Source organism: Novosphingobium sp., from assembly GCF_036820275.1.
In the GTDB taxonomy this organism is placed as follows: domain Bacteria; phylum Pseudomonadota; class Alphaproteobacteria; order Sphingomonadales; family Sphingomonadaceae; genus Novosphingobium.
The window spans coordinates 1-57671 of record NZ_DAISLT010000025.1; the positions used below are offsets into that span (position 1 = coordinate 1).

General features: G+C 63.6%; 38 protein-coding genes and 4 pseudogenes (1 of these 42 running past the window's edge). 18 read left to right on the forward strand and 24 right to left on the reverse strand.

The window, feature by feature from the left end; all coding sequences use genetic code 11:
- The 9 genes from V7066_RS18295 to V7066_RS18335 all read right to left on the reverse strand — a co-directional run.
- Positions 1–109, reverse strand: a 109-nt coding sequence (locus V7066_RS18295; protein ID WP_334184484.1) for a DUF1427 family protein, incomplete at its 3' end; no start/stop codon positions are given.
- Between the two features lie 298 nt (positions 110–407).
- Positions 408–1079 (reverse strand): hydrolase, encoded by a 672-nt coding sequence (locus tag V7066_RS18300; protein WP_334184419.1) that lies wholly within the window; start codon positions 1077–1079, stop codon positions 408–410.
- A 349-nt stretch (positions 1080–1428) separates the two neighbouring features.
- A complete protein-coding gene (locus V7066_RS18305) occupies positions 1429–3630 on the reverse strand; it encodes a TonB-dependent receptor (RefSeq protein ID WP_334184420.1) in 2202 nt (733 codons plus the stop codon).
- A 164-nt stretch (positions 3631–3794) separates the two neighbouring features.
- Positions 3795–4274, reverse strand: a complete 480-nt coding sequence (locus V7066_RS18310) for a nuclear transport factor 2 family protein (protein WP_334184421.1) — start codon at positions 4272–4274, stop codon at positions 3795–3797.
- 679 nt (positions 4275–4953) lie between these two features.
- Complete coding sequence (locus V7066_RS18315; RefSeq protein ID WP_334184422.1) at positions 4954–5727, reverse strand: TetR/AcrR family transcriptional regulator; 774 nt, start codon at positions 5725–5727, stop codon at positions 4954–4956.
- A gap of 552 nt (positions 5728–6279) precedes the next feature.
- A complete protein-coding gene (locus tag V7066_RS18320; RefSeq protein ID WP_334184423.1) occupies positions 6280–7404 on the reverse strand; it encodes an alkaline phosphatase in 1125 nt (374 codons plus the stop codon).
- Positions 7401–8819, reverse strand: coding sequence for a sensor histidine kinase (locus V7066_RS18325; RefSeq protein WP_334184424.1), 1419 nt, complete (start codon positions 8817–8819; stop codon positions 7401–7403). The genes V7066_RS18320 and V7066_RS18325 overlap by 4 nt, the downstream gene beginning before the upstream one ends.
- A complete protein-coding gene (locus V7066_RS18330) occupies positions 8816–9502 on the reverse strand; it encodes a response regulator transcription factor (protein ID WP_334184425.1) in 687 nt (228 codons plus the stop codon). Before V7066_RS18330 ends, V7066_RS18325 begins: the two co-directional genes overlap by 4 nt.
- Before the next feature lie 55 nt (positions 9503–9557).
- A complete protein-coding gene (locus tag V7066_RS18335; RefSeq protein WP_334184426.1) occupies positions 9558–12524 on the reverse strand; it encodes a TonB-dependent receptor in 2967 nt (988 codons plus the stop codon).
- 371 nt (positions 12525–12895) lie between these two features.
- Here V7066_RS18335 and V7066_RS18340 point away from each other — a divergent pair, with 371 nt between their 5' ends.
- Positions 12896–14122 carry a histidine-type phosphatase gene (locus tag V7066_RS18340; RefSeq protein ID WP_334184427.1) on the forward strand — a complete coding sequence of 409 codons (1227 nt, stop codon included), beginning with the start codon at positions 12896–12898 and terminating at the stop codon, positions 14120–14122.
- Between the two features lie 310 nt (positions 14123–14432).
- On the opposite strand, the gene V7066_RS18345 is transcribed toward V7066_RS18340, so the two are convergent.
- Both V7066_RS18345 and V7066_RS18350 read right to left on the reverse strand, forming a co-directional pair.
- Entirely contained in the window at positions 14433–15692 is a 1260-nt protein-coding gene (locus V7066_RS18345) for an NAD(P)/FAD-dependent oxidoreductase (RefSeq protein WP_334184428.1), read from the reverse strand.
- A 172-nt stretch (positions 15693–15864) separates the two neighbouring features.
- Positions 15865–16416 (reverse strand): RrF2 family transcriptional regulator, encoded by a 552-nt coding sequence (locus V7066_RS18350; protein ID WP_334184429.1) that lies wholly within the window; start codon positions 16414–16416, stop codon positions 15865–15867.
- 284 nt (positions 16417–16700) lie between these two features.
- Between V7066_RS18350 and V7066_RS18355 the strand changes: the two are divergent.
- A pseudogene (locus V7066_RS18355) lies at positions 16701–16826 on the forward strand (dGTPase); the annotation flags it as partial.
- 530 nt (positions 16827–17356) lie between these two features.
- Here V7066_RS18355 and V7066_RS18360 read toward each other — a convergent pair.
- Positions 17357–18064, reverse strand: a complete 708-nt coding sequence (locus V7066_RS18360) for an SDR family oxidoreductase (RefSeq protein ID WP_334184430.1) — start codon at positions 18062–18064, stop codon at positions 17357–17359.
- Between the two features lie 76 nt (positions 18065–18140).
- Between V7066_RS18360 and V7066_RS18365 the strand changes: the two genes are divergently transcribed.
- The gene (locus V7066_RS18365; protein WP_334184431.1) at positions 18141–19070 is read left to right on the forward strand and encodes a LysR family transcriptional regulator; all 930 of its coding nucleotides are present in this window, start codon (positions 18141–18143) and stop codon (positions 19068–19070) included.
- 2 nt (positions 19071–19072) lie between these two features.
- On the opposite strand, the gene V7066_RS18370 is transcribed toward V7066_RS18365, so the two are convergent.
- Both V7066_RS18370 and V7066_RS18375 read right to left on the reverse strand, forming a co-directional pair.
- Positions 19073–19348 carry an ArsR/SmtB family transcription factor gene (locus tag V7066_RS18370; RefSeq protein WP_334184488.1) on the reverse strand — a complete coding sequence of 92 codons (276 nt, stop codon included), beginning with the start codon at positions 19346–19348 and terminating at the stop codon, positions 19073–19075.
- A 17-nt stretch (positions 19349–19365) separates the two neighbouring features.
- A pseudogene (locus V7066_RS18375) lies at positions 19366–19449 on the reverse strand (IS5/IS1182 family transposase); the annotation flags it as partial.
- A 315-nt stretch (positions 19450–19764) separates the two neighbouring features.
- On the opposite strand from V7066_RS18375, the gene V7066_RS18380 reads away from it, so the two are divergent.
- The 9 genes and pseudogenes from V7066_RS18380 (at position 19765) to V7066_RS18420 (ending at position 31185) form a co-directional block, all read left to right on the forward strand.
- Entirely contained in the window at positions 19765–22086 is a 2322-nt protein-coding gene (locus V7066_RS18380; RefSeq protein WP_334184485.1) for a TonB-dependent receptor, read from the forward strand.
- 34 nt (positions 22087–22120) lie between these two features.
- Entirely contained in the window at positions 22121–23479 is a 1359-nt protein-coding gene (locus tag V7066_RS18385; protein ID WP_334184432.1) for an LLM class flavin-dependent oxidoreductase, read from the forward strand.
- Positions 23476–25014, forward strand: coding sequence for an ABC transporter substrate-binding protein (locus V7066_RS18390; RefSeq protein ID WP_334184433.1), 1539 nt, complete (start codon positions 23476–23478; stop codon positions 25012–25014). Before V7066_RS18385 ends, V7066_RS18390 begins: the two co-directional genes overlap by 4 nt.
- On the forward strand, positions 25011–26027 hold the full coding sequence (locus tag V7066_RS18395; RefSeq protein ID WP_334184434.1) for an ABC transporter permease: 1017 nt from the start codon (positions 25011–25013) through the stop codon (positions 26025–26027). The genes V7066_RS18390 and V7066_RS18395 overlap by 4 nt, the downstream gene beginning before the upstream one ends.
- 4 nt (positions 26028–26031) lie before the next feature.
- Positions 26032–26847 (forward strand): ABC transporter permease, encoded by an 816-nt coding sequence (locus V7066_RS18400; RefSeq protein ID WP_334184435.1) that lies wholly within the window; start codon positions 26032–26034, stop codon positions 26845–26847.
- Positions 26844–28529 carry an ABC transporter ATP-binding protein gene (nikE, locus tag V7066_RS18405; RefSeq protein ID WP_334184436.1) on the forward strand — a complete coding sequence of 562 codons (1686 nt, stop codon included), beginning with the start codon at positions 26844–26846 and terminating at the stop codon, positions 28527–28529. The genes V7066_RS18400 and nikE overlap by 4 nt, the downstream gene beginning before the upstream one ends.
- Positions 28530–28540: 11 nt before the next feature.
- Positions 28541–29890: an NtaA/DmoA family FMN-dependent monooxygenase gene (locus V7066_RS18410; RefSeq protein ID WP_334184437.1), complete on the forward strand. Its 1350-nt coding sequence runs from the start codon at positions 28541–28543 to the stop codon at positions 29888–29890.
- 149 nt (positions 29891–30039) lie between these two features.
- Positions 30040–30713: pseudogene (locus tag V7066_RS18415) on the forward strand (IS5 family transposase); the annotation flags it as partial.
- A 298-nt stretch (positions 30714–31011) separates the two neighbouring features.
- Positions 31012–31185, forward strand: a complete 174-nt coding sequence (locus V7066_RS18420; RefSeq protein WP_334184438.1) for a DUF4238 domain-containing protein — start codon at positions 31012–31014, stop codon at positions 31183–31185.
- 307 nt (positions 31186–31492) lie between these two features.
- Here the strand turns inward: V7066_RS18420 and V7066_RS18425 are convergent, their stop codons facing one another.
- The 6 genes from V7066_RS18425 to V7066_RS18450 form a co-directional block, all read right to left on the reverse strand.
- Entirely contained in the window at positions 31493–31666 is a 174-nt protein-coding gene (locus V7066_RS18425; RefSeq protein ID WP_334184439.1) for a hypothetical protein, read from the reverse strand.
- Between the two features lie 67 nt (positions 31667–31733).
- Positions 31734–33314, reverse strand: coding sequence for a tryptophan halogenase family protein (locus V7066_RS18430; RefSeq protein ID WP_334184440.1), 1581 nt, complete (start codon positions 33312–33314; stop codon positions 31734–31736).
- 62 nt (positions 33315–33376) lie between these two features.
- Positions 33377–36277, reverse strand: coding sequence for a TonB-dependent receptor (locus V7066_RS18435; protein ID WP_334184441.1), 2901 nt, complete (start codon positions 36275–36277; stop codon positions 33377–33379).
- Positions 36278–36475: 198 nt separating this feature from the next.
- Entirely contained in the window at positions 36476–37237 is a 762-nt protein-coding gene (locus V7066_RS18440; RefSeq protein WP_334184486.1) for a GDSL-type esterase/lipase family protein, read from the reverse strand.
- Positions 37238–37239: 2 nt separating this feature from the next.
- Positions 37240–38178 (reverse strand): alpha/beta hydrolase, encoded by a 939-nt coding sequence (locus V7066_RS18445; RefSeq protein ID WP_442947345.1) that lies wholly within the window; start codon positions 38176–38178, stop codon positions 37240–37242.
- A gap of 78 nt (positions 38179–38256) precedes the next feature.
- A complete protein-coding gene (locus V7066_RS18450; RefSeq protein WP_334184443.1) occupies positions 38257–40689 on the reverse strand; it encodes a glycoside hydrolase family 3 protein in 2433 nt (810 codons plus the stop codon).
- Positions 40690–40819: 130 nt separating this feature from the next.
- Here V7066_RS18450 and V7066_RS18455 point away from each other — a divergent pair, with 130 nt between their 5' ends.
- The 5 genes from V7066_RS18455 to V7066_RS18475 all read left to right on the forward strand — a co-directional run bounded on the left by V7066_RS18455 (position 40820) and on the right by V7066_RS18475 (position 49456).
- The gene (locus tag V7066_RS18455; protein ID WP_334184444.1) at positions 40820–41908 is read left to right on the forward strand and encodes a LacI family DNA-binding transcriptional regulator; all 1089 of its coding nucleotides are present in this window, start codon (positions 40820–40822) and stop codon (positions 41906–41908) included.
- Between the two features lie 247 nt (positions 41909–42155).
- Positions 42156–44438: a hypothetical protein gene (locus tag V7066_RS18460; RefSeq protein ID WP_334184445.1), complete on the forward strand. Its 2283-nt coding sequence runs from the start codon at positions 42156–42158 to the stop codon at positions 44436–44438.
- Positions 44435–46072: a DUF5597 domain-containing protein gene (locus tag V7066_RS18465; RefSeq protein WP_442947343.1), complete on the forward strand. Its 1638-nt coding sequence runs from the start codon at positions 44435–44437 to the stop codon at positions 46070–46072. Before V7066_RS18460 ends, V7066_RS18465 begins: the two co-directional genes overlap by 4 nt.
- Positions 46073–46135: 63 nt before the next feature.
- Positions 46136–47785, forward strand: a complete 1650-nt coding sequence (locus tag V7066_RS18470) for an alpha-L-fucosidase (protein WP_334184446.1) — start codon at positions 46136–46138, stop codon at positions 47783–47785.
- 42 nt (positions 47786–47827) lie between these two features.
- Entirely contained in the window at positions 47828–49456 is a 1629-nt protein-coding gene (locus tag V7066_RS18475; protein ID WP_334184447.1) for a DUF5597 domain-containing protein, read from the forward strand.
- Positions 49457–49609: 153 nt separating this feature from the next.
- Here V7066_RS18475 and V7066_RS18480 read toward each other — a convergent pair whose 3' ends face one another.
- The 4 genes from V7066_RS18480 to V7066_RS18495 form a co-directional block, all read right to left on the reverse strand.
- On the reverse strand, positions 49610–51220 hold the full coding sequence (locus tag V7066_RS18480) for a family 43 glycosylhydrolase (RefSeq protein WP_334184448.1): 1611 nt from the start codon (positions 51218–51220) through the stop codon (positions 49610–49612).
- A gap of 10 nt (positions 51221–51230) precedes the next feature.
- Positions 51231–52787 (reverse strand): GH39 family glycosyl hydrolase, encoded by a 1557-nt coding sequence (locus V7066_RS18485; RefSeq protein ID WP_334184449.1) that lies wholly within the window; start codon positions 52785–52787, stop codon positions 51231–51233.
- A gap of 99 nt (positions 52788–52886) precedes the next feature.
- Positions 52887–54371, reverse strand: a complete 1485-nt coding sequence (locus V7066_RS18490; RefSeq protein WP_334184450.1) for a GH1 family beta-glucosidase — start codon at positions 54369–54371, stop codon at positions 52887–52889.
- A gap of 34 nt (positions 54372–54405) precedes the next feature.
- On the reverse strand, positions 54406–56760 hold the full coding sequence (locus V7066_RS18495; protein ID WP_334184451.1) for a glycoside hydrolase family 31 protein: 2355 nt from the start codon (positions 56758–56760) through the stop codon (positions 54406–54408).
- A gap of 546 nt (positions 56761–57306) precedes the next feature.
- Between V7066_RS18495 and V7066_RS18500 the strand changes: the two are divergent.
- Positions 57307–57671 (forward strand): annotated as a pseudogene (locus tag V7066_RS18500) (IS5 family transposase); its annotated part runs 218 nt beyond the window's last position; the annotation flags it as partial.

The window sequence follows — 57671 nt, forward strand, 5'->3', positions numbered from 1 at the left end:
GCAGCCCGATCAGGGCAATCATCGGCGGCGCCGGCGAACGAACGCCGAGGAGACTGTACACCACCCCCACCAGCAACCCGGCGGCTATCGAGAAAAGGTAGGCTTTCATGGCTGCGGGTTTCCTCGGACGTTCGTTTCCGCCTCTGTGAGACGAGAGAAATCTTTCCACTCTCAGCCTCGTCATTCTGAACTTGTTTCAGGATCCATCAAGCCGCTTGTGCTGTGCTGCACGTCCGCAAACCGAGAGTGCCGGTGGCGCAACGAGGTTCCGGTCGCAACTGCGTGATGGATCCTGAAACAAGTTCAGGATGACGGGACAAGGTTGGAATGGGGGGAAGGATGGGACCGGGAAGCCTGCGGTGAGGGCCGGTTGGGGGGAGTGTGGCTCCCCGGTCCCGAACTTCGGATCAGTGACCGCCTTCGGAGGCGCCGAACATGGTCTTGGCGTAGTTGATGCCGATGCCGTAGGCGCCACCCCACTTCCTGGCGATGCCGGTGGTGCTGTCGTAGGTCTCGGTGCGGGCCCAGTCGCGCTGCAGTTCGAGCAGGTACTGGAGCGAGGTCATCGGCACGGCGCCGAGCTGGATCATGCGCTCCACGGCGCGCTCATGCGCTTCGGTCGAGATGTCGCCGCAGGCGTCGGTGATCACGTAGGCTTCGAAGCCCTGGTCGATGGCCGAAGCGACCGGGCCGACGATGCAGACCGAGGTCCAGAGACCGGCGAAGACGATGCGCGGCTTGGCGATGCGGTTGATCTCGCAGATCACGGCTTCGTCTTCCCAGGTGTTCATCGAGGTACGGTCGAGCATTTCCTGGCCTTCGAAGGCTTCGGTGATCTCTTCGAACATCGGGCCGGAGAAGCTCTTCTCGGCAACCGTGGTGAGGATGGTGGGGACGTTGAACGACTTGGCGCCGCGCGAAATCAGGGCGGCGTTGTTACGCAGCAGCTCGGCCGAGATCGACTTGGTGGCGAACGCCATCTGCGACTGGAAGTCGATCAGCACAAGCGCGTGATTGTCAGGCGAGATCAGCGACTTGCCGGGGGTGGCAGTGGCGGTCGGGCTAGCGGTGGTCGTCATCGGTAAATCCTCCTGTTGTTGGGTGCATCAACCCGGTGGAAGTGATCTGGAGCAAATTTTCTGTTCCAAAAAGATGCATAAAATCGACAGAATACTTCGACTAAATCGAACATTCAAAAAGGGGGTGCAGTGCGACCAAACAGCTGTTTGGCTTGCCGGACGCTTATGACCCCACACAATGGGCGAGCGGAATCAACCAATCGTATATCCACTCGAATGGGGGTATTCGCCGGCTTCTGAAGGTGAACCTGTCGCTGCAGAGGGGGCAGTGATCGACGCTTGCCCCGGACATACAAAAACTCGCCATCAGCCGTTTCGGAGGCTGATGGCGAGATCGAGTATCGGATGCTCAGAACGCCAGACGCGCGTCGATTCCAATAGTCCTGGGCGTATTTACTGCGATCCTCGGGCGTCCCGCATACTGACCGATCAAGGGCGGAACATCCGCCAGATCGGCGGCCTCGTTCGTCAGGTTTTTCGCGAAGAGCGCAAGGTCGACGGTTTCGACGTGGATGCCAATTCGGGCATTCACGATGCTGTAGGACGGACGTGTCCGGGGAGTGTTGCGCGCATTGTAGCTGTCGCCAACATAGCCGTAATCCACGTGCAGAAAGCTTGGTCGGCCGGCGATGTCATGATCGATATCGAGGCCGGCATTCACCGTCCACTTCGGGACGTTCTGCACCCGAGAACCCACTTGCGCCGCGCGGGTGCCGTTGAGCCCGCCATTGTCGGTCACGACGGCGTTGATGTAGCCGCCGCCAAGCGAGATGTTGATGCCCTTGGCAGCCTGCCAACTGGCCTCAAGCTCGGCGCCGCGGTTGCGGGCAGCCCCGACGTTGATCGTTGCGGAGAAGCCGCAGGCACCGAGCCCGAGACGCTGCTGCAGATCCTTCCAATCGATTTGGAAGGCTGCAGCGTTGACGGTAAGTCGGCGATTGAGCCAGCTTGTTTTTGCGCCGAGCTCATAGCTCCACAGGTGATCCGACTTATAGCCCCGAGCCTTGTCTTCGGTCGTCCCAATTGCGGCAAAGCCCGCGTCGCAACGTCCCGCAGCGAAGGAGTTGACGCCGCCAACACGGTAGCCCTTCGCGGCGTTGGCATAGAGCATATGATCCGCGTCAAACGCATACTGAATGCCGAACTTTGGCGTGAAGCCGGATTCTTTCTGCACGCCCGTGTAAAGGCGATTGTCGCCGAGCAGGCCTTTCGACAGCGATGAGTAATCCACCTTGTTGTCGAAGTGTCGGACGCCCGCTGTAACGGCGAGGCGGTGTGTGATCTTCAGGTTGGCTTCGCCGAACACGGCAGCCTCGGTAACGGTGGAAGGGCGGTCCAGTTCGAACAGCAGCGGCGTGACCGGAAGCATGGCCTGTGCAGGAAACGCCGTCAGTGTCTTGCTGTTCTGGTAGAACAGCCCGGTGGTGATGTTCAGCGGTCCGCTGAATTTCGATGTGAAACGCAATTCCTGCGAGAAAATCTTGCTGCGACCGTAGGCGTAGAGATAGCCTGGAACCGGATCGGCGTTCTTGTTGTAGTTGGCATTGAGGAACTCGGAGCCGTCTTCAAGGTCCTCGTCGTGCTGGTCGAAGTAGGATGTCGCTGCGGTGATGTCGCCGAAGGGAAGCTCGTATCCGATCGTCAGTGTTCCCAGCTTCCAGTCGCTGCCTCCGGTTTCATTGATATCGAACAGGCGCCTGTTCACGGTGTTGCCGGCCTCGTAGTCGGCTTCGCTGCGTCCACCCCGTGTCGTTTTCTGATAGAGGAAGCGCGGGGTAATCGTCAGCCGTCCGTCATCCAGTGAAAGTAGTGCGGCGATCTGCCCGCCAGCGTAACTGGCATCGTTGAAATCGCGCCGGATCGGGAATTTCGCAGGAGCATTTGCAGATGGGGCGCGGTCGAGCCAGCCCGCGTCATGTTCTACGTAGGCGAGCGCCCGGATTGCGAATACTCCGGGCACGAGGGGGATGTTGATGACGCCATCGACCATCTCGTTCGGTGAGCCGGAGCCTGAAGTCCAGGAACCTTGGAGGTGGGCTTGTCCTTCGAAGCGGTCGAGGTCCGGCTGCTTCGTGATGTACCGGATCGTTCCTCCCATGGACCGTGCACCATAAAGGGTGCCTTGCGGGCCGCGCAGGACCTCGATGCGATCCAATTCGATGACGCGGGGATTGAGATTGGCGACCAACGGGGAGTCGTCAATGTAGAAGCCGGTTGTGCCGCTACCGCTCACACCCCGGATTTCCACGCTGGTTTGGAGGTCGGTACGGGTGCTGTCACCCGCCTGGAACGCCAGGTTGGGTATCCGATTGCCGTAATCCTGGATATCCTCGATGCCTTGGCGCTGGATCGTCGCACCGCCGATCGCCGAGATGCTGAGTGGTACGGATTGTACCCGCTGTTCGCGCCGTGTGGCCGTCACGACAATGTCCGTGGAGGCACCGACCTCAGTGGGCTTGTCAATCTCTTCTGCGTGTCCCGAACCTGCGGCTCCAAGCATGGCGAAAGTCATGGCCATCGCCGAAGCGCGATGGCCGAACGTCATTGTCATTTGGAAAATACCCCTGGATGGCTTGAACCTGACGCGCACGAGGTTTCGCTCCCCGGTGTGGAGAAGCGGTAATCCCTCGGTTGCGAATCAAACTGAATATGAGTTCATTTACGGTCGACTAATGGCACTTCTGTGTCACGCGCGTCCATCCGGGCGGGTTTCGCTCAGGGGTGATACGTTGGCTTGGGCGAGCTGTCGGGAATGGTTGCGGTGGCTGTACCTGGCGCGAGGGGGGTGCGTGTCGAGTCCACGAACTCGATACGCCAGTGGCCGTCCTGCAAGCGCAGAATTGCGGCTTCCAGCCACATCATGGGGACGGTTCCTGAAGCATCGGAGATCGAGCCTCGGTTCTTGTAGGTGATCGTGGCCAGATCGCCGGCAATATGCACCCGGGGCTCAGTGATCGACCAGGAGTAGCGGGTGCCGGTGTCATGCCGCCATTTGACGTATTTGAAAAGGTCGTCGGCGACCATCTCGTGTCCACCGTCAAAGGCGTAGAAGTTTGTCGCCAGCACGCGGTCGAGCGCCGGGCGGTCGTCCACGGCGAGGGCGTCAAACATCGCGCGCATGGTCTCGGCTACCGCGGTTGCCGACTTCGTCTCAGGCGCATGTTCGGCATGGACCGGCGTGGCCAGCAGACTCACCAGTAACCCGACACCTGCTATTATGTTTCGCAATCTATCCTCCATTGGTTTCCGGCGCGGAAAGGGAGTTGGCTGTACTCGATTCTCGCTTTTCGGGGTCAATATATGAACATAGATTCATTTCAAGCTGATGGCGGCCCCGCTGGCGGCCCAAGGTCCCACTCGACGGCTTGGTCGGTTGATGTATCGACGAGCGCCTGAAAGTGCCTTCGTGTGCAGGAGCGTGATTGCGCAGTTCTCCCGCAGCCGGGGATGTTCAGGGTACTGCCGGAAGGGTGGTTTTGCGCCGAGATTGCATAGACCCTTCATCGTCGGCGATCGGAAGGATGCTGGCACGAACTGGCTGCCACTGCCGTCGTGCCAGAGTTCTAGACACAGCGCGCCAACGGCAGGGACATTACTCGTCGGGTAACTCGGGATTTTTCCAGTGGCACGGGCCATTTTGGCCAGGGATGATCCCTGTTGGATGGCGGGTTTTCGGTTGGGGAGTGCATACCGTGCCGCATCAACTCGCCACGCGCATCATCTTCAGTTCGTGCGTCGGCGCGGCTAGGACGGGGTGGCCGCGATGCTGTAAAGGGCAAGCGCTGTGAGCATGTGCTTGGTTGGCGCACTAAGGAGAAGGCGTGTCATTGCGCAAATTCCCGTTTGGTTCGGGCGGTCGGTAAGGCGAGCCGGGTCAGTTTTCGCCGAGCCCCGGACTCAGTCCGGCAATGCCCTGAATAGTGATGAGTGACGGGTCGGGATCTACGCCGCAGAGCAACCTTTGGCGGCTGAACGCGAGCAATTCGGCCACCTTTTCATCGTTTGTCTCGTCGTCGGCGAATGCCGCGCCGAAAATGTTGTCGATGTAAATTCGGGCCATGATCTCGTCTGCAAAAGCCGTTGCGGCATGTCCGACGAATTCGGGAAATCCATCCGGTGTGCGTTTCGCGCTCATGGCCGCGGCGGAAAGCTCGGCCGCCCAGCGTGCTGAATATCGCAGCCACATGTCGTTGGCCCGTTCTTCCTGGCGCCGAAATGCAAACATGGCGCGGAAGAAAATTCGCCGTCGCCTGAATGCAGACACGATCTCGACGAACTCGGCCTTCATCTCCGTGAAAAGGCCGCTGCCAGTGCGACTGGTTGGGAGGGCGGGTTTGATGTCATGCTCCGCGAATCCTGCGAACACCTCAAGCATCAGGTCGGCGGTTGTCGGATAGTGCAGGTAGAAGGTGCCGACGGCGATCCCGGCGCCCTTCGTGGCGGCGACGATCGTGAGGGCGGAAATGTCTTCCGTGGAAAGGATCTCGAATGCGGCGCGAAGCAATTTTGCCCTCGTTCGGGCGCTTCGACCCGCGCCGTTGACGATCTGATCTTCCAGCAGAGCTAGATAGCGGTCGCCCATCGCGGAGCGCTCGGATGGCTGGGCGCTGTGGGTGGCAGTGTGAGGGGAGGCCTTCTTTTTCGACAAGTCTCATTCCCGGGACAAAGAACATCGATTCCTGCGCTATATTTATGAAATTATCGTCATATTTTCAAGCAATCAATCGCCGGGCATGGTGTAAAACCTTCCATTTTTGGAAAAGAAAATGGCGCAAACGGTGGACCTATGACATATGAAAATGCATTCATATTAATTGGTGTCCACCTATCAAATGAACGAGTAAGCAGCCGACCTCGACCGGAGGAGATCTCTTTCACGACAAGCGTAAGGATGGGGCTCGCGGGTGCCAACTCTGCCGCTTCCGAGGGTAAGCTGCAATGGCCGACGCGGCGGGAGCAAACCTGCTGGCGTTTAAGCGAAATGACGACAATTGGTCGCGACCTGACGGGGAAGCAGGGCATGAATACGGCGATAGCCATAGCCATAGCCATAGCGCACGCGGGTCGCCGCGATCTCCTTGATGCGGAAAAACCTGGCCTAGCACTATAGGCCGCCCGAGCGTTGACTGGGTCGCTGTATACTTCGCAGCGGTACGATGAGGAGGTCGCCGCAAATTGCAGCGACCTCGTTGCATCATAATCAGTTGTCCCGCTTCCATCCGAAGGCCGAAAGCATGATGTCGAACAGTCGGGTGTTCGGCATGAAGCCATGCACTTTGTCCGCACCAGGGCCGGTCGCGGCTACGATGACTTCCTCGCCCGTGTGACCGTCCTGCACGCTGATGACTTCGTTGGCGGCATTGGTCATGGCCGGCTTGGCGGTCTCGGCGTCGTACTGTTCCAGCAGCGGTGTCCCGCGCTTGCCGCCGTCCATCCGTAGGCCGAAGCTGTGGTCGGCGGTGAACAGGATCAGCGTGTCGTTGCCGGCGACTTGGCTGACGCGGCGGATCATGTCGTCCATTTCCTTGACATGGGCGAGGCCCTTCTTCGGGTCGTCGGTGTGCATGTCCCACTCGACCATCAGGAAGTAGCCCTTGGGGTTGCGCGCAAGCTGGGCGATCGTCGCTTCCACCGCCGGAATCGGCGCGAAGTCGGTATCGCGCAGCACGGCCACACGGGCGCTGTCGCGCACAATCGTCGGGTCTTCGCCATAGCGGTAGCCCGCCGCCTTGAAGGCTTTCTCCGGCGTGGTTTGCTGCGCGACAAAGGAGGTTGCGGCATCGGCGCGGCCCTTGCCGATCAGGATGTCCACGCCGTCACCGAAACGGGGCTTGAGCATCTGGCGGAAGATCTCGTCCTTGTTCTTGCGGGCACCGACGTGAGCGAAGGTCGCCGCGGGCGTCGCGTCCCAGATCTTCATATTCGTCATGACCCCGGTGGAGAGGCCGCGCTCCTCGGCATATTCGAGCAGGCTCTTGACCGGGACGACCGCGCCGCCGGTTCCCGAGGGAATGGCCGAGACCATAGCGTTGTTGGTCTTGTGGCCGGTCATGATCGCGGTCATCCCCGCACCCGAATCCGTCACCCACTGGTTGAGCGAGGACGTGTCCGACAGGCCGACGTAAGGCATCGTGTGGATGTACAGCGACTGCGGCGCGTCATTGGCAAGGATGCCGCCCGCGTTGAGCGTGGGCAGGCCGCCCGCATCGCCTAGAAACAGGATCACGTTGCGCGCTTCCTGTGCCATGGCGCTGCCCGAGGCGCTGGACAGGAGGAGAGCGGCGAGCCCCGCGAGGGCGCGGCGTGTCTTGGGAGATAGGGTCATTCGGATGCTCCTTGATGATCGGATGAAGACGCAGGAAGGCGCGAAAGGATCAGCCGGGCGCGCAGGCCGGGGTGGTTGTCCTCCAGTTCCAGCCGTCCGCCGTGCAGCGAGGCCACCGCACTCGCCAGGCTGAGGCCGAGGCCCGTGCCCGGGGTGCTGCGCGAAGCGTCGAGGCGGCCGAACTTGCGCATCGCCTCGTCGCGGCGCGATGCGGGGATGCCGCTTGCGCGATCGGAGACGCAGATCTGCGCCTCGGCATCGACGGCTTCGGCCTCCAGCGCGATCAATCCGCCCGCCGCGCCGTACTTCAGCGCATTGTCGATGAGGTTCGCCAGCGCGCGCGCCACCAAGGCGCGGTTGCCGTGCAGTTCCAGGCAGGGCGGGCAGGCGACGGTGATCGTCACGCCCCCGGCGGCGGCCAGCGGCTGGTAGATCTCGCCAAGGTCGGCCAGCATTGCGCCAAGGTCGAACGGTTCGAACGTGCCGCGCCCCACCCCGGCTTCGGCACGGCTGATCTCCAGTGCGCTTTCCAGCATGTGCAGGACGATGCCGACTTCGTGCGCGATCGCCTCGAACCGGGCGAGACCGGCCGGATCGGGTGCCGCCGCCAGTGCCTCGGTGACCTGGATGTGGATGCGAGTGAGCGGAGAGCGCAAGTCGTGGGCCAAGGCGTCGGTGAGGGTGCGATGTTCCTCCACCAGCACTTCGATCCGGTCGAGCATGGCGTTCAGCGAAGTCTTGAGCCGGTCCACCGGATCGCCGCTGCCGTCCGTCTCGGCACGGCGGCGCAAGTCCCCGGCGCCGACATGCTCGCCCACGGTGGCGATCGTCTCGACCATACGGTTCATCTCGCGCACCAGCACGATGCTGCCGAGCAGGCCGATCGGGATCGCCAGCGCCAGCGCGCCGGCAAGACCCCGCAGCAGCGCCAGCTGCATATGGATGCGGTTATCGAGCAGGCCGCCCAGCAGCAGTCGCTCGCCGGTGGGATAGCGGGTCGTCAGGACGAGAAACTCTTCCGGCCTGGCGCGGTCCTGCCGGTGCAGCAGGCCGGTTCGCCACGTCTCGGGTGCGCCGATGCCCTGGGGCCAGGCCAGGACATTGCCCGCGAGCTTTCGGCCCCATGCATCGACGAGCAGAATGGCGGTGTCGTCCTTGTAATCCGGCCCCGACCGGTCCGCGACCGCCTTGCCGAGGTTGGGAATACCGCCTCGTTTATAGTGGCTGAGCAGATGGCTCTGCTCGTGCTCCAGCGGGCGCTGGAAGTTCGACAGGAGGATGCGGTCGGTTTCGAAATAGACGTAGAGCAGCGCGGGCACGGTGCATGCGAAGCACAGCGCCAGGTACAGCAGCAGGAACTTGCCTGCCGTGGACCGCCAGGGCGCGCGTCGGCGGAGGAGGGCGGCGAAGTTCACCGCGGCGTCCCCAGCCTGTATCCGGCACCGCGAACGGTGCGGAGCAAAGGCACCAGACCCGGTCGGTCGACTTCCTTGCGCAAGTTGCTGACGTAGACGTCGATGACATTGGTGCCGGGATCGAAATCGTAGTTCCACACTTTCTGGAAGATCATCGAGCGGGTGACGACCTTTCCCTGGTTGCGCATCAGGAATTCGAGAAGCTGGATCGCCCGCGGTTGCAACATCAGCACATGTCCGGCGCGCTCGGCACGGGAAGCGAGCAGGTCCAGCGTGAGGTCTTCGCAGGCAAGCCGGGTCACGACGGCCGGTGCTGTGGCACGGCGCCGATGGAACACTTCCAGACGGGCCAGCAGTTCGGGCATGGCGAAGGGCTTGACCAGATAGTCGTCCGATCCGGCGCGCAAGCCCCGGACGCGCTCGTCGGTGGAGCCGATGGCGGAAAGGATGATGACCGGCGTGTCGCAGCCCTGCGCGCGCAGCGTCTCCAGCAGGGTCAGGCCATCGAGGCCGGGCAGCATCCGGTCGAGCACGATCCCGTCCAGTTCGTCCGACTGCGCCAGTTCCAGCCCGTGCAGGCCGTCCGCCGCGCGTTGGACGCGGTAGCCCTCCTGTTCGAGGCCGGAGGCCAGGAAGTCTGCGGTGGCGGGGTCGTCCTCGACGACCAGGATGGTCCTGTTCATGCTGCTCCGGTCTGCGGGAAGGAGGCACCCAGCGGGCGCCTCCCTCGTTTTACGCTCAGAAGTTGACGCGCACACCGGCAAGGTAGCGGCGACCGAACGTCTCGTGTTCGATCGGGCGCGAATAGACGCCCTGATAACGGATACCCGCCTCGTTGGTGAGGTTGTTGGCATCGAGATAAAGCTGGACGTTCTCGTTGATCGAGTAGCGCAGCGAAGCGTCGAGACGCGCCACGTTGGCCCAGTAGGCATCGCCGATGATGTCGCCGTCGCCCAGCGAGTCGAGGTAGGCCTTCTGCCACTGGTAGCTGACGCGGGCCGAGAAGCCGTAACGCTCGTAGTAACCCGAGACGTTGTAGATCAGCGGCGAGGCGCCCGGCAGATCGGTGGTGCGGCCGTCCGGCGTGGTCGCCTTGGAGTCGTTGAGCGTCAGGTTGGCCTGAACGCCGAAGCCCTGCGCCCAGTCGGGCAGGCCGGCTGCACGGGCAAGGCCTTCGAACGGCTGCGAGAACGCGAACTCGACGCCGGTGATATGGCCGCCGCCGCCGTTGGCGACAGTGGAGTAGCGATAGTCCGAACGGTCCACGCCCGCCGAGTTGAGAACGTCGGAACCGAACGAGGTCAGCTCGACGTCGTAGAGAATGTTCTTCAGGTCCTTGTAGTAGCCGCCGACCGAGAAGAACCCGCGCGAGGGCATGTACCACTCGAAGTAGAGATCCACGCCCTTGGCGCGTTCCGGCTTGGCCTTGGGATTGCCGCCCGAGACCACCTGCTCGACGTCGTTGTACGAGAAGTTCGGGCGCATCTGGTCATAGTCGGGACGGGCGGCGCCGGTGTTCCCCGACAGGCGCAGCTTCATGTCGCGATTGATGTCCCAGTTGATGTGGATGCTGGGATAGACCGAGGTGAAGCTGTTGGAGACGTGGGTGGGCGTCCAGGCATTGTCCACCAGGGACAGGGCCGAGCCGGTGTTGGTGATCCGCTCTATGCGGGCGCCGTAGACGATATTGCCCCAGTCGAAATAGCTGGTGCCCATCGCGTAACCGGCGATGACTTCCTCGGTCACGCGGTAGTTGTTCTTCTCGCTGGTGTCCTTCTGGATCTGCGCGGCACCGGCGGCGACGTACTTGTCGAACAGTGCCTCACCCAGTTCGCTGGAGAAGTATTTCCAGCCGTAGCCCATCGGCAGCTTGCCCTTGTAGGGAGTGTCGATGCTGATGTCCGCCTGGGTGGGGTTCGTCAGACCCGCGGCGGCGAGCGTCGCCGGGGTCACTTCCAGCACGGAGCGGGTCGAGGTCTTGACGCGCTTGTCGTACTCGCCGCCGAACTGGAACACGGTCTCGGCACCGAACAGATCGAGGTTGTGCTCGATGTCCAGCTTCGCGGTATAGGCATTGGTGCGATCGAGCTGGCGGTTGCGCGTCATCGACAGGAAATTCAGCTCGGTTGGCGAGATGAACGGGCGCGATGCACCGGCGCTATAGGTGCCGTTCGAATTGAGCACGGTGTCGTAGAGCTGGATCTTCGACAGGTTCGGGTCGGTGAAATCGTAGACCAGCGTGGGACGCTTGGTGAAATCGCTCGGGCTGGCCCACGACGACTGGAACGGCGGCTTGCTGCGGTCATCGGCGCGGGTGTAGTTCAGGCGCCACTTGACCTTCCACGAGTCCATCTCGTGCTCGCCCGCCAGGGTATTGGTGAAGATGCTCTGGCGCGAGGAGCTGGAGTTCAGCGTGCTCTCGATCTCGGCACCGTAGAGGGTGCCCTGCATCGGCGTGTTGCCGGTGCGGATATCGGCATAGCCGGTGGTCTTGCCCACCGTGCTGCTGCCGGTCTTCTTGGCGTCCTGATCGAGGTCGAAGACCCAGGCGTTGCGCAGTTCATCATCGCGGAACTGGCTGTAGATCGAGGACAGGAACACCTTGTTGTCGCTGTCCGGGCGCCATTCGAGGCGGCCGGAGAATGAGGTGTTGCTGCGCTTCAGGCGATAGAGCTTGTTCTGTGTCTTGGCGTTCCAGATGCGGTCCTCGCCGCCCGGCTGCTGGTCTTCCGGTGAGATTTCCCAGGAGTTCTCGAAGTTGTCGGTCACCATGTCGCGCTCATAGCGCGAGGCGCCGACGAGGATGCCGAGCGTGTCGTTCGCGAAGCGGTCTGACAGGAAACCGCTGAGGTTGTACTGCTTGCCCTGGCCCAGGTCGTTGTAGCCGTAGCCCGCGTCCAGCGCACCCTTCAGGCCGGGATAGTCGAACGGGCTGCGCGTGACGATGTTGATGTTGCCCGCCACGGTTTCGCCCGGCATGTCGGCCGTCACGGCCTTGCGGATGATCGTCTGGCTGGCGATCGATGAGGGGATCGTGTCGAAGCGGGTCTCGCGTCCGGCCGGGCTGATGACGTTGACGCCGTCGAAAGCCATCGTCGTCCAGCTTGCCGGTGAGCCACGCAAGCTGATGTAGCGTTCCTGCCCCTGATCTCGCCCGACGCTGACGCCCGGCAGGCGGCTGACGGCGGCGGCGATGTTCTGGTCGGGGAAGCGTCCTGCACTGTCAGCGGCGATGACATCGACCAGCGAGGTGGACGAGCGCTTGATCTGGAGCGCGGCTTCTTCCGATTCCGCGATCGGGCGGCTGCCGCTGACCACGATGTCGTTCGCAGCGTCCACCGCACGAGGCTTGAGGGCGACGCGCAGGTCGGCGGCACCGGCTTCGACCGCCTGATGGCCGGTCTCATAGCCGATATAGGCAATGCTCAGCTGCTGGGTGCCCGCGGGCACGCGCTGGAGCGTGAAGCGGCCGTCGCTGTCGGTTACGCCGACGATGTCCGAGCCGTCCACACGCACTTCGGCGCCGCGCAGGAAATCTCCCGCACCGTTCACAACTACGCCCGAAATGCGGCCCTCTGCACGCACGGCGGTTTCCGACTGGGCCTGCGCGGGTGCGAAGGTCAGCGACAGGCTTGAAACGGCGACGGCCGCAATGGCGACGTGCAGACGCAGACGGTTCTTCGAATTGCTCAGGAAAATCGACATGACAAATAGCCCCCTTGTTCGCAATTCAAATAATTGCGAATTTCCAATATGCTGAGTTATTCGTGAAGGCATTTCCCGCAGTGGCGGAATTTGCTGTACTTATACCTTGTGTATTGATTTTCCATCCGCACGGTAATTGCGGTACGACATCGTTATGGTTCGTTGGGAAGGCGCACTAGGCAGGGCTATTTACGCTTCTGTGACATTCGCGAAGATTAGGGAAATTTAAGATTTAGCCTGAGGGGCGCTCCCTTTCGACGATCCTCGCGATATCGGACCGATCTTTCCTTCAAGGAGCGACGCGCCTGTCTCGGAACTGTCACAAAGCCTGCATACCGGCTAGGGCGCACCTAACAGGGGAACTTCCCGTCATGAATCACACGCCGCACTTGCGCCCGATCGGCGCCCTGCTTGCCGTCGCTTCGGCGCTTGCGCTTTCCGCTACCGCCAGTGCCGCGCCCAAGGCTGCCGATCTGACCGTGGAGCGCGTCGTCATCTTGATGCGCCATGGCGTGCGCCCCTCCACCAAGTTCCCGGCAACTCCCGAAGGCACCACGCGCGAGGCGTGGCCCGCCTGGTCAACGCCCGCGGGAGATCTGACGCCACACGGCGCCGAGGGTATCCGCCGCCTGGCCGCCTACGACCGCGAAGTGCTGGCAATTCAGGGTCTGCTGCGGGCCACCGGCTGCGCCGCTCCGGGAACGATCAGTGCCTGGTCCAGCGGCAGCTCGCGCGCGATCAAGACCGGGCTGGCCTTCATCGAGACGCTGCAACCGGGCTGCAAGGTCGCTCTCGATCATCCAGCCGGCGAGGATGATGAGGACCAGTTCCACCCCTCCGCCTCCGAAGCTGCGATGGACGGGGACCGGGCGCTGGCGGCATCGCAGGCGCAGTTCCCGGCGAGCGGGCTGCAAGGCGTGATCGCCGCGCGCAAGGTGGACTTCGCCACGCTGGAGCGCATCGTCGGCGTGCCGGTGGACACTGCCTCGACGCTGAAGGCGACGCCGGGCGACAAGCCCGACCTCAAGGGCGGCCTTTCGTTCGGATCGACGGCGGGGCAAACGATCCTGCTCCAGTACCTGGAAGGCATGCCGATGGAGCAGGTCGGCTGGGGCCGCACGAGCAAGGCGGACATTCGCGCCATCCTGCGCTTCCACCCGATCAAGTTCCAGTACGAGACGCGCCCCGCCTACGTCGCGCAGCGCCTGGCTGCGCCGATTGTCACGCGCATCGTCGATGCCCTGTCCGGGCAGGGTGGCCGCCTGACGCTGCTGTTCGGGCACGACACCAACATCGCCGCACTGGGCGGCTTCTACGATCTGCACTGGACAATGGCCGACTACCCGCGCGACGACATCGCGCCGGGCGGCGCCATCGGCTTCGAACTGGTGCGCGACTCCGCCGGTCGGCGCTATGTCCGCGTTTTCCAGCAAGCGCAGTCGATGGACCAGTTGCGCGGCCTCGCTCCGCTAAACCAGGCCACTCCGCCAAGCCGCAGCTATCTGACACTTCCGGGATGCGGAGCTCGGGGCAAGCCATGCGACCTGGAGACGTTTGAAAAGCTGACGCGCCAACGATTGCTCGACCCGACCGACTGATGGCGAGGCTTATGCATCCGTACCGATAACCGTCGGTTGGGTAGTCAAGAGGCTCGAAGACGGTGAGATCATTCGACCTATTCGCCTTCAAAAGACCAAGTTGTTCCTGCTCGCGCGCATCGAGATCGCGCACAATGCTGTGAGGGTTGGCGATATGCAGGGGAATGAGCGAGCCGATCAGGCGCAAGCGTTCGAAAGTCAGCGCGACCAAATGCCGCGCACCTGACCTGACCCCTCGAAAGAAGGTGCTCATCGCCTTCTGCACCATACAGGACCTCACCAACGACTGCTATGTCGGCGGGCAATGGCCCTACGCATCGCCTTGGATGTGTAGGGCCAATCCCAGATATGATCGCCACGCCGTCAGGGCACGATTACGAAGTCCGGGTTGGCGACTGCGAAGACCGCGTCGCGATCGGCGGCGGGCGGGTAGATCCACACGCCATTGATCTCCTGCTTCAACTTCTTGCCTTCGGCCCGCACCAGCTTGACCTGACGGTCCCATCCCTCGGTGTACATGGCACCCCATGCGCCGAGGTCGAGGCAGGTGACGTATTTGGGCTGGCTGTAGGGGTGCAGCGGCAGTCCCACCAGTTCGGCAGCGGTCGTTGTAGCCCGCGACGCGGCCAAGACTGAGGGCGTGTTGGCATGTCATCAGGTTGAAGTTCCCCGCATCGTCGGTGGCCGCCTTGACGGTATCGCCGGTGACGAAAATTCCCGGAGCAGCCGGAGCGCGCAAGAACAGGTCGCCTACCACGCGGCCGGCAGCGTCATGCTCGCCGGGAACTTCGGCGGCAAGCGGATGGGCGCGCACCCCGGCGGCCCAGACCACGGTGGCCGCCTCGATCCGGCTGCCGTCGGACAGCTGGGCTCCGCCTGCATCGACCGCGCCCAGCAGCACGCCGGGCCGCTGTTCGATGCCGATCTCAGCCAGCGCCTCGCGTACCGTGCGACCTGCCTCGGATCCGAACTCGGCGCCGATCTCCTGCGCCGGATCGACGATCACGACGCGCGGCTGCGTATCGAACATCGTGCGCAGGCGTTCGTGCAGCTCGGTCGCCGCCTCCAGCCCGGTAAAGCCGCCGCCGGCCACTACCACGGTATTGCGCGCGGGCGTCTCGGGTCGATCGGCGAGCGCCTTGATATGCGCATCAAGGCTGTGCGCCTGATCGAGCTGATCGACGGTGAAGGCATGTTCGGCCAGCCCCGGAATCGGCGGCATGGCCACGCGGCTGCCGGTGGCGAGCACGAAGCGATCCCAGCAGATGGTCTCCCGCGTGCCGTCATTGCGCAGGATTGCCGCTTCACGCGCTTCGACGCCGATGGTTTCGACGATGCCGTCGACGAAGCGCGCGCCGACGACCTTGAGCAGTTCGGAAACGTCGGGATTCATGTTCTCCAGAACCGCTTCGTAGAAGCGCGGGCGGATCGCCAGCTTGGGCTGCGGCGCCACCATGATGACGTCGATGTGGTCTTCGCGGCCCGTCAGAGCGATCGCCCGCGCTGCTGCGAGCACCGCCCAGACACCGGCGAAACCGGAACCGGCGACTAAGATGGTCTGCTTGGTCATGGGTTATTTCCTTGGTGTTTGCCGGGCACAGGTCATCGCGCCGCCAAGCGCGGCTGCTACGCGCGTTATGCGCGAAGCGGTTTTCCCGGCCGCGCCCGGTGGACGGCGGGAATGTAAACGGAAATGTCGGAGAATGCGGTGCTACGCTGGCGCGGCACCGGGGCTCAGGCGGTCAGCTGGGGCCGTCGCGCCGGGGCCGACCGGTGCGCGCGGTCCGTCGGTCATGCCGATCGCCGAACCAGTCGCGCAGATCGGCCATGTAGGTTTCCGGAGCCTTGCGGCCGAAACGTTCGGAAACCGCCCCCAGTGTCTGCGTTGCCAGCACGTCGCGCATGGCCTTTTCGGCCTGGATCATCACGGCATGGATCGCGCACGTGCCGCTGGTTGCCCAAGGCGGAGGATTGCCGCCGAACAGGGCGCACCGGCCGCGCACCTCCTGGCAATCGAACAGCGGCTTTTCGCCTTCGACCGCATCGACGACGTCAAGGAATGTGATCCGGTCCGCAGACCGCGCGAGCCGATAGCCGCCACGCACGCCTTCGCTGGCCGAGACGATGCCTGCCTTTTCCAGCCTGGGAAATATCTTGGCGAGGAAGCTGGGCGAGATGCCCTGAATTTCGGCAATCTCCCGCGTGCTCAGCGATTCATTGCCATCCACCAGCCAGAGCAGACCGTGGAGCGCGTATTCAACGGATGTGGTCAGGTGCGCCATGAACTCGGACATACCGAGTCTGCGTTAATAGGTCAAGATAATAACGCGGACTTATTTGGTATGCGTTTACATGCCAATGGTTCGTGCGGCGGCCCTCTCCCCCACAAAGGTTCTAATCGTGGCGACCAGCGAACGCACTAAGGCGATCGCAAACTCAATTCCTCCCGTCAGGCAGTCCGAATAATGAATAAGCTCGCAGTCGAGCGGGCTCAGCACTACTGATCGGCCCCTCATCCCGTTCATGGCTGCAGCTCTGAAGACCGAGTTTGGGAACGTCGTCTGTGGACGTCCCAAAAGACGCATCCGGGGGCGATCTCAGGGTAATTTGCGACGCCGTCGCGGCCATGACGGATCCCCATTTGCTCAAGACCTATGAGCGACTTTTCAATCCGCGAATGGGATCGGTGTTCGATCGTCTGTAAGGTGCGGCGGGAAGCTGAATGATCGGATCGAAGTATTGGGCAGCACTCAGCCGGCTATATTCCGAAGTTCAGGTCATTTGAGGAGGGCCGAATCGAACGATTGGTCACGTTCGATCGGTTGTGGGCTAATTTCGCTGGTAGGCTCGGCGGTCCAGCCAGCGAAGATGCTTGGCCGAGTGACCGCGAGCGATCTCTCGGCCGTCATTGTTTAGGATAGCAAGAAGTTGAGGAGATCAGGGTTGATCGTCTTTGCCTCGGTCGGCAGCATCCTTGCGGAAAGCCCTTGTAGAGCTTGAGTTTGTTGTTTTGACGAGCTTCCCCTGCAAAATCGCTGCATTCTTGTAAGGCACGATCTGGTCGTCATCACCCTGGAAGATAAGGGTAGACATCCGAACAGTTTTGACGTCTTCCGTTGTGTGCATTGCGATACCCGCCCCGGGTGCTTGGCCCCGGCGAGCTGAGCCAGAGACAGGTTTCGGATTTCATCGCGACCCGGGTCGGGCTGACCACCGATGATCTGTCATGCGAGTTCACGAGAAGGTATAGCCACCATCGCAGAACAGCGTGCTGCCGGTCATGTTGCCATTGTCTAGGAGAAAGAGTGCGGCGTGGGCCTGTTCCTCGACATGCGCCGGTCGCTGCACGACGCAAAGCCGGCGCCAGTGATCGTAGGCGGTCTCGCGCTGTTCCTTGGGCCGGCCGCGCCAGAGTTCGCTGTCGGTCGTACCCGGAGAGAGGCAATTGACCCGGATCGGCGCGAGCTCGATCGCCAGTCCGCGTGCCAGACCTTCCACGGCAGCGTTGCAGGCCGCATAAGCCGGCGCACCGATGGGACGGGCCGAAGCCGCGCCGGACATCAGCACGATTCCGGCGTCTTCTCGCAAGTGCGGCAGGGCAGCGAAGACGGTCCAGTACTGGCTCCAGAACTTGGCGACGAACAGCGCCTCGCTCGTTTCCGGATCGCCGTCCCGGAAAGCCCCAGTGCGGTAACTGGCGGCAGAGATGAACAGACCCGACAGCCCCTCGGCTCCAGCGAAGAAGCCCGCCGCCGAGCCGCGATCGGTAGTATCGATCGGACGCCCTCTTGCCCCATCTCCCAGTTGTCGAACCGCCCCGGCGAGCCTTTCGGCCGAACGCCCCCCGATCACGACACGATCGCCGCGTTCGACAAGCGCTGTAGCAAGGGCCAATCCGATCCCCGACGAGCCGCCGATGATGGCGTAAGTTCTGTCACTCATGGACAGACGGATATTCGTGCCGGTAGGTTGGGTAAAATGAAGACTGTTCCTCCTATTCACGAACTGAATTCCTGAAATGACAGGTGCTCGCCATTCTCCCAGAGACGAAGTGCGCGTGTTCCTCGAAGTCTGCGAAGCCGGAAGTTTCGCGGCCGCCGGCCCCCGGCTTGGATTGACGGCATCCGCGATCGCCAAGGCCGTCGCTCGCCTTGAAAGCCGACTGGGAGTAAGGCTCTTCCACCGCACGACCCGACGCCTTGCGCTTACGGCGGAAGCGGATGTCTACCGCGAGGCTTGTAGTGCCGCACGGCAACGGATCGAGCGGGTCGAGGCGGAACTTGCCCTGCTGGCATCAGAGCCGGCCGGTACCTTGCGGATCAGTCTGCCGCCGTTGCTCGGCACCCGGATCATTGCGCCCGCCCTTTACCGGCTTTGCGATGCCTGGCCTCGTCTGCGCCTCGATATCTCGACTTCGACGGCCATGTCGGAACTTGCGGAGGAAGCCATTGATCTCGCCGTACGGATCGGCGAATTGCCGGAGCTTCCCGGCCTGATGGCCCGGCGTATCGGGATGCAGCGGGTCGTGCTTTGCGGATCGGCGGAATACTTCGCCGCGCGTGAGGTCCCGCTGGCCGTGGAGGACCTGTACAGCCATAGTCTGATCGCCGCTGCGCGGGGCGGACGGCCGGCATCGTGGCGTTTCCACATTCCGGGCGGCGATCTCATCGCTTTCACCCCCGACCCCAGGCTGGTGCTGGACGGCAGCCTGCTGACCCTTTCCGCGATCCGGGCAGGACAAGGGATGGGCTTGGTGCCCTACTGGCTGGTCCGCGACGAGATTGCAGACGGAAGTCTCGTCCCCGCTCTCGGGGAGTTCGTAGCCGATCACCTGCCGATCCATGCCCTCTGGATCGCCGCTCCGATAATGGTGCCGCGCCTAAGGGTAGCGATAGACGCGATCGTTGCCGCTACCCGCGAAGCGGTCGCGGCGGGTCTGCTCGACTGAGCCTATTCGAAGTTTTCCGCCGCGACGATCGAGAGGAGCCCGGGAAACCGCCCCTCGATATCGGCGCGCCTGAGAACGGCGCCGCGGCTGTTGCCGCGATTGATCTGCCTGATCAGCCCGGAATGGTGCAGCGTTCGGAAATGGTGCGTCAACGAGGCCTTGCTTACGCCCAGATCAAAGGAAGCGCAGGTTCTTTCGGTACCCTCGGGCAAGCGTGCAAGTACAGCCACGACCCGGCGGCGAAGCGGATCGGATAGTGCCGAGAGCACGTCGCCCAATTCGATCGCCCAGCTTTAACCCGTGGCTTGCCGTGGCTCTTGGGGAAATACGGCGCGACCCGCGTCATCTGATCGTCCGTCAGCCAGTACAGGTCACTCATGGCCAGTCTTCCTCGCAGAGCCTGAATCACATCCATTTTAGCCAATCAATTGGTCCTGAGCCTAGCTGAGATTCCACAAGCAAGGCCGGTACGGCAGGCGAGACACTGGTCTCGTCGACGAGCAGACGTGCAGGTTTAGAAGAACTCATACAACCGAGCGGATAACTCCATTGAATTGGTTGAGAATGAAATGGATTACCCCTGCATCGCCGCAAGGCCTTGGCACAGGGGGTTTGATTGCAGTCCGTTCGTTTGTTCCATCGGGTCCGTCGCGGCCGCCTTCATGCCTTGGCCGGGACGATATCCGTGTTGGCGATGGCGACCGCGTCTCCCGCCCTGGCGGCCGATGAGTCCGCCGATCCCGCCGCCGCCACGGCAGTCGCCGCCGAAGTCAGCGAGATTACCGTCACCGCGCGCTACCGCAACGAAAGCGCACAAAAGGTACCGATCGGCATCAGCACCATTACCGGCGATCAGTTCTCCGCACAGGGGGCCACGACCCTCAAGCAGGTGCTCCAGCAGCTTCCCAGCCTCAACATCCAAGGTTTCAGCGGCCGCAACCAGACGATCACCGTCCGCGGCATCGGCACCAATGCGGGCGGCACCAACGACGGTCTGGAGCAGGGCGTGGGTCTCTATATCGACGGCGTGTACCGTCCGCGAACCGGTTCGGTCATTACCGATCTCATGGATGTGGAGAGCATCCAGCTGCTGTGCGGACCGCAGGGGACGCTGTTCGGCAAGAACACCGTGGCCGGCGCGCTCGACGTCAAGACGCGCGAGCCCGCCTTCGATCAGGAAGCGCGCGGCGAGCTGACCTACGGCAATCACGAGCAGTTTCGCGGCTATATCGCGCTGAATTCGACGATCGGTGACGATATCGCGTTTCGCGTCAGCTATCTGCGTTCCGGCCGCGACGGCCTGATCTACAATACGACCTATCGGAAGGACTGGGACGACCAGGACAATCACGCGGTCAAGTTCGACCTGCTCTACAAGCCCGCCGACAACTTCAAGCTGCGCTTCATCGCCGATTACAGCGTGCAGAAGGGCGATATGGGCTTCCAGGTCGTCTCGGCTGTGCTGCCGACAACGCTGGCCAACGGCGCCCAAGTCCGCGGGTTCTACAGAAGGGCAGCGGATGTAGGTTACACGCCGATCGCCGTGGATCCTTTCGCGCGCAAGACCGACATCGATTCCTCTCAGTACGACGAAATGCCGAGCTGGGGCCTGCAGACCCGAGCCGATTGGGATGTCGGGCCGGTGTCGTTGACCTCCATCACCGCCTATCGCAACTGGAAGTGGATCCCGAACTACGACGGCGACCAGATCGGCGCCAACGTCGTGCCCTTCAGCGTCGTCGATACCGACCAACAGCAGTTCAGCCAGGAATTCCGCGTCGCTTCCAACGGCGAAAAGACGATCGACTATACGGCCGGGCTCTATTTCTTCTGGCAGGAAGCCGATGATAAGGTGATCTCGACATACGGTCGCGATGCTGCCGCCTGGTTGCTCACCGGCAATACGCCCACGGCATCGGTTTCGACGATCCCCTCGGCGGCGCTCGACGGAGTGACCTCCTTCGCCCACGTCGTGCCCGCGACATACAGCTATGCCGCCTACGGCCAGGCGACCTGGAATATCTCGCCGGTATTCCGCCTGACAGGCGGCCTGCGCTACACCTATGAGCACAAGACCGGCCTCTACGATGCCGGTCTGCGCGGCGATTTTGCGCCGATCGAGAGCTTCGACCCGGCCCTTCAGGCGACGATCGCCGCGACCCGTGCCAGCCTGGCGCCCACTTCGGCCTACAAGGCTTCTAACAATACCGACAATCTGTCCGGTACTTTGATCGCGGCCTACGATCTCGACGACAACCTCCATGGTTATGCGTCCTATTCGCGGGGGTACAAGTCCCCTGGCATCAACCTTGTGCGGCAGTCGCTCGGGGTCGACATCTTCGTGAAACCGGAGAAAGTGGACAACTATGAGGTCGGCCTGAAGAGCCGACTGCTAGGCGGCAAGGCGGAACTGAACCTTTCCCTGTTCTGGGCCGACATCGCCAATTACCAGGCCAATTACGTCAACAACTCGGTCACCCCGGCGGTCGGCTATATCACCAATGTCGGCACGGTGCGCTCGCGCGGCGTCGAGCTGGATGCACGTCTCAGCCCCATCGACGGTCTCTCCGTAGGTCTCGGCGGAACCTACAATGACGCCGAGTACCGCTCCTACACGAATGCCCCGGCGCAGTACCTCAACAGCTATCTCGGCGTGATCGACCTGTCTGGCCGGCGCGCTTCGGGCGCTCCCCGTCTCGCGGCCACCGGCAATGGGGAATATGTCTTCGATGCCGGTCCGACCAAAGTCTATCTCGGCGGCGACGTCAGTTATCGGTCCGGATATTACGCGGCGGTAAACCTGGACCCTTATTCCTGGGTCGCGAAATCGACGCTCGTGGGCCTTCATGCGGGCGTGCGCAGCCCGGATGACCGCTGGGACGTGTCGGTCTGGGTGCGCAACCTCTTCGACGAAAATTACTACAACACGAAAGGCGTCAGCGGCCAGTTCGGCGTGGTTCTTGCCGCGCTCGGCGACCCGCGCCTCTTCGGCGTGACCCTCAAGGGCCGCATCTGATGCGCCCCGTTTCCACCGCAAAGGAGCAGAGATCATGACCAGGCGCACCCTCAAGCTCGGCCTCGTTCCCACCGGCGTCGGCGGGCCGGGCCAGCACAACCGCTGGCTCGACCCGGAAATCCCGGCGGACGCCAGCGTCAATATCGGCTGGTACATCGATGCCGTGCGCAAGGCCGAGGCGGCGAAGTTCGACTTCGTCTTCATCGTCGACAGCCAGTTCATCACCCCGGACTCGCCGCCGCACTATCTCAACCGGCTCGAACCGCTGACCCTGCTTTCGGCCCTTGCCGTGGCGACCAGCCACATAGGCCTTGTCGGTACCGCGACGACGTCGTTCAACGCGCCGTTCAACCTCGCGCGTCGCTTCGCCTCGCTGGACCTCATAAGTGGTGGGCGTGCGGGCTGGAACGTCGTGACCAGCGGCGATGCCGGGGCAGCGGGCAATTTCGGTCTCGACGAGCACTACGACTACGAGACGCGCTACGGCCGGGCGCACGAGTATCTCGATGTCGTCCACGGCCTCTGGCGCTCCTATGAGGACGATGCCCTTGTGCGCGACCGCGAGACCGGGGTGTTCCTCGACAAGGACAAGCTCCATGCCTTGAACCACAAGGGCAAGCATTTCTCGGTGGCCGGGCCGCTCAACATCCAGCGCTCGCCACAGGGCGAGCCGGTGATCTTCCAGGCCGGCGATTCCGACCAGGGGCGCGACCTCGGCGCGCAGACCGCCGATGCGATCTTCACCCACGCCGCGACGATCGAGGACGGCAAGGCCTTCTACGCGGACATCGCCCGCCGCGCCGAAGCGGCCGGGCGCAATCCGGACGAGGTCATCATCCTGCCGGGGGTCAGCGTCTTCGTCGGCGATACGGACGAGGATGCACGCCGGATCGAACAGGAGCACAAGCTGGCCGACCACAGCTTCGACCATGCCCTGAACGAATTCGGACGGTCGTTCGGCTGGCACGATTTTCGCCAGTACGACCTCGATGCGCCGTTCCCGCTGCAGGCCCTGGAACATGCTCGCCGCAGCTTCTTCACGCAGGCGAAGAAGCTCACCGACCTTGCTGTGGAGCGCGGACTGACCCTGCGCCAGACCGTCGAACTGGTGCGGGCCGGGCACCGCAGTCCCTTCGTCGGCAGCGCGCGCACGGTGGCGGATACGATCATCCGCTGGTTCGAGGAGCGCGCGCTCGACGGGCTCAACCTCATGCTCGGCCATCCGGACCAGTTCGACCGCTTCGTGAGCGAAGTCGTGCCGCTGCTTCAGGAGGCCGGCGTGTTTCGTGGCGACTACGAAGGCGCCACTCTGCGCGATCATCTCGGCCTGCCCAAGCCCGCCAACCTGCGCGTCGCGGCGCAGGTCCCGCGCGAAGCGGCGCTCACCGCATGAGACAGAAGGCGGGGAGATATTGGCGAGGCCTGTTTGCCGTACTGGCGGCGGGCCTCCTCGTGGCCGGGTGCGGCAGTTCGGGCAAACAGGAGGCCGGGCACAGCAAGCTGCGCTGGGGCTTCTTGCTGCCCACCTCGTGGGACCCGGTAACCAGCCGGACCGGCGCGGACATCAATACGATCAGCCTGGCCTATGCCTCGCTCACCCGCCTCGACAAGCAGGGCGAGGCCCAGCCGGGCCTCGCGCAGCAATGGCGCTTTTCCGACGACGGCAAGACGTTGACGTTCGACCTGCGCAAGGGCCTGACCTTCTCGGACGGCACCGTGCTGGATGCAGGGGCGGTCAAGGCCTTCTACGACCGGGCGCTTACGCAAAAGGATTCCTTCATCAAGCGCGATCTCGGCGGGGTCGAGAGCGTTTCGGCGGACGGACCGCTGGCCGTGACCTTCCACTTGCGCGAGCCGGACTATCAGCTCCCCTACCTTCTCGGCGGACGGGTCGGCGCGATTGCCAGCCCTACTGCTGCGGCAAAGGACAAGGCGAAGCTGGCGCTTTGGCCGGTCGGTGCGGGGCCGTTCCGCATCGTCGAATTCGTGCCGGAATCCCACGCCTATTTCGAGAAAAACCCCAGCTACTGGGATGCCGCGAACATCCACATCGACCGCTTCGAACTGACCAATTCCCCGGACCCGGCAACGGTGATCGCGGCGCTGCTGTCCGGTTCCATCGACGTGGCCGGCCGCATTTCGCCGCGCCGCGTGGAAGAGGCAAGGGGCAGGGGACTGACGGTCGCCATCGCGCCTTCGCTCAACGTCCGCGACGTCTCGATCAACCGCAACCGACCGCCATTCGACAATCCCAAGGTGGTAGAGGCGCTGCGCTACGCCTTCGATCGCGGCGAGTTCGTCAAGACCGTCACCGCAGGCCTCGCCAAAGCGTCGCATCAGCCTTTCCCTCCCGGCAACGCCGCGTTCGATCCGGACACCGAAAAGCTCTGGCGCTACGATCCGGACAAGGCGCGGACCTTGCTGCGAGAGGCGGGATATGCGCCGGGCGCTCTCTCGATCGAGATCGCCGTCAACCCCACGATGAACGACGGCATGCCCGAACTCGTTCAGGCCCAGCTTGCCCGTGTGGGGGTAAAATCGAAACTGCGGATCGTCCCGCCCGGCTCCTCCACCTGGCAGAGCGAGGTCTACATCGCCAAGCGCCCGGCCCTTGCGCTCGACGGCACCATCGGCCGGGAATCGCCGGTGCAGAACCTGCTGGCGACATATGGCCCGGAAGGGATCATGAACCTCAGCGGCCCTTATGCCACGCCCGCATTCCTTCAGGCACTGGACACGGTGCGGCGTACGCCGACCAACGATCCCGCCTATACCGCACGGCTTCGCGCCGCCGTCCGTGCCGGGGTGGAACAGTCGCCGACGAACTACCTCTACAGCGAGCCGTGGATCGTCGGGGCGCGGGCCGGAGTAAAGAACCTCAGTATCCTGCCCTCGCAAATCCGCTGGGAAGGCGTGACCGTCCAATGACTGCAGACGTCCTTGTGACCCCCACCGGCCGTGCCTGGACCGTGCGTCTGCGGCATGGCCGCGCCTTGCTCAACTTCGCGGGATCGACCCTGCTGATCGCGGTGCCGGTGTTCTTTCTGGCGACGCTCATCACGTTCCTGCTCGGCGTGGCAAGTGGGCTGGACCCGGCGGCAAGCCTTGCCGGAGACAATCCGACGCCGGAAATGGTCGCGCAGATCCGTGCCCAGTTCGGCCTCGATCGCCCGGTTCCCGTCCAGTACCTCGACTGGATGGGCAGGCTGCTGTACGGCGATCTCGGCACTTCGTGGTTCAACGGCGTTCCCGTTACCGAACTGATCCTCCAGCGCCTGCCCGTCAGCCTCTCCATCGCCGGCGGTGCGCTCCTTATCGGTCTGGTGCTGGGCACCGTGCTCGGCATCGCGTCTGCGGCAAGAGCAGGCGGCTGGCTCGACCGCGCGGTGACGGTCTTCGCCTCCACCGCCGCCTCGCTGCCGCCTTTCGTCGTCGCCATCGCGATGATCCTGCTGTTCAGCCTCTGGCTCGAACTGTTGCCCTCGGCCGGATACGTTCCGCCTTCGCAGGACCCGGCAGGCTGGCTCCGCTCGATCGCGATTCCAGCCATGGCGCTGAGCGTGGACGTGGTGGCGGAGATCGCGCGGCAGCTTCGCACCGGCCTCGTCGCCGCGCTGTCGGACAACTATGTAACGGGCGCCGTGGTTCGCGGGCTGTCGCCCCGGCGAATCCTCTTTGTCCATGTCCTGCGCAACGGCGCCGGACCGGCTCTTTCCATCCTGGCCCTTCGTGTACCCATGCTGATCGGCGGCGCGGTGGTGAGCGAGGCGATCTTCAATATGCCGGGCATGGGCCGCCTCGCCGCCGACTCCGCGCTGCGCGGCGATGTGCCGGTGGTGCAGGGTACGCTCGTCGTCTCGATCGCGCTCGTGCTTGCCAGCAATCTTCTCATCAACGTGCTGCTGGGCGTGCTCCAGCCCGCCTCGCGCCGCAGGAACTGATCGCATGGCCCTCTTTCGATCCGCCACGATCCCGCTCATCTTCCTTATCGCCATAGCCCTGCTTGCGGCTTTCGGCCCCCTGATCGTGCCGCACGATCCGCTGGGGCAGGACGGAAACGCAATCCTGCAAGGCCCCGGCGCGACTTACTGGCTGGGCACCGACGCCCTCGGCCGGGATGTCCTGAGCCGCCTGCTGGCGGGATCGACCGTCTCGGTACTTGCCGCCGTGCTCTCGGTGGGCGTGGGGCTGGTTCTGGGCGTCGTGCCGGGCATGCTGTCGGTCTTCCTCGGCAGGCGGGCGGAGTGGATCAGCCTGCGGCTTGTCGATGCGCTCATCATGCTGCCGTTCCTGGTCTTCGCGATCGCGATGACGGCCATGCTCGGCAACGGCCTGGTCCAGGCGATGTTCGCCGTCGGTATCCTCATCGCACCGGCCTTCTATCGCGTGAGCCGCGCCGCCGCGCTGACCGTCGCCAATGCCGACTATATCGAGGCCGCACGATTGAACGGCGCCTCCACTGCCTGGGTGATCCGCCGCCACGTTCTGGCCAAGGTCCTGCCCGTGGTGGCGGTGACCACAGCCTCGATGACCGGCGCCTGCCTGTCGATCGTCGCCTCGCTGACCTTCCTCGGCATCGGCGTCGTCCCGCCCGACCCGACCTGGGGCGGTGAACTCGCGAGCGACCTGACCACGCTCTATGACCGTCCCTTCGGCCCCTTGGCGCCGGGGCTGCTGATCGTCGCGACCGTATGGTCGCTCAATGCGCTCGCGGATGCGCTGCGCCGCAGAGATGCGCAAATTCCGGAGGCAGGACAATGAGCCATCACGACAACGTCATCACTTTCGAGCCACGCGTTCCGGCCGCGCCTGCCGAACCTTTGCTCTCGGTACGCGGACTGACCATCGCCGCCGCCGATGGCCGAACGCTGGTGCAGGGCGTGGACTTCGATCTTCCGCGCGGCGGAACGCTCGGCATCGTCGGCGAATCCGGCAGCGGCAAGTCGCTCACCTGCCGCGCGATCCTCGGGGTCCTGCCGACAGGAACTGCCGTGGCATCGGGAACGATCCGCTATGGCGACACCGACCTTTCGCGGCTGGATGCCAGGAACTGGAAACCCCTCCGCGGTACCCATCTCAGTGCGGTGTTCCAGGATGCGGGGTCCTACCTCAATCCCTCGATCCCGGTCGGCCGCCAGATCGTCGAAGCGATGCGCGCGGTCCTCCCGGTCTCGCGCCGGGAGGCGAAGGAGAGGGCACTGGCACTTCTGGCCCGCGTCGGTTTCGCGGATCCCGAGCCAGTGTTTCGCCAGTATCCCTTCGAGCTTTCGGGAGGCATGGTCCAGCGCGTGCTGATCGCCGTGGCCGTCTGCGCCGGGCCGAAACTGCTGATCGCCGACGAGGCGACCACCGCGCTCGACGTTACCATACAGGCCGAAGTCCTGCGCCTGATCGACGACTTGCGCCGCGAACAGGGTCTGACACTGATCATGGTCTCGCACGATCTCGCGGTCGTGGCGCAGAGCTGCGACCATGTGATCGTGATGCGCGAGGGAGAGATCGTCGAGGCGGGCACAACGCGCGACGTGTTGGAGCGCCCGCGTCACGCCTACACCCGCAGCCTGATCGAGACGCACCATGCCTCTTCGCTGCAAGCCGCCCGCAGCGCTGCACCTGCTCAGGAAGCCAGTCCGGTCCTGCGCATCCAGGGACTGCGTTCCGGATACGGCAAGCGCACGGTGCTGGACGGGATCGATCTCGACCTGAAGCGCGGCGAGATTCTCGGGCTGATCGGCGAGACCGGCTCGGGCAAGACCACGCTTCTGCGCTCGATCCTCGGACTCGTGCGTCCCGCCGAGGGTTCTATCGTGCTGGACGGCGAACCGCTGGAGCGGCTGACGGGTGCCCGGCTCCAGGCATTCCGCCGCACCAGCCGGCTGCAATACGCCTTTCAGGACCCGCTGCGCAGCCTCGATCCCGATCTGACCATCGCCGGATCGGTCGGCGAAGGACTCGACATTCGCGGCGGCATCGACCGTGCGGAGCGCGCATGCCGGGTCGATGCAGCACTGGAGGCCGCCGGTCTCGATCCCGTTCTGGGTTCGCGACTGCCGCGTCAGCTTTCGGGCGGCCAGCGCCAGCGCGCGGTAATCGCGAGGGCGCTCGTGCTCGATCCCCATGTCATCCTGCTCGACGAGCCGGTCAGCGCGCTCGATGCCGTGAACCGCATCCATGTCCTGCAACTGCTCGAACGCCTCGCCCGCGAACGCGGGATCGCCCAGGTCTTCATCTCTCACGATCTTGGATCTGTCGCGGGGATTGCCGACCGGGTGGCAGTCCTCCATCGCGGCAAGCTCGTCGAAGTCGGGCCAACCGAGCAAGTGCTTTCTCGCCCAAGTCACCCTTACACCCGCGCCCTGATTGCAGCGGTGCCGAAGCTCGCAGCCGCCGATGCCACGAATACGGGCACCGGCACGCTGCGGCTCTCTCCCCACAGCTTGTGAAAGGAATAACGATGGCACGCGAGAAACTTAAGTTCGGAGCGGTCCTGATCGGCGTCGGCGATGCGTCCGGCAAGGAACTCTGGCGCGACCCGGCTATCCCGCTCAACGCCAGCGTGAATATCGACTGGTACGTCCGTCAGGCGCGGGAGGCGGAAAAGGCGAAGTTCGATTTCGTCTTCATCGTCGACAGCCAGTACATCACGCCCGATTTCCCCAACCATCACCTGAACCGGCTGGAGCCGCTGACCCTGCTTTCGGCCGTGGCGACGGCAACGCGCACGATCGGCCTCGTGGCGACGATCAGCACGACCTACAGCGAACCTTTCGACATTGCCCGCCGCCTCGCCTCGCTCGATCTCATCAGCAAGGGCCGGGCCGGGTGGAATATCGTCACCAGCCAGGACCCGGGCACAGCCGGAAACTTCAGCCGGACCGGGCACGGCGACTACGAGACCCGCTATCGCCGCGCCGCCGAAGCGGTGGAGGTGGTGCAGGGGCTATGGCAATCCTATGAGGAAGGCGCCTTCGCGCAGAGCCGCAGGGCAGGGCGGTTCCTCGATCCGGCAAAGCTGCACCGGCTCGATCATAAGGGCGAATTCTTCAGCGTCACCGGGCCGCTCAATATACAGCGCTCGCGACAGGGGCAGCCGCCGCTGGTGCAGGCGGGCACCTCGCCGCAAGGACGCGAACTGAGTGCACAGGCCGCAGATATCGTCTTCAGCTTCGCCCGCGATCAGTCGGAAGCGCTGGAACTCGCCGCCGATGTGCGCGGGCGGGCACGCAGGCTCGGCCGCGATGCGGAGGCGGTCCTCTTCATTCCCGCACTCAGCGTGACGATCGCCGATACCGACGAGGCCGCTCGCCGCAAGTTCGAAGCGCGCCAGACCTCGGGAGACTTGCGGGCGCAACTGGCCTCCCTGTCGCGGCAGTTCGCGGGCCATGACTTCTCACGCTACGATCTTGACGCTCCCTTCCCAGAGGTGCCGCGTCCCGCCGAAGCAGCAGGCATTCGCCGCTTCCACGAAGACCTCGAAGCCGCGCGGCGCGAAGGGCGGACTTTGCGGCAGGTACTCGCGGACGTCGGTTCTGCCTGGCTGCGCCTGGCCGGATCGCCCAAGACGATCGCCGACCAGATCGAGCTCTGGTATCGCAGCGGCGCTGCCGACGGTTTCAACGTCTTCGTTCAGCATCCCGACGACTGGGCTCGCTTCCGCGCGGACGTCGTGCCGATACTGGTCGCGCGCGGCCTCTTCCGCGACGAATACGAAGCCGATACACTGCGTGGCAATCTGGGACTGAAAATACCCCGTAGCCGCCATGCCGCAGAATGTCCTCTCCCCAAACAGAACGCTGCGGCTTAACCGGTCGCTTTACGCAGATGGCACCGGCGCCGACGGCAGCCGTACTCGATCATGCTGTTGATCGGGTTCCTAGGCTCAGGACCCATTGATTGGTAGGTAGCAATGTGATCAGGCTTCCGGGAGGAGAATATTGGCTGACGGACGAGCAAATGGGCCGACTGTCGCCATATTTTCCCAAGAGCCACGGCAAAACCCGGGTTGATGATCGGCGGTTTCTGAGTGGGATCATCTTTGTTAATCGGAACGAGTTGCGCTGGCGAGATGCGCCAAGGGAATACGGGCCGTACAAGACATTGTATAACCGTTGGAAACGGTGGGGTGAGATGGGCGTATTCATTCGGATGATGGAGGGCCTGTCCGCGCAGATGGCCGAGCCCTAGACCGTTATGATCGACCGACGTACCTCAAGGCGCACCGCACGGCTTCCAGCCTTGGGGTAAAAAGGGGAACTCGGGCGCCTGATCGGACGGACCAAGCGCGGCATGAACACCAAACTGCACAAATTTACCGATGTAACGGTCGTCCCTTGAGCATTTTCATTACCGCCGGCCAGATCAGCGATTACACCGGCGCGGCAGCCTTGCTCGATGATTTGCCGAAGGCGCAATGGATGCTTGCTGATCGGGGTTATGATGCCGAGTGGTTCAAGGACGCGCTCAAGCAAAAGGGCATCAAACCCTGCATTCCCGGCTGGAAGTCCGGATCGCTACCCGTCAGATACGACAAACGCAGATACAGGCGCCGGAACCGCATCGAGATTATGTTTGGCCGTCTCAAGGATTGGCGTCGCGTCGCAATGCGATATGATCGATGTCCAATCGCCCCTCGAAAACTGTTTATGGCGTCTAAGTCCGACATCCTTCGGTCCGTCCAAAGCTTGTCTAAACGCGACCGGATTGCACGCCACAACCGAGCCGTGGTGCGGAATGCATCGATCTTCGTGGGCGGGACCGACCTGTCTCAGGAAGCTTTCATCACTGCCAATTTCGGCGCTCAGGAGCATCAGGCCTTCATCAAGGGACTGGCCGACAAATATCGGAGCGCCGCGATGTGAAGAGCGCCGCTTTGAGCCCCGGCTCGCGCCTCGCGGCGCCATTTACTAAGTGGAGGAACGAGTTGCCGTGTCGAACGAGCCCAAGAAGCATCACTACGTTCCGCAGTTCTACATGCGGCAGTTTCCCTGCATGGCTGATGCCAAAAAGGTGATGACCCTCGAGCGTCACCGCGACGTTGTGGTTGCGGCCTCCAAGTCGATCGCGCGTATCGGCTATGAGGACCTTTTTCGCGCACCGTGAGGAGATCCTTGCCCGAGGCCTGCGATACGGTGACAACTGCGTTATGTGCGGCGCGCACCATCCAAGCGACGTTCTCGAAGGCCAGCTCCTGGCGGTTCAATATTTCAAGGCAGCCTCGCTGACCGCCGCATTCAGGGAGACTCTCGATTGGGCCTGCCAGGAAGAGGCGGTGATCAAGAAAAAGCTGCCCGTATTGTCGGCTGCCTGCGCAACCGGGAAGTCGGAGTAACAGCAGCCAGATCGCGGACGAGCCAGTTCACGGGCTCCGGCTTGTCCAACGATTATAAGGCCAGCCAATCGTCCGTGTTCAAGCGGCTTGCATGCCTTCGTGAATTTTCGCGACCGTCCTGTTGAGGACGTTTATCACCTTCGAGACATAGACGCCGACAAGCACCCCCTCGGACGTGAAGCGCTTCACAGCGACGGCCCATAAGGCCGGGCGAAACGTGCCTTCATCCAATCCCGGAACCAGGCCGATCACGGGACTTTCGCTCAGCCCCTTGGCAGGTCAAAGTCGCACCAGTTCATTCCGGATCATCTATGCTGGTTTATCGCGTAGCGCTCGCAAAAGCCGTGATGGTTGCGACTTCCTCCTCCGAGAGCATTTGACGCAAAAGTTCTCTGTTCTCCGGAAGATTGTCCACGGCAAAGCCTCCCTGCCGTCTTACCTGCTCGAAAGCTTGCCGCGCTTCGGAACGAAGGCGCATCACGCCGGATTTCGAGGACAAATCCGTCCTCCAGCCCATGCCGTAGAGCACGCATTGCCAGCTCGTTGCCGGGAAGATGTCGATATTGGGGTTGAAGTCCTTCTCGTTCGGCGGACGGTAGCGCCACCGATCGAGCAGTTCGTTCAAACTGTCGGGAATGGTTTCGGCCCGCACATTGTCGATCCAGAAATCGGTATCCTGTCGCCGGGTCAGGCTGTAATGCATCTTCAGGAAGTCGCGCGCCCGTTCATAGCGTTCGAGCATCACGGCGTTGAACTGGCGGGCGGAAGTGTCGTAGTCCCCGGCCCAGGGGAACAAGTTGGCAATCGCGCCGGCGGCAATTTCGGAAAAGACGATGCCCGTTGCTTCCAGCGGTTCGAAGAAACCGCTGGAAAGCCCCACGGCAACACAGTTCTTGTACCAGTTCACTTCGCGGTAGCCGGCGTTGAACTGTAATCGGCGCGTGGTCGCCGTTTCGCCCTGGGCGCCGAGGTAGCGGCGCAGGGTCCGCTCCGCTACCTCCGCATCGCAGTGGGCCGATGAATAGACATAGCCGGTCCCGCGACGGGTTTGCAGACCGATATCCCAGATCCAACCGGCATCGCGCGCAGTGGACAAAGTGCAGGACTGGATCGGCGCGGTTGGGCTGTCGTACGCCACCTGGGCGGCAATCGCGCTGTCGCAGAACAGCACGTCGGTACAACTCTTCCACTTCTGGCCGAGCGCCTTGCCGATCAGCTCGGCCCGGAAGCCGGTGCAGTCGATGTAGAGATCTGCATCCAGCACACCGTTCTGCTGGGTGCGAACACCTGCAATTGCGCCGTCTTCACCGCAGATCACCTCCTGCACGGTATCGGGAATATGGGTGACGCCATTGGCGACGCTCTGGTCGCGCAGTAACTCGGCCAGCGCGGCGGCATCGAAATGGAAAGCATAGTTGAGCACTCCGGCATATTCCGGATGCGTTGCCAGCTTCGGTCCGCGCCGGGCGTCCACGGCGCGCTTTTGCGGCGTGCTGGCCTCGTCCCACGGCATGTCGCCCGCTTCGCCCAGCAGCCAGTAGGGGAGGTACTCCGGCCCGCCGTTGCGGTCGTCCGCTTCCTGGAAGCCGTGCAGGTAATTGTCAGGGCCGCCGTGCCCGGCCGGATGCAGCCAGTCGACGAACTTCACGCCTTGCTTGAAGGTCGCCTCGCAGCGGCGCAGCAGGTCCTTTTCGCGGACGCCGATCCGCTCCAGTGTCCGGCGAATGGTGGGAAAAGTGCCCTCGCCAACGCCGATGATGCCGATTTCGGGAGATTCGACGAGGGTGATGCTCACCCCGCCGGGAAGATCGGCGCCCAGCATCCTGGCGAGATAACCGGCCGTCAGCCAGCCTGCCGTACCGCCGCCCACCACGAGAACCCGCTTCGCCCTGGCATTCATCGAACCACATGCTCCCCGATGTGGATCGGGCGGACCTTTTGGCCCGCCCGAGGTTGCTGTTATCAGAAGGTGACGTTGATACCCATTCGGTAGCGACGGTCGCTCTGGAACCAACTGCGGCCGTAAAGGGTGCCGCTGGGATTGCCGCCCATCAGGGTCTTCTGCGTGGCGTTGAGAATGTTCTGCGCCTGAAGCTGGACGTTGATGTTCTCGTTGACCCGCAATGTCAGGCCCGCATCGAGCGTGCCATAGCTTGCGCCGTAGACCGGCAGGTTGGTGGGTGTGCTCGTGCCTACGCCGGATGCATCGTAGTAAGTATAAGTATTGTTCGTGCCGCTTGCCGTGGTCGATTGCAGATACTTCGAACGCCAACTGTAGGCGATACGCAGCGAGAACGGATCCTTTTCGTAGAGGAAGGCGGCGTTCAGATTGTGCTTCGACAGCCCGCGCAGCGGAACGTCATTGCGCTCTACCCCGTCGATGTCGAAATAGAGGTCGCCCGGGTTCTTGCTATCGATGAACGTGTAGTTCGCCTCAACACCGATACCGGCGAGCCAGCCCGGAAGCTGGTCGAGGAAAGTGCGCGCCCCCAGTTCGATGCCCTTGACCGTCGCCGCCTTGTCCGATGTGCGGGCGGTGTTGGTCGTGGCCAGCCCGGTTTCGGTGGTTCCGTCCGTAAAGGTTACGGTGAACTCTTTAGGCGCGCCGCCATAGACGACAGAGTCGGTGATGCGCTTGTAGAAACCGGCGATGTGGAAGGTCGTACCCGGCTTGGGGTACCATTCCACCGAAACGTCGAAGTTGTTCGACATCGTGGGCTTCAGGGTCGGATCGCCGGCATCGACGGTGTAGTTGTTGAAGATGTTGGGGCCAGTCACGCCGTCTGTCCGGCTCGACGAGTTGACGCCGACCGCCTGCCTGGCACGCAGATCGTAGAACGACGCATTGTCCATCGTAACATTATATGCAGCGCGGATTTTCACCGGCTCGACCGGCGAATAGGTCAGGTTGATTGCGGGAAGGACGCGCGTGAATTCCGCGCTGCCGGAAATCGGATTTGCCGTTTTCGCCAGGGTGTAGATCTGGCCATCACGCTCAAACGAAGTAACCGACTGAATGACCGAGCCGGCGCTTGCATTCTTCACATTGACCACGCGCACGCCGGCGTTGCCCGTCAGCGATGATTGCCCCCAGTCGGCGCCGAAATTGACCATCGCATAGCCGGCGAGCGTCTTGGTGCTGTAGTCGGTCAGATCGTCAGGCAGGATGAAGCCCGGCTCCCGTCCCGGTGCGCCGCCGTACAGGTCGAAAATGCCCTGAACGCTGGTATTGCGGATGAAGTCCTGCGCCGGGAAGTACTGGGTTCCGGGAAGCTGGATATCGCCACGGAAGAAGTTCTTGAAGACATGCGCTTCATAGTCGCCCGGACGCCCGTCGGCGAAGGAGACGATTGGCGAACCGTTCCAGCCCTGGCCCAGCGCCGACCAGGCATAGCCGTTGTCCAGATCGCGCTCGGTCCGCTTCGACCAGCGTCCACCGACCTTGACCGACTTGAAGAAACCTTCGCTGACGTCGTAAGTCAGGTCCGCCTGGGCGGAGTCCATCTTGCCCGAATTGTTGTTGTTATGCGGCATTACCGCTTGCCAATTGTAGTTGGCGGGATCGAGCAAGGCCGCATTCGTCCCCGCCGGCACCGAGATCTGCGGCAGGCTGCCGCTGAGGTCGAGGCCGTAGCTGGTCGGGAAGTCGACGGTGCGGAATACCGAAATGCGATCGACGGTCGCGGTCGACTTGGTGTGCTGGTACGAGGCATCGACCGTGATCGGCAGGTTGGAAGGCGTCCAGTGCAGCGATCCCGAGAAATCCTCGGTCTTGTTCTTGCCTTCCCAATAGGCCGAAGTACCGCCGCTCTGGATCGACGCCCCGTTGGCCAAACCGGTCACGGGATCGCGCTGGAACACGGCGGGCGAAGAGATCAGGCCGCCGTTGTCGTCGAACACGCTCTGCGACGGATCGACCGCAAGGTTCTGCGAAGTGACGAACGAACCGTATTCGGAGTCGGTGTTGCTGTACTTCGACTGGAAGTAGATACCCGTCAGCGTCAGGTCGGAACTGGGCGACCACTGGACCGCGCCATAGATACCGTCGCGCTTGCGCTGGTAGTTTTCCTCACCGTATGTGTAGCCGCCGGGAATGAAGTAGTCGTTGCCCTGGATGTTGGTCCGGTAGAATTCTTCCATGCGAACGAATTGCGACTTCGTCGACAGCTGGCTGTGTGCGTAGTCGAACACGAAGCCGATGTCGCCGATGCCGGTGTCGAACTTGCCGGCGACAAGACCCGAAGCCGAGTAGTCCGTCTTCTGGGAAAGATCGCCGAAGCTGATGTCGCTGCTGCCCGCGAAGTGCAGGCCGTAGCCGTAGTCGAACGGCAGCTTGGTGCGCAGATCGACCGAACCGCCGGTGCCGCCTTCGATCTGGTCCGCCGTGGACGACTTGTAGACGTCGACGGCCTGCATCAGTTCGGGGGTGACATCGCTGAATTGCAGCGAGCGACCGCCGTTGGCGCTGAAGATATCGCGGCCGTTCAGGCGCGAGGCAACGCCGGACATGCCGCGAATCTGGATGCCCGAACCTTCGGCGGAATAGTGGTCAGGGTCGTTCAGCGACTGGAAACGGACGATCGTGACGCCCGGCACGCGCTGAAGGACTTCGGTGATCGAGTTGTCGGGCAACTTGCCGGCATCGTCGGCCACGACGGAGTCGACGATCGAGATCGCGTTCTTCTTGCGATCGTCCGCCGACTGAAGTGCGGCGCGGCGTCCCGTGACTACAATGGAATCGGTTTCTGCGGCAGTCGGCTCTTGCGCAGCACCGTCCTGCGCCATGGCCTGAGGGGTTATACCTACAGACAGCATACCCATGCAAATGACGCTGGCATGCGTGCGGAAGCTCAACTTGCGCATAATTCCCCTCCTGAACACTGCGTAGGAGAACTGACGCTCTCCCCACAAATTTCGTCGCCCAAAGCGATCTTCGATGTTTCTGTTAAATGACTTCTCTTAATCGATCAACGAAAATGTGAGCGATATCATTTGTCGTGGTAGGATTAGCCAACGGCTCCCCGAACGGCCGTTCGCCGCCGCTTCAGCGGCTCACGTTATTCAGTGTCTTTTCAATGGCCGCCTGTGCGATCGGAGCCATTCGGGCGTAGCCTGCGGGCAGGGGATGCACGCCGTCGTTGGTGAAAGCCCTCGCGCATCGACGAGGGCGGGAGAGTAGTTTGCAAAGGCATATCCGCGCGCCTTCGCGAGCGCTTCGAGGCTTGCGTTTATCCGGCGCAGCGATTCGGGTTTGCGTTCCCTGATCACATAGTCGGCGGTGGGAGTATTGGTGACCGGCAGGATCGAGCAGAGCACCACGCGGATACCGTGGCGCTCGGCAATGTCGGCCATGGCTTCGATATTCGAGACGATGCCATCCTCGTTCTCGATCTGGAGGAAGCCCGATACGTCGTTGACCCCGCCGAGTATCACCACCGCACGGGGCTTCAGGGCGACGACGTCCTGCTGGAAACGCACCAGCATCTGCGCCGTAACCTGGCTGCCGATCCCTCGGTTCACATAGGCCTTGCCGGGGAAATAACGGGCAAGATCCCACATGTCGGTGATCGAATCGCCGATGAAGACCACGCGCTGCTCGTTCTTCGCAGGTGCGGGCAGAGCGGCATTGGCGGGCGCGTAGAGATAGCGCTCACCGAAGTCCTGCATCATCGAGGGTACGAGCTTGTCGCGGAACGGCCCGGCCCAAGGTCCCCAGTCGCGGGTATCGGTGACAGTGCGCCGCTCGGGGCTGGACTGGTAGTGCTGCGGCTCGCCCGCGCCGATCAGCAGAGCGGCGGCGGGCAGCAACAGGGCCAGGGGCATTCTCACGCGGTAAAGATCCCGTGGCGCTTGCCGTAGGCATGGAACAGGTCCGGCCAGATGTGAGCAGGCGTGTCGCCGCCGAGGCGCGCGCCGAAGCCATGGCCGCCCTTGTCGAAGCCATGAAATTCGACAGGCCGCTGTTTGGCCAGCATGGCGCCATACATGGCTAGACTGTTGCCGATCGGTACAAGGCCGTCGTCGCTGGAAGCCGTGAGAAATACCGGCGGCGTGTCTTCACTGACGCGATTCTCGACCGATCCGGCCTGCAACAGCGCCCCACTCGCACCTTCGCCCAACAGATTGTCGCGCGAGCCGCCATGCGTGAAGGACTGCGCGAGGCTGACTACCGGATAGATCATTCCGGCCAGGTCGGGACGGGCCGGGAGCGCGTCGGCCTTGTCGACGGGGGCATAGACCTGCTCGCCGAAACGCGTGGCGATCGATCCGGCGAGATGGCCGCCGGCCGAAAAGCCCAGAACAGCCACGCGCTTGGGGTCGATGCCGAATTCGGCCGCGCGCGAACGCACCAGTCGCACGGCGCGCTGGGCGTCCTGGAGCGGTACCGTCTCACGCTTGGTCCAGCCTTCGCCGGGCAGCCGGTAGGACAGGATGAAGCAGGTGACGCCTCGCGCGGTGAGCCAGCGCGCCTGTTCCTCGCCCTCGTTGTCCCAGGAAAGGAAGCCGTAGCCGCCACCGGGCAGCAGGATCACTGCCGAACCGTCGCGATAGGCAGGTTGGCGTACTTCGAGGCTGGGGGCGGCGATACCGGTGATCCAGCGGTCGTCGAAAGCGGGGTCCTTGCTCTGCTGCTGTACCTTGCGGACCGGCAGCCTGGCGGGCGCTCCCGGCGCCTTGCCCGGCCAGAGCGCGATCGAAGGGCCGGAATAGCCGATTGCGGTGGAACCGGCGATCGCCTTGCCCGAAGTGACGGCCGCAGCCATGCCGGCAGCCGCGATGCCGCCCAGCAGGGCGCGGCGCGAGGTAGAGGTCTTGTCGCTCACAACAGGTCTTCCTTGTGGTTATCGCGGGCAGACGGCGCCGGCCGGATCGGTGGCAATGCGCAAGTCGGAAATCGTGATCGTGAAGGGGGCGTTTGCACTCAGGGTGAAGGGCTGGCTGATGCCGCCCAGATAGGTGCCGTGATTGCCGAAGCACTTCAAGGGTATGCGCAGCGACGCCCACTTGCCCGGCTGGGCCAGCGCCGTGTCGATCCGGACCGGACCCGAGCCGAGCGCCAGCGTGACCGGACCCGTCGCCGCCTTGTCGACGCGGTATAGCACTTCCACGTTCATGTCGGCATTGGCCTCGCGTTCCAGCGTGAGGTTGGGGCCGAGTACCGAGGCCTTGCCCGCACCGGCAAACGCGAGCTGGATCGCGCCTTCCTGGCGGTCGGCACTGTCGATCAGCTTCTGGCTGACGGAAGCGCCGGTTTCCAGTCTGAACGGCTTGGCAACGATCCCATCGACCACGAACAGGCTGGAATTGGAGGCGGAAGCGTCGATACCCGGTTCCTCGCCGAGCGTGGCGACATGACCGCCCTTGGCATACGTCAGGCCATAGCCCAGCGGGAACAGCGGATCGTAGCCCGGCTGCCCCTTGTTAAGCACGAACTGCGCGGCGGTCTTCGGCCAGGAGAAGGAGAGGGTGCCGTGGAAGTCGGTCCTGCCGCCGACCAGCACGTCGGCCACGCCATTGCCTTCCGAACCGGGGAACCACGCGGCGACGAAAGCGTCGGAGGCATTGAGTTCCGGATTGACCCAGAGCGGGCGGCCCGAAAGGAAGACCGAGACGGTAGGGATGCCTGCCGCCTTCAGTTTCTTCAACAGCGCGAGCGATTTCTTGTTGCCCGGCTGGAACTCCAGCGAGCGGATATCGCCGCGCAGTTCGGCGTAAGGTTCCTCGCCGAAGACGACGATCGCGACATCCGGCCTCGCCGTGAAGCTGCCGTCAGGTGAAAGCACGGCCTTGCCGCCGCCGCCCTTCAGCGCATCGGCGATACCGGCGTAGATCGAGGTGGCGCCGGGGAAGTCGGCATTGCTGTTGCCGTCACCCTGCCACGACAGCGTCCAGCCGCCGGACTGGCGGCCGATGTCGTCCGCTGCGTCACCCGCGACGAGCACGGTCGCGCTGCTCTTGATCGGCAGCACGCCTTCGTTCTTCAGCAGGACAAGGCTTTCGCGCACGGCCTGACGGGCGATGGCGCGATGCGCGGCGGAGCCCATCTCCTGCGGCTTTTGATCGAAGGGACGCGCGGCGTCGAACAGGCCGAGCTTCATCTTCACGCGCAGGATGCGGCGCACGGCATCGTCGATCCGGCTCATCGGGATGGTGCCCGTCTTGGCGGCGGCGAGGGTCGTATCGAACAGGCCCTTCCAGCTGTCCGGCGCCATGGCCATGTCGAGCCCGGCATTGAAGGTCGCAGGGCAATCGGTGATGGTGCAGCCCGGGATCTGGCCGTGGCCGTTCCAGTCCCCCACCACGAAGCCTTGGAAGCCCATCCGGCCCTTCAGAACGTCCGTCAGCAGGGCCTTGTTGCCGTGCATCTTGGTGCCGTTCCAGCTGGAGAACGAGGCCATGACGGTCATCGTGCCGGCATTGACCGCGGCGGGATAACCGGCGTTGTGGATGCGGATCAGCGTGTCTTCATCGACGCGGGTATCGCCCTGATCGATGCCGTCATGCGTGCCGCCGTCACCGAGGAAATGCTTGACGCTGGCGGCGACGCGGCCCGCCTGAACGGTCGTTTGCGTGCCCGGTGCGCCCTGAAGGCCCTCGACCATCGGACCGGCATAGGACGCGACGACGGCAGGGTCTTCCGAGTACCCTTCGTAGGCGCGGCCCCAGCGATCGTCCTGCGGCACGGCGAGCGTCGGGCCGAAAGCCCAGTCGATGCCGGAGGCAGCGGTTTCGGCGGCGGTGGCCTTGCCGATCTCCCGCATCAGCGCCGGGTCGTGCATGGCGCCCAGCGCGCTGTTGTGTGGGAACAGGGTGGCGCCGACGACATTGCTGTTGCCGTGCACCGCGTCGACACCGAACATGATCGGGATCGGTTCGTGCCCGGTACGCTTTTCCAGCGCGACGGCGTTGAAGGCGCGTGAGGTGGCGACCCAGGCCGAGGCGGGCGAGCGGTCCGGAGCACCGATCGGCGGTGAATTGCCGCCTGCGAGAATCGAGCCGAGCGGATAGTCCTTGAGGTCTTCCGGCTTGATCGATGCCGTGTCGGCCTGGATCATCTGGCCGACTTTTTCGCGCAGGCTCATGCGCGCGATGATCGCGGTGATCCGCGCTTCGGTTTTCGCATCGACAAGGCCCGGGCTCTTCGCCGCGGGCCAGCGTTCGGGATGGACCGGCGTCGGCGCCGGGGCGTTTTGCGGCGCTTCGGCCTGAGCAAGTGCGACAGATGCACATGAAACCAGGGCAGCGGTCTGCAGCAAGCGGTAGATAGGCTTCATGACATCCTCTTCATTCCCAATCGGCCTTGTTTATGCGACGGGAAATGATTGCGCTACCATAAAGCCCTGTCGACAATGACGATCTTTGTTCAGGCTTTGCAGGATCGGGAGAACTGCTAGAGAACGCTCCATGTCCGAGAGTGAGCGCAAACGCCGCAGTTCGAAATCCCGCCAGAACAAGGCCCCCACGATCGCCGATGTCGCGGCGCTCGCCGGTGTCTCGATCATGACCGTTTCGCGCGTCATCAATTCCGAACCCAAAGTGCGGGCGTCAACCCGCGATACCGTGAACGCCGCCATCGCCAGGCTGAACTATGCGCCGAACCGCGCCGCCCGAAGCCTGGCAGGGGCCTCGCAATTGCGGCTGGGACTGCTCTATTCCAATCCGTCCGAGGCTTTTCTCAGCGCTTTCGTCGTCGGCAGTCTGGAGGAGGCAGGGCGTTCGGACGTGCAGATCATCGTGCAGAAGGTGGAGGACGGCGAAGATATCTGTCTTGCCGTGGAACGCATGGTGAGCGGCGGTGTCCACGGCGTGATCCTGCCGCCTCCGCTGAACGAGGCGAACGAAGTCCTCGCAGTACTGCGCAAGGCGAATGTACCGACCGTCGCGGTGACGACGGCCGTCCCGCATGAAGGTGTCGCCACGATCATGATCGACGACCGCAGCGCGGCACGGGACATGACGAGGCACCTGATCGAACTCGGTCATCGCCGGATCGGATTCGTCGCAGGGCACCCCGACCTTTCCGCCAGCAATGCCCGGTTCGAGGGTTATCGCGAAGCTCTGGTGGAGGCAGGCATCCCGTTCGATCAAGGCTTGGTGGCGCAGGGATACTTCACCTATCGCTCGGGCCTTGGTGCGGCAGAGCGATTGCTCTCGTTCGAGGATCCGCCCTCGGCCATATTCGCCAGCAATGACGACATGGCGGCTGCTGCCGTGGCGATCGCGCATCGTCGCGGGCTGGATGTACCGCGAGACCTTACCGTCTGCGGGTTCGACGATGTCGCCCTGGCCACGACGATCTGGCCCGAGTTGACGACTATCCAGCAACCGATCGTCGAAATGAGCCGCCGTGCAGTGGAACTGCTCGTTACCATGCTGCGAAACAAACGCGGGGATGAGATTGGCGATCAAAGGATCGAAATCGAGTATAAACTGGTAAGACGTCAGTCGGATGCGCCGCCGCTTCTCCGTTCGACATCCGGTCGATATGCATAGCGCCGCCGCCGCGGATCACATCGTAGACAGTATCGCTACCCATTGAGTTGGGAGGCGGTTTCTCACGTTTCACCCCTCCTCCGCGAACACACTATTTATTTTGCCGGTGCTATTCCTCTCGAGCGATGTTAGCGGTATCGATATTGAACCGCGCGACATCAAAATGGGTCATTAAATCCTTTGGTCGCAGGGGGAAACGAGAGGGGATAGGGCGACCGTGGGCATCAACGGGGCAAATGGAGTGCCATTGTTCGCGCTCGCAAAAGCGATTGCGGCGGGGCTTTTTGTCAGCGCCGTGCCTGGCGTTGCTACGGCTGCCGGTTCATCCTCCCACATCGATTCCTCCCTGCATGACGAAGTGGCCTACGACTGGCGCAGCGTGCGCGTAGGCGGTGGTGGTTTCACGCCGGGCATCATATTCAGTCCGGTCGAACGCGGGCTGGTCTGGCTGCGCAGCGATATGGGCGGCGCCTACCGCTGGGATGCAGCGGCGAAGCGGTGGCTTCCGCTTCAGGACCGCGTATCCGAAAGCAGCTTCATGGGTATCGAGAGCATTGCGCCCGATCCCGTCGATGCGGGGACGGTCTATCTTGCCGCCGGCATGAACTGGTCCGCCCCGGCCGCGATCTTCCGTTCCACGAACTATGGCAAGACCTGGCGCGAGACACGCGTGCCTTTCGCAATGGGCGGCAACGAGAATGGCAGGGGGCTGGGCGAGCGGCTCGCCATCAATCCCTTCGCACATGATCACCTGTTGTTCGGATCACGCCATCAGGGGCTCTGGGCCAGCGACGACGCCGGGGTGAACTGGCGCAAGCTAGATGCCTTCCCGCTTGCCGGACTGGGCCTGCCGACCAATCGGCGCGAGACGCATGGCGGTCTGTCGTTCGTGGTGTTCGATGCCAAAGTGCGGGACCGCGTCTTCGTGGGAAGCGCCGATCCGGGCGCGCAGCATCTGTTCCGATCCGACGACGGTGGCAAGACATGGCGCGCGGTTACCGGCGGCCCGGCGAGCGACCTGCTGCCGGTGAAGGCCGTCATCGGCGGCGACGGCGTGCTGACGATCACCTACTGCGACGGCATCGGCCCCAACGGCATCACGCGCGGCGCGGTGTGGCGGTTCGATCCGGCACGCGGGACATGGCGTGACGTGACGCCAATCAAGGGCGCGCAGGCACCCATCGGCGGCTACATGGGCGTCGCTGTGGCCAGCGGCGATCCGCAGACCATCGCCGTCAGTACGGTGGACCGGGGCAAGCCTGTCGACACCGTGTGGCTCAGCCATGACGGCGGCACGCACTGGGACGAATTGTGGAAGCGGTCGGACCGCGACGTTTCGGCAACGCCCTTCCTCGATTTCGGCGCCAAGGCCAATTTCGGACACTGGATCGCGGGCCTTGCCATCGACCCGTTCGACGCGAACCACGCCGCCTACGTAACCGGCGCCACCGTCTATGCGACCGATGAATTGCAGAAGCCGGGCACCATGCAATGGGCGCCGTGGACGCAGGGGATCGAGCAGACCGCGATCATTACGCTGGTCAGCCCCACCGGCGGCGCGCATCTGGTTTCGGGTTTCGGCGACATTGGCGGCTTCCGCCATGACGACTTTGCCGTCTCGCCTTTCAGCCAGCATGTGAACCCGTTCCTGTCGAACACCAATACGCTCGATTACGGCGGCCGCGCGCCGCTGGTGATGGCGCGCAGCGGCAATACCCACGCCCGCGTGGTGCCGGATACCTCACTGGCGTGGTCGGCCGATGGCGGCGCGACGTGGCAGCCGTTGCACGTGCCCAGCGGCGTCCCGCACGCAGACGGCACGCCCCTGCCGGAAGAGACGGGCAATGCGGCGATCACCGTTTCAGCCGACGGCCAAACATTCCTTGTCGAGACTGACCAGCCCCGCATGACCCGGGATCGTGGCGTGACGTGGCAGGCGGTGAGCGGCTTGCCGAGCCGCACCCGCGTCACTTCGGACAAGCAGGACGCCAAACGCTTTTACGCCATCGATTTCACGAACAGCCGCGTGGTGCGCAGCGACGATGGCGGCGCCCGGTTCCATTCCGTCGCGGGCAAGGGCTTGCCGATGGACCTTGCCGCCGCGCGCAACGACAACCGCGAGGCACCGCCGCCGATTCTGGCCGACGCCAACCGCGCGGGCGCGCTCTGGCTCAATCTGGGCGGCGCGCTCTATCGCTCGACCGACTTCGGCGAGACATGGGCGCGCACCGGACAGGCAATCAGCGTCGAGCGCTACGGCCTTGGCAAAGCCGCACCGGGCCGCAAGGACGCCGCGCTCTATGCGCTGGGCACCTTCGGAGGACTGCGCGCGATCTGGCGCTCCATCGACGGCGGCGCGACATGGCAGCGGATCAATGACGAGGCCCATCAGTGGGGCCTGCGCATCCGCGTGATTTCGGGCGACCCGCGCCAGTTCGGGCGCATCTACATCGGCACCGATGGCCGGGGGATCGTTTATGGCGATCCAGAAGTGCGGCCTGCCCAGAAGGCCGGGAAGGGGACAGAATGAAAAGACAGAACTTCACCGCATCGCTCATGCTTGCAGCCGCTATTGCCGCCGCGGCGCCGGTTCATGCCCAGGATGCGGCGACCCCAATTCCCCGCCTTGAAAGCCGCGACGGCCGCCATGCGCTGATCGTCGACGGCAAGCCGTTCCTGATGCTGGGCGCGCAGGCGAACAATTCCAGCAACTATCCCGCCATGCTGGATTCCGTCTGGCCGGTGCTCGATGCGATGCATGCCAACACGCTGGAAATCCCGGTCTCCTGGGAACAGGCGGAGCCGGTCGAGGGCAAGTTCGATTTCACCTTCCTCCAGAATCTGCTCGACGCCGCGCGTGCGCATGACAAGCGGGTGGTGCTGCTGTGGTTCGGCACCTGGAAGAACACCAGCCCCAGCTATACCCCGCCTTGGGTGAAGCTGGACAACAAGCGCTTCCCGCGCATGAAGGCGCCGGACGGTTCGGACCACTACGTGCTGACGCCGCTGTCGCAGAACACCATGGCGGCGGACCGCCGCGCTTTCGTGAAGGTGATGGAATACCTGCGCGACCATGACCGGCAGAATACCGTGATCATGGTCCAGCCGGAGAACGAGACCGGGTCCTATCGCGTGCCGCGCGATTTCTCGGCAGAGGCGAACACGCTGTTCGCCAAGCCGATTCCGGCGACATTGGCGAAGAAGACGGGCAAGTCCGGCACCTGGGAAGCGGCCTTCGGCAAGCAGGCCCCGCGCGCGTTCAATACCTGGTACGTCGCGCAGTTCGTGAACGCGCTGGCAGAGGCGGGCAAGGCAGTGAAGCCGCTGCCGATGTACGTCAACGCCTCGCTCGCCGGGCCGTCCAACGTGCCCGACCCCACCGGCGTCGCCAGCGGCGGCCCGCAGTGGGACGTGCTGGACATCTGGAAGGCGGGCGCCCCGGCGATCGACTTCGCCGCGCCCGACATCTACGATCGCAACAGCGGCAACGTCATCCAGTACCTGGACAAGTACACCCGTCCCGACAATGCGCTGATGGTGCCGGAAATCGGCAACGCAAAGGAGTTCGCGCGCTTCTTCTGGGCCACGATCGGCCGCGGCGGCATCGGTTTTGCACCGTTCGGCATGGATGACACCGGCTACTTCAACTATCCTCTGGGCGCGACCGCGCTGGACAAGGAGACGCTGGCTGCCTTCGCGCTGCCCTATGGTACGCTGGCACCGATCGCCGGCGATTGGGCGAAGATCGCCGCATCGCGTCCGACCTGGGGCACCGCAAAGCCGGACGATAGTTCGGTGCGCGAAGCCGTGATGGGCAAGTGGAAGATCTCGGCCGACTGGGGCCAATGGCAGTTCGGCCAGAAGGACTGGACCTGGATCCCCACCAAGCCCGCACCCTGGGCCGATCAGCCGGTGGGCGGCGTGGCCGTGGCCCAGCTTTCCGACACCGAATACCTCGTCATGGGCGATCACGTCCGCGTCAATTTCTCGCCCGCCAAGGGCGAGAAAAACGGCGTGATCGTCGCCGTGGAGGAGGGCACGTTCAAGGATGGGAAGTGGGTGACCACGCGTGTCTGGAACGGCGATCAAACCGACTACGGCGTCAACCTGATCGACCGCCCGCAGGTGTTGAAGATCACCACAGGCTTCTATTCGTCGAAGTAACGCACCCGAGGGGCAAAGGATAATCACGATGGCTCGCATACTCCTTTGCAGCAGGTGCAATCCGTGAAGGGGCTGAGGCCGGATCGTCGCCGCTTTCTGGCGGGCGCGCTTGCCGCAGGAGCCTCGGCGCGGCCGCTTGCTGCCGCTGCCGTTTCAACTGGCGCGACCGCAGGCCCGGTGCAGGCGAACTGGTCCTCGCTGGTCGAACACTATCGTTATCCCGACTGGTTCCGCGATGCCAAGTTCGGCATCTGGTCGCATTGGGGCCCGCAGGCGGTGCCCGAACAAGGCGATTGGTACGGACGCTTCCTCTACATGCAGGGGCATCCGATGTACGAGCATCACCTGAAGACCTACGGCCATCCCACCGATACCGGCATGATGGAAATCCAGAACCGCTGGAAGGCGGAAGCCTGGGATCCGGAGGGGCTGATGCAGCGCTACGTGAAAGCGGGCGCGAAGTATTTCGTCTCGCTCGCCTGCCATCACGACAATCTCGATTGCTTCGACAGTTCGCACCACGCCTGGAACTCACAGCGGGTGGGGCCGGGCCGCGATGTGGTGGGCACCTGGGAAAAGGCCGCGCGTGCGGCGGGGCTGAAGTTCGGCGTTTCCAACCATATCTCGCACGCATGGCACTGGTATCAGCCGGCCTATGCCTACGATCCCGAAGGCCCGCGCAAGGGCGAGCGGTACGACGCCTACAAGCTGACCAAGGCCGATGGCGCGGGCAAATGGTGGGACGGGCTGGACCCGCAGGAACTCTACACCGGCCCCCACATGGTCGCGCCCGATGGGATCGACAGTGTCGAGGCAATGAACGCCTGGCACGACAAGAACGATGGCCAATGGATCGAAACCGCCCCGCCTGGAGATGAGACTTTCGCGCGCCAGTGGCTGCTGCGGCAGATGGACCTTGTGGCCAAGTACCGGCCGGACTTCTGCTACTTCGACAATTACGAGCTGCCCTTCGGCCAATACGGCCTGGCGGCGGCGGCGGACTACTACAACCGCTCCATCGAATGGCACGGCAAGATCGACGTGGTGCTCACCGCCAAGCAATTGAAATCCTACGCCCGCTTCGGATTGGTGCAGGACGTGGAGCGCGGCTTTACCGACCACCTGTGGGACGAGCCTTGGCAGACCGACACCTGCATCGGCGACTGGTTCTACAACCGGAACCGCTTCACGCAGAAGAGCTACGTCGGCGCGCAGGGTGTACTGCAGCGTTTGGCCGATGTCGTCTCCAAGAACGGCAACCTCCTGCTCTCGATCCCCCAGCGCGGTGACGGCACCATCGATAGCGAGGAAGAGAAGATCCTCGACGATCTTGCAGGCTGGATGGCGGTGAACGGGCAGGCGGTGTTCGGATCGCGGCCCTGGCACATCTATGGCGAGGGGCCGACCGTGCTCTCCGTCGGGATGCAGAACGAGGGCGGTTTCAAGGGCTTCGTCGAAGGCGACGTGCGCTTCACGGTGAAGGACGGTGCGCTCTATCTCTATTCGCTGGTGGCGCCGGGTAAGCCGCTTTCCGTCAAGGCGCTGGGCCGCCGCGCGATGGCACAGGCCGGCAAGGGGCAGGTCGCGAAAGTCACCCTGCTGGGCGGCGGCGCGGTGCGGTTCCGTCAGCGTGAAGACGCGATGGAGATCGACCTGCCGCGCGGCCTTGGCGTGGTCCCGGTCCTGAAAATCGAAGGGCGCGGCGTGGCCTGAGTGGCCCGACGGAAAGCTTACCTGAAAGGAACCCAAACCGACATGAGCAGCACCTGGAAGACCATCGCGGCCCTCTGCGCTGCTCTCGCCGTCAACTCGCCCACAGCATCGGCCGCGTCCGAGGATGTACCCCATATCGTCACCCAAAACGGTCGCCATGCGCTGATCGTCGATAGCGCTCCGTTCCTGATGCTGGGGGCGCAGATCAACAACTCCAGCGCCTGGCCTGCCACGCTGCCCAAAGTCTGGCCGACGATGGCGGCGATGCACGTCAACACCGTGGAAGTGCCGATCGGCTGGGAGCAGATAGAGCCCGAGGAAGGCCGCTTCGATTTCGCTTTCGTCGACCAGCTGCTCGAACAGGCGCGCGCACAGCACGTGCGGCTGGTGCTGCTGTGGTTCGGCACGTGGAAGAACACCAATCCGCAATATACGCCGCGCTGGGTGAAGCTGGACAATGCCCGCTTCCCGCGCATGCGCCGCGCGGACGGGACGCTGCATTACGCCCTTTCTCCATTCGGCAAGGCGACGCTGGCGGCGGACAGCAAGGCCTTCGCCGCGCTGATGGCGCATCTGGCGCAAGTCGATCGGCAGAACACCGTCATCATGATGCAGGTGCAGAACGAGGCGGGTTCCTACGGCCTGGCGCGCGATCATTCGCCCGAGGCCAATGCCGCCTTCGCCGCGCCCGTGCCCGAAGCGCTGCGTAAGCGCCTCGGCAAACCCTCTGGCAGTTGGAGCACGCTGTTCGGCCGCGATGCCGAGCTCTATTTCCACGCCTGGCACGTCGCCAGCTACATCGACAAGGTGGCGGCGGCGGGCAAGGCGGTGAAGCCGCTGCCGATGTACGTCAACGCCGCGCTGCCCGGCGATCCCTTCACCTGGCAGGACCCGAACACTTACGCCAGCGGCGGCCCGGCCAATACGGTGATCGACGTCTACAAGGCTGCGGCTCCACACCTCGATCTGGTGGCGCCGGACATCTACAACCCGAAGCACAAGGCCTATCTCGGTTTCCTTGAAGCCTATCGCCGGGCGGACAATCCGCTGTTCGTGCCGGAAACCGGTCACGCCCCCGAATATGCGCGCCACTTCTTCGCCGCCCTCGGCCGGGGCGCGATCGGCTGGTCGCCCTTCGGTATCGACCCGCTGCGCTATCGCCCCAGTTTGCCGCTGACATCGAAGCTGGATGACGCGGCGATCGCGCCTTTCGCGGCGAACTACGCCCTGTTCGCACCGATGGCCCGCGTATGGGCAAAGCTGGCCTTCGAGGGCAAAGTCTGGGGCGCCTCCGAACCCGAAGACCCCGCCGATGGCCACAAGCAGGTGATCCCGCTGGGCAAGTACGTCGCCACCGCCAATTTCGGCAACGGAGACTTCGGCCCGACCGACCCCAAGGGCAATGCCAAGCCGACAGGCGGCGTCGCCATCGCCGAGATCGGCCCGAATGAATACCTCGTGACCGGCTACTTCGCCCGGGTGGACTTTGCGATGTCTGATCCGAAAGCTGCCAACCTCATCCTCGACCGGGTGGAGGAGGGCACTTACGATGCTGAAGGCCGGTGGCAGTTCCAGCGCCTATGGAACGGCGATCAGGTGGACTGGGGCCTGAACTTCACCGCCGCCCCGCAAGTGCTACATGTGAAGCTGGCGACCTATCCGATCCGCTAGGAACTTCCGGACGGCACGGCGAACGACTCCCTATCATCGTCATTGCGAGGAGGCGAAGCCGACGCGGCAATCCAGAGCGGCGTAGGACTGCTCTGGATTGCTTCGCTACGCTCGCAATGACGAAAAGGCAGACGAAAGGCTCCCGAAGAGCCGTCAGACCGCCCGATACCGGAAGTCGCGCAACCGGGCCTGACCGCTGCCCGCCACATAGATTCCAAAGCGCAGGCTGAGGAAGCCGCCGAAGACGTTGTGGTGGATGCCAGACACTTCCATGCGGGTGCCGTGGCGCTGCCAGTGCCGGCCCTCGTCATACGAATAGTACCACGTGACCACATTCTCGTGGTTGGTGACGCGCAGACGCACACTGCGGGCCTTGTGCGACACCCCCGCCCAAGGCAGGTCTTCCGAATATTCGTAGATCTTCAGCTTCTCGGGCGTGAAGCCCAGTCCGACGAAAGCCTTGTGGTTGTAGAACAGCAGGATTCCCGCCTCGCCGTCTCCGGTAAGATCGATCGAGACTTCGGCTTCGTAGCTGCGGTCGCCCACGAGGCAGGTCAGCGGCGAGGAATCTGCAGGGGAAGCGCCGCTGCCCGCGATCACCAGTCCGCCCGGCTCGTAGCGCGCCCGCTCCGCTTCGCCGCGCTTGGGGGCGTGGAAGCTCCACTGCACGCCGAAGCGGTCTTTCGCGAACTCGTCCGACAGGCCCGGCGCCGAGGCGCTGGGAATGCCGCCCTTCGGCTTTGGCAAGGGGAGCGAAAGGTCGCCGCCTTTCGCGCGGAACCAGCCGTCCGCCGTCCACTCGATCGGCTCCAGCAGGGTCTGCCGGCCCAGCGTGCGCATGCCGTTTTCATAGCCGTGATAGACCATCCACCAGTCGCCCGCCGGGCCTTCGACCAGCGTGGCATGACCGCGCGACCACCATGGTTCGTCCACGCTGACCGTGCGCACCAGCGGATTGCGGGGGCAGTGCTCCCATGGCCCGTTGATCGAGCGCGAGCGGGCGGCGATCACCATGTGCCCGGTCACCGGCCCGGCCGTGCCGCCGATGGCGGTGACGAGATAGAACCATTCGCCCTTGCGCAGCAGCTTGGGGCCTTCGGGCGCGAAGTTCTCCACCACCCAGTCGTCCGGGTAGCGCCAGGGGTTATAGGCCTGCTCCAGCGTGCCGTCGGTCGCGAGGCCGTCATCGGTCAGGCGGACCCGGCGAATGCCGTTGGTGAAAAGATAGCGCTTGCCGTCCTCGCCGACGATATGGCCCGGATCGATCGCACCGCGAATGCCGAGGTCGATCGGTTCGCTCCACGGCCCGGCGATGTCATCCGCCCAGATCACGTAGATCGACCAGCCTTCGCCCTTGGGATCGGCGGGGATGTAGATGAAATAGCGGCCCTCGTGCTTCACCAGATCGACCGCCCAGATGGTGCCGAGATTGCGGTGCAGCGCCGGCCCCACCGGCGCCCAGTTGATCAGATCGGTCGAGCGCCAGATCACCAGCCCCGGGTAGGAATCGAACGACGAATGGGTCATGTAATAGACCCCGCCGTCTTTCAGGATCGTCGGATCGGCGTGATCGCCCGAGATGATCGGATTGCGATAGAGCCCATTGCCGAGATCGGCCTTGCGCTGGCCTTCTGCACCCGTGCCCCACTGCTGCGCCGCGCCGGGCTTCGCGCCGGTCAGGGCATTTGCCAGCGAGGGCGTAAGAGAGGGGAGGGCCGCCCCGGCCAAGGCGCCCCCGAACATCGTGCGGCGGGTAACGTCCATCGTGGTTTCCTTAGTTCGAGGCGGGTTCGAGCGTGACCAGCGCCACGTCGTTGCTGCGCATCGGGACTTCGACCGTGGCGGTGCCGTCCTTGCCGACGCGGACCAGTCGGTCCTGTTCGGGCCGGTCGGCGGTTTCCTGCTGAAGCTGCGCCAGTTGCGCGGGTGAAAGCGCGGCGGGCATGCCCATGTCGATGTAGGATGAAAGCGGGTCGTTCAGGCGATAGCCGGTCTTGTGGACCTGCAGGCGATAACTGCCCTTGGCCACGTGGCTGAACCGGAACGTCACCGGCTTGCCGGGCGTGGCGGGCACTTGCCGGGTGTAGAACGGCTTGTTGCTGACGCCCTGCACCGGCTGCTGGAAATCCCAGACGAGCGCGGCGATGCGCTTGCCGTCGCGGGCCGCCATCGCCTGCGTATCGCCGGTGGCAAGGGCCTGCCCGCGAACGGCGTTGAGGTACTTGTACGCGAACCATGCGGGCTTGCGGATGCCCTCCCGGTTCATCAGGCCGAAACCGCCGTGGAACGGGGTTGGCGGTGGGCCGGGTTCCTCGAACAGGTCGGTATAGGCCCAGTAGCTCATGCCCTGGACCATGCCCTGCGTCGCCTTCAGCTTGCTGAGGATATAGGGCGCGCTGACATAGCTGTCGTGAACGAAGTCCCGCGGGGTGTAGCTGGTGCTCCATTCGGTGAAGAACAGCGGGATGCCGGGGAAGGCCGATGCCTCGATCTCGCCGCGCACCTTGCGCACGTCGCCGGTGATGGCGTCGGGCGAGGGCGATAGCTTGGTGTCCTGCTTGCCCTGCTCGTCCAGAAAACCGCCGTCGACGCCGTAAGTATGCGTCGCCACGAAGTCGACCGGCAGCTTGTTGTCCGATGCGTACTTCAGGAATTCGGGCACCCAGGCCGCGCCTGCGGTGGCGGGGCCGCCGACGCGCAGCCTGGGGTCGATCGCCTTGATGGTGGCGACCGTATCTCCGTAAAGTTCGAAATAGGCCTGCTGGTCCGCCTTTTCCCAGAAACCGTCGAGGTTGGGCTCGTTCCACAGCTCGAAGTACCAGCTGCGCACTTCCTCGGCGCCGTAGCGTTCGCGCAGGTGGGTGACGAAGGCCTGGATCAGGTCCCGCCACATCTTCGGATCGGGGTGGGAGGTATTGCCCTTCCAGTAGAACAGTTGCTGGTCGGAGGTGCGCATGACCGCCGGGGTCCAGCCGAGTTCGACGAACGGCCTGATGCGCTTGGCCAGAAGCCCGTCGTAGAGCTGGTCGATCTTCGTCCAGTCATAGGCGATCCGGCCGTCCACCTTGCGCACCGTGCCCAGCACGTCGTGGAAGATGTCGTGGAAGCGGATATAGCGGAATCCCAGTTCGTCGGACGCCTGCTTGAGCTGCGCCTGACTGTCTTCGCGGATCAGCGTGCCGGGGAAGTCCGAACCCACCGAAAGGTCGAAGAACCGGTCCACCGGCCCGGTCGGTGCGGCAGTGTCGATGGCGATTTCGCGCGTTTCTGCAGCCATGGCCGGCTGTGCCAGAACGACTGTTGCAAGAGCCGTGAGGCCGATCCTGAGCATTCTTCCCCCCTCCGTTCGCGCGCCGTGGAGCGCCATCATTTATGCTGTAATTCTTTTGGCGCCGTCCCGGACTCGGTCCGGGACGGCGTTATGTCGGGTTTAGACCAGCCGGTTGGTGCGGATCAGTTCGCGGTACCAGTCGGCGCTGAGCTTGGGCGTGCGCTTCAGCGTCTTGAAGTCGACATGGTGGATGCCGAACAGCTTGGTATAGCCGTCCTCCCACTCGAAGTTGTCCATCAGGCTCCACAGGAAGTAGCCTTCCACCGGATAGCCCTCGCGCGCGGCGCGTTGCAGGTGGGTCAGATAGTTGCGCAAGTACATGACGCGATCCGCGTCGTAGACCTTGCCGTCCTGCGCCACCGGATCGTCGGCCGAGCAGCCGTTTTCCGAAATGTAGATCTTCTTCGGTTTCCACAGCTCGCTGACGGTGCGCACGCCCCAGTACAGCGCTTCCGGACCGACATAGAGCCAGGGCGAGGCCATGCGCGGCGAGTTGGCGAGGTGGGGCAGGATCTCGTAGCCGCTGGGCGTATCCGCGGCCCGCACGAAATTGGGCGTGTAGATGTTGAGCGACACGAAATCGAGCGGTGCGCCGATCGCCTTCATGTCGCCCGCCTTCACCTTGGGCGCATCCTTGCCCTGCGCGGCAAGATAGCTGTCGAGATAGCGCCCTTCGAGGATCGCGGTGAGGAACATCGCGTTATCCTCGCGCATGGCCTTCCGGGTTGCCTCGATGTGCTCGGGCGTCTCGATCGCGGGCACGAAGATCGTCGCGTTGTCGGCGATGCCGACCTCGGTGCCGGGCCGGGCCGCGGCACGGATCGCCTGGACGCCGAGGCCGTGGGCGAGAACGCCGTGATGGCGGACCTGGTTCACTTGGTCCATCGGCAGTTTGAGACCGGGCGCCTTGCCGCCAGTCATGTAGGAAAGGTCGGTGAAGCAGCGCAGTTCGTTCACCGTCATGATGTGCTTCACGCGGTCAGAGACCTTGCCCGCCATGTAGCCCGCATAGTCGGCGAAGGCATAGGCGGTGTCGCGCGACTGCCAGCCGCCCTGGAGACCGGTGGGCAGGTCCCAGTGGAACAGCGTCATGTGCGGCTGGATGCCCGCCGCCAGCAGACCGTCGATCAGGCGGTTGTAGTAGTCGAGCCCCTTCTGGTTCGGCTTGCCCCGGCCTTCGGGGAAGATGCGAGACCAGGCCACGGAGAAGCGATAGGCCTTGGCGCCCAGCGCCTTGAGCAGGGCGATGTCTTCCTCATAGCGGTGGTAGCTGTCGCAGGCGACATCGCCGGTGCCGCCGTCGGTGGTCTTGCCCGGCGTGTGCGAGAACACGTCCCAATTGGTCTCGCCGCGTCCGTCCTCCTTGACGCCGCCCTCGATCTGGTAGGCTGCGGTAGCGCAGCCCCAGAGGAAGTCGGCGGGGAAGGACAGCGCTTCGGCGGCACTGGCGCCGCCGTTCGCAGGCGTCGGCGATGCCATTGGGGCCGCCACACCCTGTGCAGCCGCGCCCTTGCCCCCCAGCGCCGCGCCGAGAGCGGCGGCACCAAGGCCCATGCCAAGCTGGCGGCGGTTGATTCCGGTCATTTCTGGTAATCTCCCGAAGTCTTGCAAGCGGCGTTCACTGCCCGCCCATGATCCTGACGAGGCCGTTCAGCGACTGCCCGGTCGGCAGCGGCTGGCGGCTGGTGAGCTTGCCGGTCGCATCGTCCCACACGAGTTCGGCCTTCTTGCCGCCGGACTTGCGATAGGCATTGGTGGTGCCGTCATCGTCGTAGAGCGTGAAGGTGGCATTGGCGCCCGGATAGACGCGAATGCTCTCGATCGGCTGCTTGGTGGCGGTGCTTTCCACCTGGGCACCGATGGGGACGATCGATCCGGCCTTCACGAATACCGGGATGCGCTCGATCGGCGTATCGACTTCCACTGTCTGGCCGCCTTCGAACCGCTGATTGGTCCAGTAGTCGTACCAAGCGGTTCCGGCGGGAAGATAGACCGAGCGCTTCGTCTGACCCTGCTCGGTAACGGGAGCGACGAGGAAGGCCTTGCCCAGCATGTACTCGTCACCGATGGTCGGGACCTTGGGATCGTTCGGGAAGTCCATGAACAGCGCGCGCATGAACGGCGCGCCGGTCTCGTAAGTGCCGCGCCCCAGCGAATAGAGGTACGGGATCAGCGAATAGCGCAGGCGCAGCCAGTCCGCCAGGATCGGTTCGGCTGCCTTGCCGTATTCCCACAGCGCGCTGCCGGGCCGCTGGCCATGGATGCGCAGGGTCGGCGTGAAGACGCTATATTCGAACCAGCGCACGAAAAGTTCCGGGTAATCGGTATAGTCCGCACCCATCGCCGTCGCGCCCGCAGGATCGACGAGCACCGGATGCTGCGCCTTCGGTCCGTTGGGCCACTGCCAGCCGCCGATGTCGCTGCCCCAGTAGGCGAGGCCGGAAGCGGTGAAGCCGAGGCCCGCCGGAACCTGCCGCTGAAGCGCATCCCAGGTCGACTTGATGTCCGACGACCAGAACAGCCCGCCCGTGCGCTGCGAACCGAGATAGGCGGCGCGCGAAAGGATCAGGTTGCGGAACCCCGGTCGGTCGCGCTCGGACCCTGCCGCGACGCCGCTGGTATGCACCAGCGGGAACAGGTTGTGATAGCGGTCGCCCGATCCGATCGAGTAGAAATAGCCGTCCGGCACCAGGTCCGGCTCGGTTTCGTCCAGCCAGAACCAGTCGAAGCCTTCCGAGGCGATATTGTCGCGCAGCTTGCCCCAGAACCACTCGCGCGCTTCGGGATTGGTGCTGTCGATCAGGGCGCCTGCGCGGTCGGAACGCACCGGCAGTCCGTCCACGGCATTGCCGTCCTTGTCCTTGAGCAGCCAGCCCTTGGCGGACAGCATGTCGAAGTAGCGCGATTCCCGCTCGAAGCGCGGCCAGACGCTGATGATCGAGCGCATGCCCATCGCCTTGAGCTGGTCGTTCATGCCCTTGGGATCGGGAAAATAGGTGCGGTCGATATCGAGCTGGCCCATGCGCGACCAGTAGAACCAGTCGAGCACCATGACGTCGATCGGCAGCTTTCGCTGGCGATAGCCCTGCGCGATGTCGAGCAGTTCCTTCTGCGTCTCGTAGCGCGCCTTGCTCTGGATCAGGCCGAAGGCGGCCTTGGGCGGCAGCGGGGTCTGGCCGGTGAGCTTCGCATAACCCGCATAGAGTTCATCGGTAGTCTTGCCGGTGATGACGAAGAACGAGACGCGCTCGCCGACTTGCGACTGGAACCGGGTGCTGCCGTGGAGCCCGGGCCAGACGGTGGTGCGGGCCGGGTTGTCCCAGACGATCCCGTACCCCTTGTTCGTGACCATGAACGGCACGCAGACCGTTTCGCCCGCAGGCGCATCGTAATTGTGCGCGCAGTCGATCTGCCGGCCCCTGAGGTCCAGCAGGCCTTCCTGGTTCTGGCCGAGGCCGTAATAGTGTTCGTCGGCCGGAGCGTCGAACGACGCGCCCATCTTGAAGGTCTGTTCGCCGTTGACGGTGACGGGCGCCATTTCCCACCCGGTCATCTTCGTCAGCAGCAAACCGTCCGCGTTCTTCACCGAAAGACTGACCGGCGGAAGCGAGGGCGCGAAGTAGCGCTGCATCATCGTCGGCGCGGGCGGATAGGGTTTCGCATCGATGGTGAGCGTCAGGGCGGAAGACGTGAACACATCGCCGGAGGCATCGGCACGATGGGCCCAGCCGGTGGCATCGGCCTTGGCATTCGGACCGTCACCGGGCGCGGCGCTTGCGAGCGCGGGGTCGAGGGCGATCGTCACCCGCACGATGTTGGGCGCGTAAGGCTCTACCGCGACGCGGCTGCCATTGCGGTCCAGCAGGGCCATCGGTTCCGCATGGGCGGCGCCGGCACCAAGCGCCAGCCATGACAGGCCCAGAGCGATGGTTGTCTTATATGCGGTTCTGCCGGCGGTTGCCTTGTCCTTCATTCCGAAATCCTCCCTCTATAGCCATTTCCCGAAATTCGGGTGCAGCTTGCCTCTTTCAGGCAACAGCCTGTGTGCAATCGATATTCATGAGCGGGCCGACCAGCCCTGGATGCTCCGATCAAGGCTTGTCAGCACAATCATTCCGCAAACCGGCAAGACCGGAACAGTAAATTCGCAGATCACCAGATCGGCATCCTCATCAACGCTTCGAATCCGCCGAAACTCATGTTTCAGTCTGCGATCACCAATACGAGGCTTTTTGGTACCGCTATCAATTGCTTCTGTCGAGCAGGATATTACGCATTGATGGTATTCCCGACATCAATGTTCTTGGCCAACGCTGGCGGCGGTTTAGCGAAACCCATATGGAAGGCCCCCTAAAATTGCCCGCACCAGATATGGTGTCTGGCATCTCCCGAGTGCTATCTGTCGGGCGAGGACGATTGGTAAGTAAGTTCAATCATGTGCCTGTCGTAGCGGAATAGGACCTAAGACACCGCTTGAGAATGGGTTGATGGGGCGGTTCGGGCGTAATTCAAGCTTTGGATGTGGCCCCGAGCGAGCCGGAACCGGATGGTTGGTTTTGAAAAGCGATCGAAGCGCTACCCGACCGATCTGACGGACGGAGAATGGCTGCTTATTCAACCGTTCCTCCCGCCGGTGGCCAAGCGCGGGCGCAAGCCGGCGAGGGACCTGCGTGATGTCCTCGATGCGCTTCGCTATCTGGCCCGAACAGGTGGTGGATGGCGGATGTCGCCGAATGACTTCCGCGTTGGCAAACGGTATATTGGTGGTTCCGTACGCTTCGTGCGCCGCCTACTGTTCCGACGACTTCACACTAATGCTCGACCGTGAACGCGAAGGGCGTGAGCAGAACCCGACGGCCGCCGTCGTGGATAGCCAGTCCATCA

Excerpts from the sequence above, each read along its gene's own strand:
- V7066_RS18435 (WP_334184441.1), bottom strand. The coding sequence starts at position 36,277 with ATGCGCAAGTTGAGCTTCCGCACGCATGCCAGCGTCATTTGCATGGGT.
- V7066_RS18485 (WP_334184449.1), bottom strand. The coding sequence starts at position 52,787 with ATGCTCAGGATCGGCCTCACGGCTCTTGCAACAGTCGTTCTGGCACAG.
- V7066_RS18490 (WP_334184450.1), bottom strand. The coding sequence starts at position 54,371 with ATGACCGGAATCAACCGCCGCCAGCTTGGCATGGGCCTTGGTGCCGCC.
- V7066_RS18495 (WP_334184451.1), bottom strand. The coding sequence starts at position 56,760 with ATGAAGGACAAGGCAACCGCCGGCAGAACCGCATATAAGACAACCATC.
- V7066_RS18465 (WP_442947343.1), top strand. The coding sequence starts at position 44,435 with ATGAAAAGACAGAACTTCACCGCATCGCTCATGCTTGCAGCCGCTATT.
- V7066_RS18330 (WP_334184425.1), bottom strand. The coding sequence starts at position 9,502 with ATGAACAGGACCATCCTGGTCGTCGAGGACGACCCCGCCACCGCAGAC.
- V7066_RS18430 (WP_334184440.1), bottom strand. The coding sequence starts at position 33,314 with ATGAATGCCAGGGCGAAGCGGGTTCTCGTGGTGGGCGGCGGTACGGCA.
- V7066_RS18360 (WP_334184430.1), bottom strand. The coding sequence starts at position 18,064 with ATGAGTGACAGAACTTACGCCATCATCGGCGGCTCGTCGGGGATCGGA.
- V7066_RS18385 (WP_334184432.1), top strand. The coding sequence starts at position 22,121 with ATGACCAGGCGCACCCTCAAGCTCGGCCTCGTTCCCACCGGCGTCGGC.
- V7066_RS18450 (WP_334184443.1), bottom strand. The coding sequence starts at position 40,689 with ATGAAGCCTATCTACCGCTTGCTGCAGACCGCTGCCCTGGTTTCATGT.
- nikE (WP_334184436.1), top strand. The coding sequence starts at position 26,844 with ATGAGCCATCACGACAACGTCATCACTTTCGAGCCACGCGTTCCGGCC.
- V7066_RS18300 (WP_334184419.1), bottom strand. The coding sequence starts at position 1,079 with ATGACGACCACCGCTAGCCCGACCGCCACTGCCACCCCCGGCAAGTCG.
- V7066_RS18455 (WP_334184444.1), top strand. The coding sequence starts at position 40,820 with ATGTCCGAGAGTGAGCGCAAACGCCGCAGTTCGAAATCCCGCCAGAAC.
- V7066_RS18345 (WP_334184428.1), bottom strand. The coding sequence starts at position 15,692 with ATGACCAAGCAGACCATCTTAGTCGCCGGTTCCGGTTTCGCCGGTGTC.
- V7066_RS18350 (WP_334184429.1), bottom strand. The coding sequence starts at position 16,416 with ATGTCCGAGTTCATGGCGCACCTGACCACATCCGTTGAATACGCGCTC.
- V7066_RS18380 (WP_334184485.1), top strand. The coding sequence starts at position 19,765 with ATGGCGACCGCGTCTCCCGCCCTGGCGGCCGATGAGTCCGCCGATCCC.
- V7066_RS18320 (WP_334184423.1), bottom strand. The coding sequence starts at position 7,404 with ATGACCCTATCTCCCAAGACACGCCGCGCCCTCGCGGGGCTCGCCGCT.
- V7066_RS18365 (WP_334184431.1), top strand. The coding sequence starts at position 18,141 with ATGACAGGTGCTCGCCATTCTCCCAGAGACGAAGTGCGCGTGTTCCTC.
- V7066_RS18335 (WP_334184426.1), bottom strand. The coding sequence starts at position 12,524 with ATGTCGATTTTCCTGAGCAATTCGAAGAACCGTCTGCGTCTGCACGTC.
- V7066_RS18395 (WP_334184434.1), top strand. The coding sequence starts at position 25,011 with ATGACTGCAGACGTCCTTGTGACCCCCACCGGCCGTGCCTGGACCGTG.
- V7066_RS18390 (WP_334184433.1), top strand. The coding sequence starts at position 23,476 with ATGAGACAGAAGGCGGGGAGATATTGGCGAGGCCTGTTTGCCGTACTG.
- V7066_RS18400 (WP_334184435.1), top strand. The coding sequence starts at position 26,032 with ATGGCCCTCTTTCGATCCGCCACGATCCCGCTCATCTTCCTTATCGCC.
- V7066_RS18340 (WP_334184427.1), top strand. The coding sequence starts at position 12,896 with ATGAATCACACGCCGCACTTGCGCCCGATCGGCGCCCTGCTTGCCGTC.
- V7066_RS18410 (WP_334184437.1), top strand. The coding sequence starts at position 28,541 with ATGGCACGCGAGAAACTTAAGTTCGGAGCGGTCCTGATCGGCGTCGGC.
- V7066_RS18445 (WP_442947345.1), bottom strand. The coding sequence starts at position 38,178 with ATGGCTGCGGCCGTCACTTCGGGCAAGGCGATCGCCGGTTCCACCGCA.
- V7066_RS18475 (WP_334184447.1), top strand. The coding sequence starts at position 47,828 with ATGAGCAGCACCTGGAAGACCATCGCGGCCCTCTGCGCTGCTCTCGCC.
- V7066_RS18440 (WP_334184486.1), bottom strand. The coding sequence starts at position 37,237 with ATGCCCCTGGCCCTGTTGCTGCCCGCCGCCGCTCTGCTGATCGGCGCG.
- V7066_RS18305 (WP_334184420.1), bottom strand. The coding sequence starts at position 3,630 with ATGACAATGACGTTCGGCCATCGCGCTTCGGCGATGGCCATGACTTTC.
- V7066_RS18480 (WP_334184448.1), bottom strand. The coding sequence starts at position 51,220 with ATGGACGTTACCCGCCGCACGATGTTCGGGGGCGCCTTGGCCGGGGCG.